The 57,000-nt window shown below is 67.6% G+C and carries 51 protein-coding genes, 3 pseudogenes and 1 riboswitch (2 of these 55 running past the window's edge); of the genes and pseudogenes, 17 read left to right on the top strand and 37 right to left on the bottom strand.

What is annotated here, in order from left to right; translation table 11 throughout:
- Positions 1-296, top strand: partial view of a nitronate monooxygenase gene (locus GTV32_RS19740; RefSeq protein ID WP_161061753.1) — the 3' portion only. It extends 793 nt beyond the left edge of the window; the window shows 296 of its 1,089 coding nt (coding positions 794-1,089); the start codon falls outside the window, past its left edge; it ends in the stop codon at positions 294-296.
- Between the two features lie 67 nt (positions 297-363).
- Here the strand turns inward: GTV32_RS19740 and GTV32_RS19735 are convergent, their stop codons facing one another.
- On the bottom strand, positions 364-1,977 hold the full coding sequence (locus GTV32_RS19735) for an acyl-CoA synthetase (RefSeq protein WP_161061752.1): 1,614 nt from the start codon (positions 1,975-1,977) through the stop codon (positions 364-366).
- Positions 1,978-2,033: 56 nt separating this feature from the next.
- Complete coding sequence (locus tag GTV32_RS19730) at positions 2,034-2,621, bottom strand: TetR family transcriptional regulator (protein ID WP_161061751.1); 588 nt, start codon at positions 2,619-2,621, stop codon at positions 2,034-2,036.
- Between GTV32_RS19730 and zapE the strand changes: the two are divergent.
- Positions 2,538-3,629: pseudogene (zapE, locus tag GTV32_RS23660) on the top strand (cell division protein ZapE); the annotation flags it as partial. The gene GTV32_RS19730 and the pseudogene zapE overlap by 84 nt on opposite strands.
- Before the next feature lie 15 nt (positions 3,630-3,644).
- Here zapE and GTV32_RS19720 read toward each other — a convergent pair.
- The 5 genes and pseudogenes from GTV32_RS19720 to GTV32_RS19700 all read right to left on the bottom strand — a co-directional run bounded on the left by GTV32_RS19720 (position 3,645) and on the right by GTV32_RS19700 (position 9,447).
- Positions 3,645-4,244: a TetR family transcriptional regulator gene (locus GTV32_RS19720; protein ID WP_161061749.1), complete on the bottom strand. Its 600-nt coding sequence runs from the start codon at positions 4,242-4,244 to the stop codon at positions 3,645-3,647.
- 198 nt (positions 4,245-4,442) lie between these two features.
- Positions 4,443-5,950 (bottom strand): annotated as a pseudogene (locus GTV32_RS19715) (aldehyde dehydrogenase family protein).
- Between the two features lie 218 nt (positions 5,951-6,168).
- Positions 6,169-7,326 carry an acetyl-CoA C-acetyltransferase gene (locus tag GTV32_RS19710; protein ID WP_161061748.1) on the bottom strand — a complete coding sequence of 386 codons (1,158 nt, stop codon included), beginning with the start codon at positions 7,324-7,326 and terminating at the stop codon, positions 6,169-6,171.
- A 40-nt stretch (positions 7,327-7,366) separates the two neighbouring features.
- The gene (locus tag GTV32_RS19705; RefSeq protein ID WP_161061747.1) at positions 7,367-8,188 is read right to left on the bottom strand and encodes an SDR family oxidoreductase; all 822 of its coding nucleotides are present in this window, start codon (positions 8,186-8,188) and stop codon (positions 7,367-7,369) included.
- On the bottom strand, positions 8,188-9,447 hold the full coding sequence (locus tag GTV32_RS19700) for an acyl-CoA dehydrogenase family protein (RefSeq protein WP_161061746.1): 1,260 nt from the start codon (positions 9,445-9,447) through the stop codon (positions 8,188-8,190). Before GTV32_RS19700 ends, GTV32_RS19705 begins: the two co-directional genes overlap by 1 nt.
- Before the next feature lie 42 nt (positions 9,448-9,489).
- Between GTV32_RS19700 and GTV32_RS19695 the strand changes: the two genes are divergently transcribed.
- Positions 9,490-11,043 (top strand): FadD3 family acyl-CoA ligase, encoded by a 1,554-nt coding sequence (locus tag GTV32_RS19695; protein ID WP_161061745.1) that lies wholly within the window; start codon positions 9,490-9,492, stop codon positions 11,041-11,043.
- A 56-nt stretch (positions 11,044-11,099) separates the two neighbouring features.
- Here the strand turns inward: GTV32_RS19695 and GTV32_RS19690 are convergent, their stop codons facing one another.
- The 3 genes from GTV32_RS19690 to GTV32_RS19680 all read right to left on the bottom strand — a co-directional run bounded on the left by GTV32_RS19690 (position 11,100) and on the right by GTV32_RS19680 (position 15,145).
- On the bottom strand, positions 11,100-11,981 hold the full coding sequence (locus GTV32_RS19690; protein ID WP_237421596.1) for a DUF559 domain-containing protein: 882 nt from the start codon (positions 11,979-11,981) through the stop codon (positions 11,100-11,102).
- A gap of 113 nt (positions 11,982-12,094) precedes the next feature.
- Complete coding sequence (gene lysS / locus GTV32_RS19685) at positions 12,095-13,624, bottom strand: lysine--tRNA ligase (protein WP_161061744.1); 1,530 nt, start codon at positions 13,622-13,624, stop codon at positions 12,095-12,097.
- Positions 13,625-13,690: 66 nt separating this feature from the next.
- The gene (locus GTV32_RS19680; protein ID WP_161061743.1) at positions 13,691-15,145 is read right to left on the bottom strand and encodes an aldehyde dehydrogenase family protein; all 1,455 of its coding nucleotides are present in this window, start codon (positions 15,143-15,145) and stop codon (positions 13,691-13,693) included.
- A gap of 234 nt (positions 15,146-15,379) precedes the next feature.
- On the opposite strand from GTV32_RS19680, the gene GTV32_RS19675 reads away from it, so the two are divergent.
- The gene (locus GTV32_RS19675) at positions 15,380-15,820 is read left to right on the top strand and encodes a rhodanese-like domain-containing protein (RefSeq protein WP_161061742.1); all 441 of its coding nucleotides are present in this window, start codon (positions 15,380-15,382) and stop codon (positions 15,818-15,820) included.
- A 49-nt stretch (positions 15,821-15,869) separates the two neighbouring features.
- On the opposite strand, the gene GTV32_RS19670 is transcribed toward GTV32_RS19675, so the two are convergent.
- From GTV32_RS19670 to hpt, 12 genes and pseudogenes are all read right to left on the bottom strand, one after another.
- Positions 15,870-16,679 carry a type III pantothenate kinase gene (locus tag GTV32_RS19670; RefSeq protein ID WP_161061741.1) on the bottom strand — a complete coding sequence of 270 codons (810 nt, stop codon included), beginning with the start codon at positions 16,677-16,679 and terminating at the stop codon, positions 15,870-15,872.
- A 1-nt stretch (position 16,680) separates the two neighbouring features.
- Entirely contained in the window at positions 16,681-17,106 is a 426-nt protein-coding gene (gene panD, locus GTV32_RS19665) for an aspartate 1-decarboxylase (RefSeq protein WP_161061740.1), read from the bottom strand.
- Positions 17,107-17,138: 32 nt separating this feature from the next.
- Entirely contained in the window at positions 17,139-18,056 is a 918-nt protein-coding gene (gene panC / locus GTV32_RS19660; RefSeq protein ID WP_161061739.1) for a pantoate--beta-alanine ligase, read from the bottom strand.
- Positions 18,053-18,997: a DUF2520 domain-containing protein gene (locus GTV32_RS19655; protein WP_202422784.1), complete on the bottom strand. Its 945-nt coding sequence runs from the start codon at positions 18,995-18,997 to the stop codon at positions 18,053-18,055. Before GTV32_RS19655 ends, panC begins: the two co-directional genes overlap by 4 nt.
- Positions 18,998-19,181: 184 nt before the next feature.
- A pseudogene (locus GTV32_RS19650) lies at positions 19,182-20,470 on the bottom strand (DUF6779 domain-containing protein).
- 98 nt (positions 20,471-20,568) lie between these two features.
- The gene (locus tag GTV32_RS19645) at positions 20,569-21,102 is read right to left on the bottom strand and encodes a DUF3180 domain-containing protein (RefSeq protein ID WP_161061738.1); all 534 of its coding nucleotides are present in this window, start codon (positions 21,100-21,102) and stop codon (positions 20,569-20,571) included.
- Positions 21,099-21,626 carry a 2-amino-4-hydroxy-6-hydroxymethyldihydropteridine diphosphokinase gene (gene folK / locus GTV32_RS19640; RefSeq protein WP_161061737.1) on the bottom strand — a complete coding sequence of 176 codons (528 nt, stop codon included), beginning with the start codon at positions 21,624-21,626 and terminating at the stop codon, positions 21,099-21,101. Before folK ends, GTV32_RS19645 begins: the two co-directional genes overlap by 4 nt.
- On the bottom strand, positions 21,623-21,997 hold the full coding sequence (gene folB, locus GTV32_RS19635) for a dihydroneopterin aldolase (protein WP_161061736.1): 375 nt from the start codon (positions 21,995-21,997) through the stop codon (positions 21,623-21,625). The genes folK and folB overlap by 4 nt, the downstream gene beginning before the upstream one ends.
- On the bottom strand, positions 21,997-22,878 hold the full coding sequence (gene folP, locus GTV32_RS19630; RefSeq protein ID WP_161062650.1) for a dihydropteroate synthase: 882 nt from the start codon (positions 22,876-22,878) through the stop codon (positions 21,997-21,999). Before folP ends, folB begins: the two co-directional genes overlap by 1 nt.
- Positions 22,879-22,949: 71 nt before the next feature.
- Positions 22,950-23,612 (bottom strand): GTP cyclohydrolase I FolE, encoded by a 663-nt coding sequence (gene folE, locus GTV32_RS19625; RefSeq protein WP_161061735.1) that lies wholly within the window; start codon positions 23,610-23,612, stop codon positions 22,950-22,952.
- 65 nt (positions 23,613-23,677) lie between these two features.
- Positions 23,678-26,068, bottom strand: a complete 2,391-nt coding sequence (gene ftsH / locus GTV32_RS19620; RefSeq protein WP_161061734.1) for an ATP-dependent zinc metalloprotease FtsH — start codon at positions 26,066-26,068, stop codon at positions 23,678-23,680.
- 185 nt (positions 26,069-26,253) lie between these two features.
- Positions 26,254-26,832: a hypoxanthine phosphoribosyltransferase gene (gene hpt, locus GTV32_RS19615; RefSeq protein WP_161061733.1), complete on the bottom strand. Its 579-nt coding sequence runs from the start codon at positions 26,830-26,832 to the stop codon at positions 26,254-26,256.
- A gap of 339 nt (positions 26,833-27,171) precedes the next feature.
- Between hpt and GTV32_RS19610 the strand changes: the two genes are divergently transcribed.
- The 3 genes from GTV32_RS19610 (at position 27,172) to GTV32_RS19600 (ending at position 30,164) form a co-directional block, all read left to right on the top strand.
- Positions 27,172-27,885, top strand: a complete 714-nt coding sequence (locus tag GTV32_RS19610) for a glycine zipper family protein (RefSeq protein ID WP_161061732.1) — start codon at positions 27,172-27,174, stop codon at positions 27,883-27,885.
- 1,152 nt (positions 27,886-29,037) lie between these two features.
- Entirely contained in the window at positions 29,038-29,784 is a 747-nt protein-coding gene (locus tag GTV32_RS19605; protein WP_161061731.1) for a hypothetical protein, read from the top strand.
- On the top strand, positions 29,781-30,164 hold the full coding sequence (locus GTV32_RS19600; protein ID WP_161061730.1) for a hypothetical protein: 384 nt from the start codon (positions 29,781-29,783) through the stop codon (positions 30,162-30,164). The genes GTV32_RS19605 and GTV32_RS19600 overlap by 4 nt, the downstream gene beginning before the upstream one ends.
- 72 nt (positions 30,165-30,236) lie before the next feature.
- Here GTV32_RS19600 and tilS read toward each other — a convergent pair whose 3' ends face one another.
- From tilS to dacB, 3 genes are read right to left on the bottom strand one after another with little or no spacing between them, the layout of a single operon-like run.
- A complete protein-coding gene (gene tilS / locus GTV32_RS19595; protein WP_161061729.1) occupies positions 30,237-31,187 on the bottom strand; it encodes a tRNA lysidine(34) synthetase TilS in 951 nt (316 codons plus the stop codon).
- Positions 31,166-32,332, bottom strand: a complete 1,167-nt coding sequence (locus GTV32_RS19590) for a zinc-dependent metalloprotease (protein ID WP_237421595.1) — start codon at positions 32,330-32,332, stop codon at positions 31,166-31,168. Before GTV32_RS19590 ends, tilS begins: the two co-directional genes overlap by 22 nt.
- Positions 32,329-33,672: a D-alanyl-D-alanine carboxypeptidase/D-alanyl-D-alanine-endopeptidase gene (dacB, locus tag GTV32_RS19585; protein ID WP_161061727.1), complete on the bottom strand. Its 1,344-nt coding sequence runs from the start codon at positions 33,670-33,672 to the stop codon at positions 32,329-32,331. The genes GTV32_RS19590 and dacB overlap by 4 nt, the downstream gene beginning before the upstream one ends.
- A 179-nt stretch (positions 33,673-33,851) precedes the next feature.
- Between dacB and GTV32_RS19580 the strand changes: the two genes are divergently transcribed.
- Positions 33,852-34,364, top strand: coding sequence for an inorganic diphosphatase (locus tag GTV32_RS19580; protein WP_161061726.1), 513 nt, complete (start codon positions 33,852-33,854; stop codon positions 34,362-34,364).
- Between the two features lie 259 nt (positions 34,365-34,623).
- Here the strand turns inward: GTV32_RS19580 and GTV32_RS19575 are convergent, their stop codons facing one another.
- Together GTV32_RS19575 and GTV32_RS19570 are read right to left on the bottom strand one after the other, a co-directional pair.
- A complete protein-coding gene (locus GTV32_RS19575) occupies positions 34,624-36,324 on the bottom strand; it encodes an MDR family MFS transporter (RefSeq protein ID WP_161061725.1) in 1,701 nt (566 codons plus the stop codon).
- A complete protein-coding gene (locus GTV32_RS19570; RefSeq protein ID WP_161061724.1) occupies positions 36,321-36,827 on the bottom strand; it encodes a MarR family transcriptional regulator in 507 nt (168 codons plus the stop codon). The genes GTV32_RS19575 and GTV32_RS19570 overlap by 4 nt, the downstream gene beginning before the upstream one ends.
- 176 nt (positions 36,828-37,003) lie before the next feature.
- Between GTV32_RS19570 and alc the strand changes: the two genes are divergently transcribed.
- Complete coding sequence (alc, locus tag GTV32_RS19565; protein ID WP_237421957.1) at positions 37,004-37,987, top strand: allantoicase; 984 nt, start codon at positions 37,004-37,006, stop codon at positions 37,985-37,987.
- 96 nt (positions 37,988-38,083) lie between these two features.
- On the opposite strand, the gene GTV32_RS19560 is transcribed toward alc, so the two are convergent.
- The 3 genes from GTV32_RS19560 to GTV32_RS19550 form a co-directional block, all read right to left on the bottom strand.
- The gene (locus tag GTV32_RS19560; protein ID WP_161061722.1) at positions 38,084-39,358 is read right to left on the bottom strand and encodes a hypothetical protein; all 1,275 of its coding nucleotides are present in this window, start codon (positions 39,356-39,358) and stop codon (positions 38,084-38,086) included.
- Positions 39,359-39,492: 134 nt separating this feature from the next.
- Positions 39,493-39,948, bottom strand: a complete 456-nt coding sequence (locus GTV32_RS19555; RefSeq protein ID WP_161061721.1) for a hypothetical protein — start codon at positions 39,946-39,948, stop codon at positions 39,493-39,495.
- Positions 39,945-41,282 (bottom strand): aminotransferase class V-fold PLP-dependent enzyme, encoded by a 1,338-nt coding sequence (locus tag GTV32_RS19550; RefSeq protein ID WP_161061720.1) that lies wholly within the window; start codon positions 41,280-41,282, stop codon positions 39,945-39,947. Before GTV32_RS19550 ends, GTV32_RS19555 begins: the two co-directional genes overlap by 4 nt.
- Positions 41,283-41,299: 17 nt before the next feature.
- Positions 41,300-41,413: riboswitch (SAM riboswitch) on the bottom strand.
- Positions 41,414-41,493: 80 nt separating this feature from the next.
- Between GTV32_RS19550 and GTV32_RS19545 the strand changes: the two genes are divergently transcribed.
- Both GTV32_RS19545 and GTV32_RS19540 read left to right on the top strand, forming a co-directional pair.
- Positions 41,494-42,600 (top strand): isochorismate synthase, encoded by a 1,107-nt coding sequence (locus GTV32_RS19545; RefSeq protein ID WP_161061719.1) that lies wholly within the window; start codon positions 41,494-41,496, stop codon positions 42,598-42,600.
- 166 nt (positions 42,601-42,766) lie between these two features.
- A complete protein-coding gene (locus GTV32_RS19540) occupies positions 42,767-44,377 on the top strand; it encodes a DUF222 domain-containing protein (protein ID WP_343287395.1) in 1,611 nt (536 codons plus the stop codon).
- On the opposite strand, the gene GTV32_RS19535 is transcribed toward GTV32_RS19540, so the two are convergent.
- The 3 genes from GTV32_RS19535 to GTV32_RS19525 are packed head-to-tail and all read right to left on the bottom strand — an operon-like array spanning position 44,362 to position 46,429.
- Positions 44,362-45,561, bottom strand: coding sequence for an O-succinylhomoserine sulfhydrylase (locus GTV32_RS19535; RefSeq protein ID WP_161061718.1), 1,200 nt, complete (start codon positions 45,559-45,561; stop codon positions 44,362-44,364). The genes GTV32_RS19540 and GTV32_RS19535 overlap by 16 nt on opposite strands.
- Positions 45,558-45,971, bottom strand: a complete 414-nt coding sequence (locus tag GTV32_RS19530; RefSeq protein WP_161061717.1) for a rhodanese-like domain-containing protein — start codon at positions 45,969-45,971, stop codon at positions 45,558-45,560. The genes GTV32_RS19535 and GTV32_RS19530 overlap by 4 nt, the downstream gene beginning before the upstream one ends.
- A complete protein-coding gene (locus tag GTV32_RS19525; protein WP_161061716.1) occupies positions 45,968-46,429 on the bottom strand; it encodes a hypothetical protein in 462 nt (153 codons plus the stop codon). Before GTV32_RS19525 ends, GTV32_RS19530 begins: the two co-directional genes overlap by 4 nt.
- 113 nt (positions 46,430-46,542) lie before the next feature.
- Here GTV32_RS19525 and GTV32_RS19520 point away from each other — a divergent pair, with 113 nt between their 5' ends.
- The gene (locus GTV32_RS19520) at positions 46,543-47,583 is read left to right on the top strand and encodes an ABC transporter substrate-binding protein (RefSeq protein WP_161061715.1); all 1,041 of its coding nucleotides are present in this window, start codon (positions 46,543-46,545) and stop codon (positions 47,581-47,583) included.
- 154 nt (positions 47,584-47,737) lie between these two features.
- Positions 47,738-49,135 (top strand): FAD-dependent oxidoreductase, encoded by a 1,398-nt coding sequence (locus GTV32_RS19515; protein ID WP_161061714.1) that lies wholly within the window; start codon positions 47,738-47,740, stop codon positions 49,133-49,135.
- Positions 49,136-49,238: 103 nt separating this feature from the next.
- On the opposite strand, the gene GTV32_RS19510 is transcribed toward GTV32_RS19515, so the two are convergent.
- Positions 49,239-49,694 (bottom strand): hypothetical protein, encoded by a 456-nt coding sequence (locus tag GTV32_RS19510; RefSeq protein ID WP_161061713.1) that lies wholly within the window; start codon positions 49,692-49,694, stop codon positions 49,239-49,241.
- A 177-nt stretch (positions 49,695-49,871) separates the two neighbouring features.
- Between GTV32_RS19510 and GTV32_RS19505 the strand changes: the two genes are divergently transcribed.
- Genes GTV32_RS19505 through GTV32_RS19495 form a run of 3 tightly spaced genes read left to right on the top strand, consistent with a single transcriptional unit; the run spans position 49,872 to position 52,875 of the window.
- Complete coding sequence (locus tag GTV32_RS19505; protein ID WP_161061712.1) at positions 49,872-50,930, top strand: iron chelate uptake ABC transporter family permease subunit; 1,059 nt, start codon at positions 49,872-49,874, stop codon at positions 50,928-50,930.
- On the top strand, positions 50,927-52,039 hold the full coding sequence (locus GTV32_RS19500; protein WP_161061711.1) for an iron chelate uptake ABC transporter family permease subunit: 1,113 nt from the start codon (positions 50,927-50,929) through the stop codon (positions 52,037-52,039). The genes GTV32_RS19505 and GTV32_RS19500 overlap by 4 nt, the downstream gene beginning before the upstream one ends.
- Positions 52,036-52,875, top strand: a complete 840-nt coding sequence (locus GTV32_RS19495; RefSeq protein WP_161061710.1) for an ABC transporter ATP-binding protein — start codon at positions 52,036-52,038, stop codon at positions 52,873-52,875. Before GTV32_RS19500 ends, GTV32_RS19495 begins: the two co-directional genes overlap by 4 nt.
- On the opposite strand, the gene GTV32_RS19490 is transcribed toward GTV32_RS19495, so the two are convergent.
- Genes GTV32_RS19490 through GTV32_RS19480 form a run of 3 tightly spaced genes read right to left on the bottom strand, consistent with a single transcriptional unit; the run spans position 52,876 to position 55,453 of the window.
- Positions 52,876-53,355: a DUF456 domain-containing protein gene (locus GTV32_RS19490; RefSeq protein WP_161061709.1), complete on the bottom strand. Its 480-nt coding sequence runs from the start codon at positions 53,353-53,355 to the stop codon at positions 52,876-52,878.
- Positions 53,356-53,376: 21 nt separating this feature from the next.
- On the bottom strand, positions 53,377-55,047 hold the full coding sequence (gene purT, locus GTV32_RS19485; protein ID WP_237421594.1) for a formate-dependent phosphoribosylglycinamide formyltransferase: 1,671 nt from the start codon (positions 55,045-55,047) through the stop codon (positions 53,377-53,379).
- Between the two features lie 55 nt (positions 55,048-55,102).
- On the bottom strand, positions 55,103-55,453 hold the full coding sequence (locus tag GTV32_RS19480) for a UBP-type zinc finger domain-containing protein (RefSeq protein WP_161061708.1): 351 nt from the start codon (positions 55,451-55,453) through the stop codon (positions 55,103-55,105).
- A 62-nt stretch (positions 55,454-55,515) separates the two neighbouring features.
- Between GTV32_RS19480 and GTV32_RS19475 the strand changes: the two genes are divergently transcribed.
- Positions 55,516-57,000, top strand: the 5' portion of a protein-coding gene (locus GTV32_RS19475; RefSeq protein WP_161061707.1) for a Na+/H+ antiporter. 111 nt of this gene lie beyond the right edge of the window; the window shows 1,485 of its 1,596 coding nt (coding positions 1-1,485); the start codon lies at positions 55,516-55,518; its stop codon lies beyond the right edge, outside the window.

Genomic DNA, 57,000 nt, shown 5'->3' with positions numbered 1-57,000 from the left:
CGGCGCGAAATGCCAACGAGTTCAAGCAGATGACGGGGATGCGCTGGACGACGATGCTGCGGGACGGTCGCAGCATGCGCAAGTCCGGCGACCGCACCTGGCAGCAGATCATCATGGCGGGTAACACCCCGATGCTCCTGCGGGCAGGCCTCGTCGAGGGCGACACCCACGCCGGCGTGCTGGCGTCCGGTCAGGTCGTCGGGATGATCGACGACCTCCCCAGTTGCGACGAGATGATCCAGTCGATCATGACGCAGGCACACTCGCGGTTGAAGGCTCTGGGCTCGTTGTCCTGATCGCCGCCCCGCCGATCGGGAAGCCGCAAACCCTCGAGCCCGATCGGGGCGTGACGCGTCCAGCTGATCAGCCCGACACTGCCGAATCGGTGGCGAGGTCCGAGTGCCGCACGCGAAGGTCCTTCTTGAGGATCTTGCCGCTGGGATTCTTCGGCAACGCATCGGCGAAGACGACGAACTTCGGGCGCTTGTACCCCGCCAACACCCCGGCGAGGTGCGCGTCGACCTGCTCCTCGGTCAGCGCGACACCGTCTTTGGGCACCACCACAGCGGTGACCGCCTCGATCCATTTCGGATGCGGCACACCGAAGACCGCGACCTCGGCGACGCCGTCGAGAAGGTAGATGGCCTCCTCCACCTCGCGTGAGGCGACGTTCTCGCCACCGGTCTTGATCATGTCCTTCTTGCGGTCGACCACCGCGAGGTAACCGTCGGAGTCGATGACGCCGAGGTCGCCGGAATGAAACCAGCCGTTGCGGAACGCTGCTGCGGTCTTCTCCTCGTCGTTGAAGTAGCCGAGGCAGGCGTGCGGGCTGCGGTGCACGATCTCGCCGACCTCACCGACGGGAACCGGGTTGTCCTCGTCGTCGACGACCTGGGTTTCCACGTTCAGGGCCGCACGCCCGGCCGACCCTGCACGCTCGATCTGCTCGTGCGGTTGCAGGATGGTCGCCAGCGGCGACATCTCGGTCTGTCCGTAGAAGTTCCACAGCGAGACGTCCGGGAGACGCTCCGACATCTCGCGCAGGACCTCGACCGGCATCGGGGACGCGCCGTAATACCCCTTCCGCAACGACGACAGATCTCGCCGGTCGAAATCCGGGTGGCGCAACAGCGAGATCCACACGGTCGGCGGGCAGAACAGTTTGGTCACCTGCCGTGATTCGATCGTCGAGAGGATCGTGGCCGGGTCCGGGCCCGGCAGGATGATGCTCGTCGCACCCAGGTACACATCCACCGACAAGAAGCAGTCGAGCTGCGCACAGTGGTAGAGCGGCAGCGAGTGGATCTCCACGTCGTCACCGCTCATGCCACCGTCGATGATGCACGAGACATACTGGTTGATCAGCGATTTCGACGACAGCAGCACGCCCTTGGGACGGGACTCGGTGCCCGAGGTGTACATCAGGCGCAGTGGGTCGTCGTCGGCGACGTCGATCTGGGGCGGCGTCGGGTCGCCGGAGAGCATCCACTCGTCGACGTCATCCCACCCGCTCTCGGGCGACAATCCGCCCATCGGGATGGCCCCCCTCACCGCATCGGTGATCCCGGACAGTTCGACGGCTTTCGCCACCGTCGACACCAAGGCATCTTCGGCCACCACCGCCCGCGCGCCGGAATGATCGAGGATGTAGGCGATCTCGTCGGATCCGAGACCGAAGTTCACCGGAACCAGGATCACGCCGAGCCGTGCGGTGGCATAGTGCAACACCGCGAACTGCCACCCGTTGCGACTCACCAGCGCGAGCCGGTCGCCCTTGACGACACCCTTGCCGGCCAGGGCGTTGGCACATCGGTTGACCGCGGCATCGAAGTCGGCGAAGGTGAGGGTGCGATCGCCGTCGATGATCGCGACCTTGTCCGGTACGCGTAAGGCGGTCCGCCGCAACAGGTCACCGAGGGTCTGCTGCCGAACGGTGTTGATCGCCGCAGTGGTCTCGGATGTGAATCGCTCTGTCATCGCCCTACCTTCCGGTCCGGTCGGCGTCGGCCGACCGTGTTATCCAGGTCACAGTATCAACGCCCACTCGCGTCGGTGATCCGGAGGGCAGCGACGACGAGCGGCCGCAACTGTTCTGCCAGCTCGCCCCGCACCCGGCCGTGGTCGCGCCGCACGCCGTACGTGTAGGTGAAGACGATCCCTTCGAGGACCGTGATGAACACGTCGGCCGCTGCTCCGGCGTCATCACACGCTCGGTCTCGCATCAGATCGGTCGCGGCGTCCACGGAGAAGAAGCACCTGGCCAATTTCTCCCGTGTATCGGGGAGCACCGACGGATCCTGCAGCAGTCCATGACGGGCGAGCGCGTCGCGACGGCGGGTGGTGAGCAGGTCGTCGAGGTAGTCGGCGATGAGGTCACCGGGACGAGCCCGCACTGCCTCGTCGGACATCTGCTCGGCGAATGCTGCTCGCGACCGTTCGACGAGATGCCCGGCAGCCGCGGAGATCAGCGCATCCCGGGTGCGGAAGTAGTAGGAGGTCGAACCGCGCGGCAACGACAGGTGACGGTCCACCGCCTGATGGGTCACGGCGTGATTGCCGCCGATCGCGGCCAGATCGAGAGCTGCCTCGCGGATCGCGGGACGACGGGTGGGGCGAGGCACATGCACCACGTTACCTCGCGACTCTACGATGCTAGAGTTTCGGACGTGTCCTGGTTTCGCGCGTCGCGGCCTGCGCCCATCCGGGCCGTGCCGGCCGCCGACTTCGACGCTGCGGCCAGACGCGACGGGTTCGCCCTCGACAGATCTCAACAAGCCGCGGTGGCGGCGCTCACCTCCGCCGCCGATGTGTACCTCACGGGCCCACCGGGCAGAGGCAAGACTTGGCTGCTCGACGTGTTCGCCGAAGCGCTTCCGGCGGGCACCACACTCCGAATGCATTGGCACGAGTTCGTCCGGGACCTGCATCGGCTCATCCGGCGACATGGCGGCCTCGATGCGGCAATCGATCACCTGGTGACCGGCCGCGCCGCCGTCTGTTTCGACGAACTCCACGTCGACGACCCTGCCGATGGCATCTTCGTCGACCGTCTGCTCACCGGACTCTCCGCCCACCACGTGCGGATGATCGTGACGTCGAACCTTCGACCGGATCAGCTCATGCCGAATCCGTTGTTCCACGAGATGTTCCGGCCGACCATCGAGGTGATCGAGCGCCGGTTCACGGTGATCGAGCTCGATGACGGATGTGACTATCGGACCGTGGCGGCACATGACGTCGGATTCGCGTCCGGTCGGTGGTCGACCGGTTCGGCCACGGGCCGCACCGGCAGCCGGCCGGCGAAACCGGTCACGGCCTCGATATCCGGTCGGAGATTCTCGGCATGGCGGGCCGACGACGATGTGCTCTGGGTGGATTTCGCACAGATCTGCGGCGCCGCACTGGGCGCGACGGACTATCTGACGTTGGCCGGCCGTCACCGACGGTGGGTCATCGATCGCATACCTGATCTGGCGTCAGCCGGTCGGGAACCGGCATTGCGCTTCGTTCACCTCGTCGACGTCCTCTACGACCACGACATCCCGGTCACCTTCGTCGCCGACGTCGCCCACACGCAGTTCGGCCGCCGTGGCGCCGTGCCCGCCGGAACCACGAGATTGCTGAGTCGCCTGGGCACGCTCCGTTCAGCGCGGCAGGATCCCGTCGAGGACGATCGACAGATACTGACCGGCGATGTCGTCGGCCGAGAGCGCACCGCCCGGTCGATACCAGCGCACGGCCACCCAGACGGTGTCACGAAGGAAGCGATAGGCCAGCTCGACATCTAGGTCGGCGCGGAATTCGCCGTGGTCGACTCCCCTGCGCAAGACGGCGTGCCAGAGCTGCCGGAACTCGGTGTTGCGTTCTTCGATGTAGCCGAAACGTTCTTGTCCGGCAAGCCGTTTGGCTTCGTCCTGATAGATCGCGACAGCGTTGCGCTGCTCATCGATGGCCTCGAACGACGAGACGATGAGACCGCGCAACGTCTCGGTGGCGGTCAGTCCGGCGTCGGCGATCACCCGATACCGTGCGAAGAGGTCGTCGAGAAAGCCGCGCAGGATCTCGTCGACGATGGATTCCTTGGAATCGAAGTGGTGGTACAGGCTGCCGGACAGGATTCCGGCGGCGTCGGCGATGTCACGCACGGTGGTGGAGCGCAAACCCTGCTCGGCGAACATCTTGCCCGCCGTGGTCAGCAGTTCGTCGCGTCGAGTCGATCCGGAGACGGTGCCGCGGGGTGCCATTCAGTCACCCTAGCAAGCGCTTGGCCGGTTTCGTGGATCGTCGGCCCGCCGCCCACGTATATGGATGCGGTGTCAGCGGGCCGCCATCGCAATTATTGTCTCGACGCCCCGCTGACACCGCATCCATGTCACGGTTGGGACCCACGGAACGAGAATCGGCCGGGTGCTCTTGTGCACCCGGCCGATTTTCGGTGAGGATCAGCGCTTCTTGAGCTTCTTGATGGCTCGCTTGTTCAGCCGGCTCCAGAGCTTCATCTGGCCGTTGGTCATCTTGGCGTCACGAGCGGTGAACGGCGGGGCCATCATCTCCGACACCTTGAACGGCATCGTCGACACGGCGATCGCGCGGGCGTGACTGAAGGTGTCGAAGCCCGTCTTGCCGTGGTAGCTGCCCATCCCGCTACGTCCGACACCGCCGAACGGGAGCTCCGCCCCGAACATGTGCAGGGCGAAGTCGTTGGCGTTGATCGACCCGCTTCGCGTGCCCGCCGCAAGACGCTCGAAGTTCTCGTTGTCGTCGCCGCACCAGTACATCGTCAGCGGATGCGGATGCGCCGCGATGTAGCGGATCGCCTCGGACAGATCCCGGTACGGGTAGACCGTGAGCACCGGTCCGAAGACCTCGTCCTCTTCGATCTTCATGCCCGCCTTGACGCCGGTCAGCAGCGTCGGCGCGATCTTGCGCTTGTCTGCGTCCGGAAGCGGCTCGCCGGCCGGGACCACCTGACGGACCTCGGCACCGAGTTCCTCGGCATCGGCGATGAGACCGAGGATGCGCTCGTAGTTCTTCTGGTTGATCGTCGCCGTGTACTCCGGGTTGTTCCGGATGGTGGCGAAGTTCTTGGTCCACCGAGCGACCACCTTGTCGGTGAACTCGCCGACCTTGGCCTCCGGCACGAACACGTAGTCGGGGCACAGGCACACCTGACCGCCGTTGACCATCCGTGCGTCGGCGAGCATCGTGGCCGCCTTGTCGATGTCGGCATCCGCATCGACGATCGCCGGGTTCTTTCCGCCGAGCTCGAGGGTGACCGGCACCAGGTTCTTGGCCGCCTCCTGTGCCACCGACGACCCCACCTCGGGGGATCCGGTGAAGAACATGTGGTCGACCTTGAGCTTGGCGAAATCGGCGCCGCCGCCGTGCTTGCTGGTGATCACGGCCAGCTCTTCGATCGAGAAGTAGTCGGGGCGTGCTTGGCGATCACGTCGGTGGTCCGCGAGGTGATCGACGACGGGCGCATGAGCACCCGGTTACCCGCGGCGAAGGCGGCGCCTGCCGGGACGATGGTCAGCTGCAGCGGGAAGTTCCACGGCCCCATGATGCCGACCACACCGAGCGGATCGTGCCGAATGCGCTGTTTGAAACCCAACGCCCCCTGCACCTTTGCGGTGTTGCTCTCCTTCATCCACTTCTCGACACCGCGGCGTTGATGGGTCAGATCGACCATGCAGCCCGCCACGTCGGCGGCGAGGGACAGTTCACGCGGTCGCGTGCCGAAATCCTCGTTGAGCGCCTCCGCGATCTCTTCGGCGTTGTCGAGGATCAGTGACGAGAGCCGGGTGATCCGATCGATGCGGGTCTTGGCATCGGGGATGCCGTCCCGCAGAAACGCCGCGCGCTGGATTTCCAGCAGCTCGGACATGGTGTGCGCTTCCGACGACACCCGGCCGGCCGCCACGGTGTTCACCTCTGCTGGTTTTGTCATCGAGATCCTCCGAATAGTGCTGGTGGCGAGCGTCCTCAAGAGACGAACTCGCGCCTTTGTTCCAGCATAGTATGCGTCAGATCACAACGTTCTGGCCACATGCGTGTTCAGATCGCCGCCACCTGCGACCTGAGGACGACCGACCCCGCTCCCTGAGCAACGGCCCATCACCCGCTCCCTGAGGAGCGAGCTTGCCAACGTCTCGAAGGGCGGCGGCCTCAGGACAGGCGTTCGATGATGGTGACGTTCGCGGTGCCGCCGCCCTCGCACATCGTCTGCAGTCCGTAACGTCCACCGGTGCGCTCGAGTTCGTTGAGCAGGGTCGCGAACAGCTTGGCCCCGGTCGCGCCGAGCGGATGGCCGAGAGCGATGCCGCCGCCGTTCGGATTGACCTTCGCCGGGTCGGCGCCCGTCTCCTTGAGCCAGGCCAGCACCACCGACGCGAAGGCTTCGTTGATCTCGATCACGTCGATGTCGTCGATCGACAACCCGGTCTTCTTGAGCGCGTACGCGGTCGCCGGGATCGGCGCCGACAGCATCATCACCGGATCGGCGCCCCGCACCGACAGATGGTGGATACGGGCCCGCGGCGTGAGGCCGTACTCCTTGAGCGCATTCTCCGAGACCACGAGGGTTGCCGACGCACCGTCGCAGATCTGCGACGCGACGGCCGCGGTCAGCCGCGAGCCCTCGGCGAGCGGATCGAGGCCGGCCATCTTCTCCAGCGACGTCTCACGCGGGCATTCGTCGACCACGCAGTCACCGAGGGCGACGAGTTCGGAGTCGAACCGCCCCTCGGCGATGGCCTGCTTGGCCCGCTGATGCGACTGCAGCGACCAGCGCTCCATGTCCTCACGGCTGATGTCCCACTGCGTCGCCATCATGTCGGCGCCGTTGAACTGGGAGATCGCGACGTCCCCGAACCGTTCGCGCCAGCCCACGGATTCCGCGGTCGGCGTGGTGAACCCGAATTCCTGGCCCGCGATCATCGCCTGTGAGATCGGGATGGCGCTCATGTTCTGGACACCACCCGCGAGCACCACGTCCTGGGTGCCGCTCAGCACACCCTGCGCCGCGAAATGGATGGCCTGCTGCGACGAACCGCACTGGCGGTCGACGGTGGTGCCGGGGATGTCCAGCGGCAGACCGGCGGCCAGCCATGCGGTACGCGCGATGTTGCCGGCCTGCGGGCCGATGGCGTCGACACAGCCGAAGACGACGTCGTCGACGACATTCGGGTCGATGCCGGTGCGATCGATGATCGAGGACATGACGTGCGCACCCATGTCCGCTGGGTGGACCTTGGCGAGCGAGCCGTTACGCTTCCCGACCGGCGTCCGGACGGCGTCGACGATGTAGGCCTGGGGTGTGGACATCTGGTCCTCCTGGTGGATGGTGTGGGAAAGCTCTTGCGGGCTAAGCCCTTTGGCTGGAGATCGAGACGACCTCGCCGGTGAGGTAGGTGGTGTAGTCGCTGGCGAGCATGGCGACGGTCGCGGCCACCTCCCATACCTCGGCGGCACGGCCGTATGCCTCGCGCGACGCGAGTTCGTCGAGGAGTTCGTCGCTGGTGACCTTGGCGAGGAACGGGTGCTTGGCGATCGACGGGGCGATGGCGTTGATACGCACGCCGAAGTCGGCGGCCTCCACCGCGGAGCATCGGGTGAGCGCCATGACGCCTGCCTTGGCGGCCGCATAGTGCGCCTGACCCCGCTGTGCACGCCAGCCGAGCACCGACGCGTTGTTGACGATCACGCCGCCGTGTTCGACGTCGCGGAAGTAGCGCAGGGCGGCCCTGGTGGCGCGGAAGGTGCCGTTGAGCGTGATGTCGAGGACGCGGTCCCATTCTTCGTCGGTCATGTCCGCCACCGGGGTCTCACCGCCGAGTCCGGCATTGTTCACCAGGACGTCGATGCGTCCGAGTTCGCCTGCGGCGGTGGAGATGAGCGCGTCGACCTCGGCGGATTCCTGGACGTTGCACACGACCTGCCCGACCGTCTGGTCGGCGAACTCGGACGCCAGCTTGTCGCGGGCTTCCCCCAGCCGTCGTTCATGCCAATCGCTGATCACCACGTCGGCACCCTCGAGCAGCGCACGACGCGCCGTCGCGAAGCCGATCCCGGTGCCCGCGGCCGCGGTCACCACCACTTTGCGGCCGAGCAGCAGGCCGTGCCCGGGCGTCTCCTCTGGCGCGGTGGCCAGCGGTGAGCGGTTTTGTGCGACAGTGGTTTCAGACACTAGCGGGCCTCTCGCGGTAGACCGAGCACACGCTCGGAGATGATGTTGCGTTGCACTTCGTTCGACCCGCCGTAGATGGTGTCGGCGCGGGTGAACAAGAAGAGTCGTTGCCAGTCGTCGAGTTCGACCTTGTCGGGGTCGGTGATGTCGTTGGCGACGCCCTCGACGGTCTCGGCGGGAGCGATCAGCGACGGAGCGCCGACCACGGCCATCGCGAGTTCACCGAGATCGCGATGCCAGTTGGCCCACAGCAGCTTTGCGACCGACGCCTGGCCTGCCTCGGAGACGATGTCGCCGGACAGGGTGCGTTGCGCGTGCGCCCGCATCACCTTCAGCCCGATCCAGGCGCGGGTGATCCGCGATGCGATCTCCGGATTCTTTGCGGCCCCGGTGGATTCGGCGATCTCGATCAGATTGCGCAGTTCCCGGTCGAATCCGACCTGCTGGCCGAGCGTGGAGACGCCGCGCTCGAACTGCAGCAGGCCCATCGCGACCTTCCACCCGTCGCCCGGCTCGCCGACGATGAGGTCGGCGTCGGCGACCGCGTCGTCGAAGAAGACCTCGTTGAACTCTGATGTGCCGGTGAGCTGTTGGATCGGCCGGACGGTCACGCCCGGCTGATCGATCGGGACCAGCAGAAAGCTCAGACCTTTGTGCCGGCTCGAGCCCTTCTCGGTGCGGCAGATGACAAAGCACCATTGGGCGACGTGCGCGAGCGACGTCCACACCTTCTGACCGTTGATGACCCACTTGTCGTCGTCGAGGCGCGCGCTGGTGGACACCCCGGCGAGGTCGGAGCCCGCACCGGGCTCGGAGTAGCCCTGGGCCCACAGTTCGGTGACGTCGACGATGCCCGGCAGGAAGCGCTCCTTCTGCTCCTCGGTGCCGTATTCGATCAGCGTCGGGCCGAGCAACTCCTCACCGAGGTGATTGACGCGTGCCGGGGCATTGGCCCGCGCGTACTCCTGGTGGAAGATGATGCGCTGTTCCAGCGTGGCGCCGCGTCCGCCGTAGCGGGTCGGCCAGCCGAGGCAGGTCCAGCCCGAACGGGCCAGATGCCGGTCCCAGGCCAGCCGGTCGTCGAAGAACTCGTGTTCGCTGCCCGGCCCACCGCGCCCCTTGAGGTGCGCGAACTCGCCTGCGAGGTTCTCGTCGAGCCAGGCGCGCACCGCGGTCGCGAACGTCTCCGCCGCATCCGACGTCGTGCGCGCCCATTCGCCGAGGTCAACCGACCGATCGGCAAGGTTGATCGAGGTCATGACCGCTAGCATAACGCACCAAGCAAGTGCTAGGTTGGGGCCATGGAGGCGATCCTGACGACCCCGGCTGCCCTGCGCCGGGCCGCACAGACCTGGCCCGACCGACCCGCCCTCGTCGACGAGCAGTGGCCGGACCACCCCGCGGTCAACCTGACCTGGGTGGAGTTCGCCGAGGCCGTCCGTACCTTCGCGGCAGCGCTCGTGGCATCCGGCATCCATGCGGGCGACCGGGTCGCCCTCTGGTCACCGAACAGTCATCACTGGCCGGTCGCGGCGCTGGGTGTCCACTATGCGGGCGCCACGCTGGTCCCGCTGAACACGCGCTACACCAGTGGCGAAGCGGTCGAGATCATCGAGCGTTCCGACGCTCGGGCCGTCGTGGTCTCCGGCGAGTTCCTGGGCGGCAACCACCTCGGCGATCTCCTCGGCGAGCACGCAGCCGCGATGCCCGAGGTGGTCGTCGGCGTGACGCTGGGCGCGTCGTCGTCGGTGCCCGACGGCGCTGTCGAGTGGTCGGAGTTCCTGGCCCGCGCCACCGAGACCACTCTGGCCGAGGCAGATGCCCGGGCCGATGCCGTGGCCCCCACCGACATCTCCGACATCCTGTTCACCTCGGGCACCACCGGGAAGTCGAAAGGGGTGCTGGCCGAACATCAGCAGACGATGGCCGGCTCGCACGCATGGGGCTCCAACGGCCGGCTCTCCGCCGACGACCGGTACCTCATGGTCAATCCGTACTTCCACACCTTCGGCTACAAGGCGGGCATCCTGCCGTGCACCTTGTTCGGCGCCGCGATGCTGCCGCTGGCGGTCTATTCACCGACCGAGGCGATGAAACTGGCCGACGCCCAACGTGTCACCGTGTTCCCCGGTGCGCCGACCATCTTCCAGACCATCCTCGACGACCCGGCCCGCCCCGATCACGACCTGTCGTCGTTGCGACTGGTGGTCACCGGCGCGGCCATCGTCCCGGTGGTCCTCATCGAACGTCTGCAGAGCGACCTCGGCGTCGACACGGTCGTCACCGCGTACGGACTGACCGAGGCCAGCGGATTCGTGTCCACCTGCACCCCCGACGACGATGACCAGACCGTCGCCACCACGTGTGGCCGCGCCTTCGAGGGCATGGAGATCCGGCTGTCGGACGAGGGCGAGGTCCTCGCGCGCGGCAAGATGGTGATGCGCGGCTACCTCGACGACGAGGCCGCCACCAAGGAGACGATCGACGCCGACGGCTGGCTGCACACCGGCGACATCGGGACCATCGACGATCGCGGCAACCTCACCATCACCGACCGCCTCAAGGACATGTACATCTCAGGTGGGTTCAACGTCTATCCCGCCGAGGTCGAGCAGACACTGGCGCGGCTGGAAGGCGTCACCGAATCCGCCGTGATCGGCGTCCCGGACGAACGCCTCGGTGAGGTCGGGCGCGCCTACCTCACCCTGCGCGACGGCGTCGAACTGGACGAGGCGGCGGTGATCGCCTACTGCAAGATCCACCTCGCCAACTTCAAGGTCCCGCGCTCGGTGGTGTTCGTGGAATCCTTCCCCCGCAACGCCGCCGGCAAGATCCTCAAGCGCAACCTCACCTAGCGGATTTCGTAGCAATAGTCCGCGCTGAGCGCGGACTATTGCTACCGAATCGAGGTTCAGGCGGCGGTGGCCTGACGGATCGCCGCCCGGATCTGAGCCAGCACCCACTGAGGCCTGCCGGTGAGGTCGTGCCAGGTGAACCGCAGCACGGTCCAGCCGTTGGCGATGAGGTCATTCTGTCGCTCCCGATCGTGCTGAAACGCCTCGGCATCGCTGTGGAAGGCGAATCCGTCGATCTCGATGGCGATCTTGTGCTCGGGAATGGCGAAGTCGAGGACGTACTTCCCGACCGGAACATTGACCACCCACCCCTCGACATCGGAGTTCCGCAGCAGCGCAACCGCTTTGCGTTCCGCTTCCGATCGTGCACCCGACGTCATCGCCGCCACCATCGCCCGGGACCGCGGCGACCCACGACGGCCGACGTTGCGTTTCTGCGCCTCGATGAGCTGGTCGAGACGTACATGATTGCGCAACAGCGCCGAATCCATGACTCGCACACCAATGTCCACGGACGCATCCAGAACGGTGAGCGGGATCGCGGTGACCGCCAGTCCGTTCTTCGACGTGACGTCGAGAGGATCCAACGTCCGATGCCATACCGTGGCGCCGGACACCGGGCTCCCGTGACGGCCGCGGCGCGCGATCACCGTGGGCCTCGTCGGCGCGCTGTTGACCAAACCGTGCCACCACGCGGCCGCGGCACCCGCCAGCGCCGCATTCGGACCGGCACACAGTACCGCGATCCGCATCCTCATCCGTGTGTCGAGCGGTCGGTCGGCGACCCGGAAAACCCCGCGTGCCAAGCGAATCCAATCGCCCACGACGACCCGCCGTCGGAGCTGATCGTCGCTGACGCCGCACCCGTACGCCTGCGCCGCGGTGAACACCCCGTCGTGGTCGGCCAACATGGTCCGTAGCGCGGCCCTGTCCTCCATACAGATCAGACGCACAGCCCCCCAACCCGGTTCCCCCACCCCCGGGCCCCCGATTTCGTAGCAATAATCCGCGCTGAGCGCGGACTATTGCTACGGATCCGGGGTGGGTGGGGTCAGACGCGCGGCTTGACCAGCGGGAACAGGATGGTCTCGCGGATGCCGAGACCGGTCAGTGCCATCAGCAGGCGGTCGATGCCCATGCCGGTGCCCGCGGTCGGCGGCATGCCGTACTCGATGGCGGTGAGGAACTCCTCGTCGAGCTGCATGGCCTCGTCGTCGCCCGCGGCCGCGAGTCGCGCCTGGTCGACAAAACGCTCACGCTGGATAACCGGGTCCACCAGCTCGGAATAGCCTGTGGCCAACTCGAATCCGCGGATGTAGAGATCCCACTTCTCGACGACGCCGGGCACCGAACGATGGGAGCGGACCAGCGGCGATGTCTCCACCGGGAAGTCGCGGATGAACACCGGCTGCATCAGGTGCTGCCCAACCATGTGCTCCCACAACTCTTCGACGAGCTTGCCGTGTCCGTATCCCTTGTCCTTGGGGACCTCCAGGCCGACACGCGCCGCGATCGCGAGCAACTCGTCCACCGAGGTCTCGACGGGGACGACCTCTTCGCCCAGCGCCTCCGACAACGACGGGTACATCTCCAGCGAGGTCCAGTCGCCGGACAGGTCGTACTCCGATCCGTCCGGCATCGTCGGCGTGAGTGTTCCGAGCGCGTTCTGCGAAACCTCTTGCACCAGTTCGCGAGTCATCACCGCGGCGTCGTCGTAGGTGCCGTAGGCCTGATAGGTCTCCAACATCGCGAACTCCGGTGAGTGCGTCGAGTCGGCGCCCTCGTTGCGGAAGTTCCGATTGACCTCGAACACCCTCTCGATGCCACCGACGATACAGCGCTTGAGGAACAGCTCGGGAGCGATCCGCAAGAAGAGATCGATGTCGAAAGCATTGGAGTGGGTGACGAAAGGCCGTGCGGCGGCACCGCCGTGCAGGGTCTGCAACATCGGCGTCTCGACCTCGAGGAAGCCCCGATTGCCCAGTGCCTGACGGAGTTCGGCCATCACCGCGACACGGGTACGCGCGATGCTGCGCGCCTCCGGCCGGACGATCAGGTCCACATAACGCTGCCGCACCCGCGATTCCTCGCTCATGTCCTTGTGCGCGACCGGCAAGGGCCGCAAGGCCTTCGACGCCATCTGCCAGTCGTCGGCCATCACCGACAACTCGCCGGTGCGGGAGCTGATCACCTCGCCGTGGATGAAGACGATGTCGCCGAGGTCCACCTCCGACTTCCACCGGCCGAGCGAGTCCTCGCCGACACCGTTGAAGCTCACCATCGCCTGCAGCTGCGTGCCGTCGCCCTCCTGGAGGGTCGCGAAGCACAGCTTGCCCTTGTTGCGAAGGAAGATGATCCGACCGGTCACGCCGACGATCTCGCCGGTCTCGGAGCCCGCCTCGAGGTCGGGGAAGGCGGCGCGGATCTCGGCCAGGCTGTGGGTCCGCGGGATGCTGACCGGGTAGGCCTCGCGTCCCTCGCCGAGAATGCGGTCGCGCTTCTCCCGACGGATCCGGAGTTGCTCCGGGGCATTGTCGTCGGTGGCGGGCGCGGCATTCTGGGTGGTCGGGGTGTCACTCACCCCCGAAACCCTATCGGATCGCCTCCCCGCGAATCGTCCCTGTACCAGCACTCCCGGTCGAAGCGCTCAGAACGGATACCTCTCGATCTCGGCCTGCATGGTGACCCATTGCAGATCGCAGAACGTGTCCAGATTCGCCGAGGTGCCGAAGTGTCCGCCGGTGCCCGACGCCTTGGTGCCGCCGAACGGCGCGACCGCCTCGTCGTCGACGGTCTGATCGTTGATGTGGATCGCACCGGAGCGAATCCGATCCGCGAGGTCGAAGGCCTTGAACGCGTTGGCGGTGAGGATCGACACCGACAACCCGTACTCCGACGAGTTGATGATGTCGATCGCCTCGTCGACGGTCTCATAGGTGGTCACCGGGGCCACCGGGCCGAAGATCTCCTGGGTGAAGGCGGGGACGTCGGTCGGCACGCCACCGAGGACGGTCGGCCGGTAGAACAGACCCTGGTAGGTGCCGCCCGCCTCCAGCGTCGCGCCCGCCAGCACCGACGACTGCACGATCTCGTCGACCTTCTTGAGCTGGCCCTCGTCGATGATCGGCCCGAGGGCGTTGGCAGGGTCGGTGGGGTCACCGACCGGGATGTTGCGGGCCTTCTCCGCCAGCTTTGCCGTGTAGTCCTCGGCCAGCGCGGCCGGGACGAGATGCCGACCGGCCGTCATACAGATCTGCCCCTGGTGGAGGAATGATCCCCAGGCGCCGGCCGATGCCGCGGCATCGACATCGGCGTCCGGCAACACCAGGAGCGCGTTGTTGCCGCCGAGCTCGAGGTGGACCTTCTTGAGCAGGGCCGCAGCGGCCTCCCCGATCTTGCGGCCCGCGGCCGTCGAACCGGTGAAGGAGATACACGGGATGTCGGGGTGGGCGACCATCGCTGCGCCCACGTCGGCTCCCCCGGGCAGGACGTGCAGCAGTCCCTCCGGCAGACCGGCCTCGGCCAACAGCTCGGCCAGCGCCAGGCCACCGGCGATCGGGGTACGCGGGTCCGGTTTGAGGATCACCGCGTTCCCCAGCGCGAGCGCAGGTGCGACCGACCGCATCGACAGGATTGCCGGGAAGTTGAATGGGCTGATCACCCCGACGACGCCGACGGGGACATGTCGACCGATCGACATCCGGGGTTTCTGACTACGGAGGACCTGGCCGTACGGCTGTGAGGCCAGCCCGGCCGCCTCGGACAGTTCCGATGTCACGAGCCCGGCCTCGAAGGCCGCCTTGCCCTGACCGGAACCCGATTCGGGGACCAGCCATCGCGTGAGTCGCGACGGATCGTCGGTCAGCAGCGCGGCGGCGCGGGTCATCACCGCGGCACGTTCGGTGTAGGGCAGCGCCGCCCAGGCGGACTGCGCCACGGTGGCGGTGCGCGCCGCGGCGTCGACGTCGTCGCGGTCGGCGGCTCCGACGGTCGCCAGCACCTCCCCGGTCGCGGGCGCGATGACGTCGAGGGTTCCGGCGCCGCCCGTTGCCCACCCGCCGTCGAAGATCTTCTCGTCCCAGGGATTGCTCGGAGTGCTCATGACTCGACCATAGAGAAGGGGCCGGCGTCGCGGTCGGGGATTGCCCCTCCACCCATCGGGCACAGTTCCCCGCCGATCGGGCCAGATTGCACAGGGGTGGTGGGCTGCCCGGTTGTGTGGCAAACTGTCGCCGTGATCAAGAGCTGTCTGGAGTGTTGTCAGGGCTGAGTACCGCATCTGCGGCCGCCCTTCTTCGACGACCCCCGCTCATCCCGATCACCCTCAGGACCTCTCATGACCGCCGTTCTCGCATCCGTCGATGCCGCCGTTGACTCCTCCCACCTGACCGTCGCCGCGTCGACCGACGCTCCCCTGTCTGTCCAGGCGGCCGACTACGGTGCCCATCTCGTCGAGGGCGCGACCGCCGTCGATGTCCGTAGCCAGCGCAAACGTCAGATCGACGGCGTGCTCACCGGCGCCCTCGCCGTCGATCCGACCGACGTTCTCGCACGCCTCACGCCCGGCGACCCGGAGTCGCTGCGGGGAGCCACCCCGGACGCGCGCTGGCTGCTGGTCAGCGACGACGGCCACGAGGCCGAGTGGCTGGCCTGGCATCTTCAGGCGCGTGGCGTCACCGGCGCGGTCTTCGTGGTCGGCGGCTTCCGGGCGTTGCGTCGGGCAGGCGTCGCCGGCCGCTTCAGTGATCAGGAACTCGCCGCCATCTCGGCACACTGAGCTGTGCATGATCGGCGCGAAAACTGCGCCCGATCGGCGGTGAGCGGTACTACCGGATGCGACTGCGCTGCTGCTTGGACCGTTCGTGCACCAGCCGGAGCCCATCGAGGGTGAGGTGCGGGTGGTGGACGGTGAGCGTCTCGCATTCCTCGAACATCAGCGGGGCGAGGTAGCCGGTGGCCACCACGGTCACGTCGTCGGAGTCGAAACCGTCGACGGTGTCGCGCACCCGGTCGACGAGGCCGTCCACCTGACCCGCGAATCCGTAGAGGATGCCCGATTGCAGGGCCTCCACGGTGTTCTTGCCCAGTACGCTGCGCGGCGGCATCAACTCGACCTTGCGCACCGTGACTGTGTGATCGGACAGCGCCTCGACGGCCAGATTCACCCCCGGTGCGATGGCACCACCGAGGAACTCACCCTTCGCCGAGATCGCATCCACCACGGTGGCCGTCCCGAACGCCACCACGATCACCGGGCCGTCGGGATAATTGTGATGCGCGGCAACACAGTTCGCGACACGGTCGGTGCCGACCTCTTTCGGGTTGTCGACGAGCAGCGGAACACCGGTCCGCACACCGGGTTCCAGCAGGACGTGGTGATGGCCGTCGCCGTAGTAGCGCGGCACCATCACACGCAACTCGCGCAGCAACGACGGAACGGTCGACAGCGCGGCGACGCCGGTCACCTGTTCGACGTCGGAGCCGAGCAGACCCCGGATCAGCAGCGCGAGCTCGTCCGACGTCAGGTTCGGGTCGGTGTGGATCCGCCAGTCACGCACCATCGTCGCGTGGGCACCGCTGCCGGCGAACACCCCGAGATGGATGTTGGTGTTCCCGACGTCGACCGTGAGCAGCATGTCAGGCAGGCGCCTGCACGAGCTCACGCGGATCCAGCAGTCCGGAGCCCTCCGGGACGCGAGCCGGATCGGTCCCGGCGTCGAGAACCTGATTCCGATCGTCCACGAAGACCACCGCCGGCGAGTACCCGCGGAGTTCCTGCTCGTTCATGATCCCGTAGGCGATGATGATGACGAGGTCGTCGGGGTGGACGAGATGCGCTGCCGCACCGTTGATCCCGATGACGCCGGAACCACGCTCGCCGGCGATCACATAGGTCTCGAGGCGGGCGCCGTTGTCGATGTCGACGATGGTGACCTGCTCACCCTCGAGCAGATCCGCGGCGTCGAGCAGATCCTGGTCGATCGTCACCGAGCCCACGTAGTGCAGGTCTGCCTGGGTGACCCGGGCACGGTGGATCTTGGATTTCATCATGGTGCGGAACATCAGTCGGTTCCCTTCCTGGATCGATCTCGCGGTCAGTTGGTGGTCTGTTGGGGGTCGCGGCCGGCAAACCCGGTTCCGATGGCGACGCCCACGTTGTCGATGAGGCGCGCCGGGCCGATCCGGGCGGCGACCAGCAGGCGGCCGTCGCCACGTTCGGGGGGTTCCTCGAGTTGTCGGCCCGTCAGCGCCAGGTAGTCCACCTCGATGGCCGGGTGGGAATCCAGTACCGACTGTGCCGCCGCGAGGATCGCGTCACGTCCACCGGCAGCGGCATGGGTACCGGCGACCAGGGCCGCCGACAGCGTGGTGGCGAGCTCACGCTGCTCGTCGTCGAGGTAGCGGTTGCGCGACGACAGCGCGAGTCCGTCGGACTCGCGGACCGTCGGCACCCCGACGATCTCGATGTCGAGGTCGAGATCGTCGACCATCTGCTTGATCAGCACCAGCTGCTGATAGTCCTTCTCGCCGAAGAACGCCGCGTGCGGTGCCGCGATGTTCAGCAACTTGAGGACCACCGTCAGCATCCCGGCGAAGTGCGTGGGTCGCGCCACCCCGTCCAGCACGGCACCGGCGGGGCCGGGTTGCACCATGGTCCGCCGACCGTCGGGGTACATGCCGGCGACCGTCGGCGCGAAGACGAGTTCCACACCCAGCGGACGCAGCAACGCACAGTCGTCGTCGAAGGTGCGCGGGTAGGCGTCGAGATCCTCGTTCTCGCCGAACTGCAAGGGGTTCACGAAGATCGACACGATGACGACGGTGTTGCCGCGCGACTTGGCGGCGCGGACGAGTTCCAGATGCCCCGCGTGCAGCGCACCCATGGTGGGCACCAACACCACCCGCTTGCCGGCCTGACGCAGCGCCCGGCTCACCCGCTGCAGGGTCGCCGGGTCGCGGTGAACGGTCAGTTCACCTGGGGTATAGGCCTTTTCACTCAGATCCGATGTCATTTCGCCTCCAGCACGTCGAGCAGATCGGCCGGGGCGTCGGTATGGCCTGCGGTGCGGCGGGCCAGCACCCGATAGGCCTCGGCGATGTCGGTGTCGCCTGCCCGGTCGGCCGGCAGGCCACGAAGGGCGGCGAGGTGCTCGGCAACCGCGGCGGCATCGCCGCGCGCGACCGGGCCGGTCAGCGCGCGCGGGCCGAGTTCGAGCACGTTCTGCAGCGCGGCACTCACCAGCGGGCCGAGGATGCGCTCGGCGAGTCGGATACCGCTGCCGTCGACGGTGGCGGCGTCACGCGCGGCCACCCCGTCGGGGCCCTCGATGGCGGCGTTGAGGGCGGTGACAGCATCCGAGATGAGCGTGACCAGATGGTTGGCGCCGTGGGCCAGAGCGGCGTGGTAGAGCACGCGATCCGACTCGGCGATGCGGACAGGTTCGCCACCCATCTCCAGTACCAGGGCTTGCGCGATCGCGTACCCGACCTCGTCGGCGGCGGTGACGGCAAAGGTCGCCTGCGGCAGGCGATTGGTGTCCTCGACGGTCCCGACAAAGGTCATCGCCGGATGGATCGCCATCGGCAGCGCGCCGAGTTCGGCGAGCGGCGCCAGCACGCCGACGCCCTTGGCGCCGGCGGTGTGCAGGACCAGCGTGTTCGGCCGCAGCGTGCCGGCCGTCGCGATGTCGTCGATGACCCCGGCGAGCGCGTCGTCGGGCACGGCGATGACGAGCAGTTCGGAACGGGCCACCACCGCGGCGAGGTCGAGGATCTCGGATTCGGGCAGCCGATCGTCGGCGCGACGACGAGACGCCGCCGACCGCGCGACCACGGCACCGACCACGTGACCGGCGCGCTCGAGTGCGGCGCCGAACGCGGTTCCGACGCGTCCCGCGGAGATCACACCGACGGTGAGCCGGGCAGGCGCGGGCAGATTGGAGAGGCCGGACAGGTAGCGCGAATCATCATCGCGACCCTTGCCAGGGCCGAGACCATCGCTCGGTGAGGTCACCGCTGTCCTCCGAATTCAAAGTTCCAGTCCCGGCTTCAGCTCGGGTACCAGACGTTGCACAGCAAGGTTAGGCCCTGCGGGCACTCAGAGGCCAACGCCTGTGACAGGCCTCACCGGAGAAGTTTCAGTCCTCGCGACGTCGGCGGCCACCGCCGGTCGAGCCGGACTGGCGGAGCTGACTGAGGAGTTCGGACACGGGCAGGCCGGCCGAGTGGGCGCTGTCGCCGTCATCGTCGTCGCGGCGACGACGACGTCCCTGCGCGAACACCGGGCTGCTGCCCTCTCCCGACGACTCGTGCCGCCCCGAGGTGCCAAGGGCCGCCGCCTCCTCGGAGGGCTGGGCCTGGGCTTCGTCGGCTGCTGGGGTCTCGGCCGCGGGGGTTCGGCTGCCTGATCCGCCGGCATCGCTTCGGCCGACGCGGTTTCGGCGGGTGCCGCCTCGGCGACCACGGTCTCCTCGGCGTCGACCTCGACGGCGTCGGGATCGACGGGCGCTCCCGATCGCGCTGCGGCCTTCCATTCGTCGGTGGGGGTCTCGTCGACGAATCCGGCAGGTCTCGGCTGGGTCGGCGGCTGGGGTGCCGACGGCGTCGGTGCGGAGGTGGTGAAGAACGAGCCGGTGGACGGGGCCGGGATGTCGTCGGGTTCGGCGAGCACCGCATCCTCCACCTGGGCGTCCTCGACCTGGGCGTCCTCCACCTGCGTGTCTGCGGTTTCGGGGACCTCGGTCGCGATCCGGCCCGACATCGGGTCGTCGTCGGAGATGACGGGGATCACCTCGGTCATCTCGTTGGGGTCGACGTCGGCGGGCATGTGACGGCCGGCGCCGGCGGCCGGTGCGGTCGCAGCGAAGTCGCGGGCCGCGAGCACGCTGTCGTCGGTGCCGAAGCTCTGGCGGTACGTCGATCCCGTGCTGGGTCGCTCGCCGCCGATGCCCGAGGCAAGTTCGCGCAGTTTCTCGCTCGGCAATGCGGTCCGCTGCTCGGGCAGCGATTCGCCGAGGAGCATCTCCAGGCTGGACCGCAATGCCAGCACCTGGTTCTTGAGTTCGGCGAGTTCCTCGTTGGACTCCGCACTGACCTCTTTGCGGATGGTGGTCTCCACGTCGAGTTCGTACTGCCGGCGCGCGGCGATCTCACGCTCGAGCTGGAGTTCGTAGACGAGTCGCAGATCCCGGCTCTTCGACTCCGCGGTCTCCGCCTGGCGACGGAACTTGGTGACCAGGATGGCGCCGATCACCGCGGCCCACAGTGCGGCGATCACCGCGAGGGAACCCGATACGGACAACTGATCGGTGAAGACCATCAGAATGCTGGCGACCACGGCGAGGACGATGAGCAGACCGAGCAGCCACTGTCCCACCGATCTACCTGTTCGCCGCGACTCGGTGGAACGGCCGTTCGAGGTCGTCATGTTCGTGAACATACCGCCTGACAGCACCGATGTCGGCGAACCGAGGCGGAGAGTCACCGATTCACCCTCTGCCGTGGACTCGCTGCCGTGAACTTGCCTCAGGCGTGACCCGGATGGCCGCCGACGCGGTCGTCGGTCGGATCGTCGGGAGCCCGGCAGCAGTACTCCAGCCACAGCGCCGCGGCCACCAGCAGCACACCGCCGACGACCCCGACGATCGCGCCGGGCAGGTCGTGATCGGCGGCCGCCAGATCGTGCCGGGTGGCCAGGAAGACGATGAGGCCCGCCCAGACGCCCACGGCGATCGCACCGAGGATGGCCGAGGCCTTCGCCAAGGCGAGCACACGGGCCGCGGTGAGCGGGTGTAACTGGCCGCGCGCCCGCCCGACGTCGCGCGAGGCCACCCTTGCCCGGACGATGAACGCGATCAGTACCTCCAGTGCGGCCAGGATGTAGAGCACCACCCCGGCGAGCAGCGGCATCGGCGGCAAGCTGCCGTAGTTGTAGCGGACCAGCACGAACGCCGTGACCGCGACGATGGCCGCGATCACCGTCAGATCGCGCAGCCGGGTCGGTCCGAGGCCCGGCTCCTGGTCCTGATCTCCGCCGGACTGCCGTCGTGGTTCGGTCATCGACGCCTCACCAGTGGTAGTTCGGCCACCGGCACCACACCGGCGCTCTCGGCCGGGTCGATGCGGCCGACGAGGTCCGCCACGGCCCGCGTGCCGGAGGGGGTCCACAACGTCGCGTCCGGCTCGATCACCAACCACGGGACCAGGACAAAGGCACGTTCGGCGGCGCGCGGATGCGGGAGCAGCAGTCGCGGGTCGTCGCTGCGTACCACCTCGTCGCCCTCGGTCACGGTGATCACGTCGACGTCGAGTGTCCGCGGACCCCATCGGACCTCGCGGGTGCGCTCGGCCGCCTCCTCGAGTTCGGCACCGACGGCGAGCCACTCGTACGGACCGCGCGGCCCCTCGACGATCAGCGTGATGTTGTAGAAGTCCTCTTGCTCCACCCCGCCCCAGGGCGGTGTGGAGTAGACCGGCGACACCGCGACGAGATCGTCGGCGAACCGCTCGACGACGGAGTTCAGGTGGCCGAGCCGGTCACCGACATTGGAACCGGCCGACAGCACGGCACGCGTGGTCGTCATCGGGCCATGCCTTTGCGGGACCGGCGCGTCACCACCGCGACGTCTGCGAACTGCAACGGGATCGGCGCAGACGGCTTGTGGACGGTCACCTCGCACGCCGCGATCCGTTCGTCGTCCATGATCGATTCGGCGACCTCGCCACCGACCGCCTCGATGAGATTTCGCGGCTCGCCCGCGACGATGTCGTGGGCCTTCTGGGCGAGCGCGCCGTAGTCGACGGTGTCGTCGAGGTCGTCGCTAACCGCGGCGACCGCGAGGTCGAGCCACAGCGTGATGTCGAGGATGAAGTCCTGACCGTCCCGGCGCTCGTGCTCGAAGACGCCGTGATTACCGCGGACGACGAGTCCCCGCAGTTCGATCCGGTCGGCCATCAGTGACTCACCGCTCCCGTGTCGTCGGCGTCGCGCGGGCGAGCGGTCCCCCGGCTGCCCCCGCGGCGCCATGCACTCGCGACCGCGACGGCGTCGCGGCTCTTCTCGACGTCGTGCACCCGCACGGCCCACGCTCCGTCCATCGCCGCGAGCGCCGAGACGGACGCGGTCGCTGTCTCCCGGCCGGCAGGCGGACGCAGTTGGCCGTCGCGGGCCAGCAAGGTACCGAGGAAGCGTTTGCGCGATGCCCCGACGAGGACCGGGAAGCCGAGACCGACAAGAGTGGGCAACGCGTGCAGGAGCGCCCAATTGTGTTCGGCGGTCTTGGCGAATCCGAGACCGGGATCGAGGACGATGCGGTTCGGGTCGACTCCCGCCGACACCGCGGCATCGACCTGCGAGAGCAACTCACCCGACACCTCGGCCACCACGTCGCGGTATCCGCCGGTGTCGCCGATGCCGTGGGTGAACGTGCCGTCGGGATCTCGGTCGGCGCGCTCGATCGGGCGCCAGTGCATCAGAATCCAGGGCAGGCCCGACTCGGCGACCACACGGGCCATGTCGGCGTCTGCCCGCCCGCCGGAGACATCGTTGATCACCGAGACACCGGCCTCGATCGCCGCCGCGGCGACGGGCGCTCGCATCGTGTCGACCGAGAGCGGCACGCCCGCACCGGCCAGTCCGGTGATCACCGGGACCACCCGCTTCGCCTCGTCGTCGGGATCCACCCGGCTGGCTCCCGGCCGCGTCGATTCGCCGCCGATGTCGATCAGGTCGGCGCCTTGGGCGATCAGTTCGTGCCCGTGCGCGATGGCGGCGTCGTGGTCGAGGTAGCGGCCACCGTCGGAGAACGAATCGGCCGTCACGTTGATGACGCCCATCACGAGGGTGCGGTCGGCCGGCGCGAGTACGCAGTCCCGTTGTTCTGACGGCATCGGTCGGCGAACCGCGCTCAGGTCCGCGAGATCAGGTCGAGGGCCTCACCGCGGGACACCGCGCTCGTCTTGAACAAGCCGCGCACCGCGGAGGTGGTGGTGGTGGCGCCGGGCTTGCGGATGCCGCGCATGGCCATGCACAGATGCTCGGCCTCGATGATGACGATCACCCCGCGCGGATCCAGACGTTTGACGATCGCGTCGGCCACCTGGCTGGTCAGCCGTTCCTGCACCTGCGGACGTTTGGCGTAGAGATCCACCAGCCGCGCCAGCTTCGACAGCCCGGTGACCTGCCCGGACACCCCGGGGATGTAGCCGACGTGCGCCACCCCGTGGAAGGACACCAGATGGTGCTCGCACGTCGAGTACAGCGGGATGTCCTTCACCAGGACCAACTCGTCGTGGTCTTCGTCGAACATGGTGCCCAGCACCTCGCTGGGATCGGTGTAGAGCCCGGCGAACATCTCCCGGTAGGCGTTGGCCACGCGCTTCGGCGTGCGCTGCAAGCCTTCTCGGGTCGGGTCCTCGCCCACCGCGATCAGCAGTTCGCGGATCGCGGCCTCGGCGCGGGCCTGATCGAAGTGCCTGCCCTGAGGCGTGGTGAGTTCGCCCGCGGTGCCGTCGGTTCCGGCGGCGTCGGCGCCGTTCACGCGGGCGTCCTGGTGTTCACTGACCGTCATCGTTCATCTGATCCGTTCTACGAACGTGTGTGCGGGCGGGCGGCCGGGTTTGGCCGACGCCCTGGTCAACCGCCGGGATTCTCGGGGTGGCCGTGGCGGCCGGAGCCATTGGTTCCGGTGCCATTCGTACCGCCGCCATTCGGACCGCCGCCGTTGGCACCGCCGTTGGCGCCCGACCCGTTGGGACCACCCGGTGCGGGCGTCGAGTCCTGCGGGGGCCACCCCGGCGCCGACCAGTCGCGCGGTGCGCCGTAGTCGGGCCGTGTGCCGTGCGTCGGCTGCCCCGGATAACTCTGCTGTCCCGGGTAGCCGCTCTGTGTTCCCGGATGGCCTCCGCCGCCGTACTGCTGCGGACCGGGCGCCGACTGCGGCGGGTACGAGGGTGGAAATGCCTGTCCGGGAGTCGGATTCGGATAACCCGAACCCGGCTGTCCGGCACCGCTGCCGGGCGCACCGGGATGCGGGCCGCTTCCGGCGCCCACGGGCTCCGGCACCGGATTCGGCGTGACCGGCTCGGGCGGCCACGGCTCGCCGCGCTCGATGGCCAGCTCGCCCGGAGTCTTCACCGGGGGCTTGTCGCTCGGCGTGCGCTCACCGAACTCGTTGAAGGTGGTGATGCGCGGACGCTTCTGCACGTTCGAGAAGATCCCCTCGAGATCCTTGCGGGTGAGGGTCTCCTTCTCGAGGAGTTCGGTCGCCAGCACGTCGAGGGTGTCGCGATACTCCGCGAGGATCGCCCACGCCTCGGTGTGCGCGGCCTCGATCAGGCGGCGCACCTCGTCGTCGATCTCGCTGGCGATCTCGGCGGAGTACGACGCCTGGTTGCCCATCGACCGGCCCAGGAACGGGTCACCCTGTTCCTGTCCGTAATGCACCGCGCCGAGCTTGGCGCTCATGCCGTATTCGGTCACCATCGCGCGCGCGATCTTGGTCGCCTGATCGATGTCCGACGACGCGCCGGTGGTCGGCTCGTGGAACACGAGCTCTTCGGCCGCGCGACCGCCCATCGCCATGACGAGGCGTGCGATCATCTCCGACCGCGTCATCAGGTCCTTGTCCTGCTCGGGCACCGCGAGGGCGTGACCGCCGGTCCGGCCGCGAGCCAGGATGGTGACCTTGTAGATCGGGTCGAGATCGGGCATCGCCCACGCGGCGAGCGTGTGCCCGCCCTCGTGGTAAGCGACGGTCTTCTTCTCGTGCTCGCTGATGATGCGGCTCTTGCGGCGCGGGCCGCCGATCACCCGGTCGACCGCTTCTTCGAGCATCTCGGCGGTGATGGTGTTCTTGTTCTCGCGGGCCGCGAGCAGCGCGGCCTCGTTGACCACGTTGGCCAGGTCGGCGCCGGACATGCCCGGCGTGCGCTTGGCCAGACCGTCGAGGTCGGCGTCGGAATCGATCGGCTTGCCCTGTGCGTGCACCTTGAGGATGGCGCGACGACCCGCGATGTCGGGGTTGCCGACGGGGATCTGCCGGTCGAAACGTCCGGGACGCAACAGCGCCGGGTCGAGGATGTCGGGCCGGTTGGTGGCGGCGATCAGGATGACGCCGGACCGTTCACCGAAGCCGTCCATCTCGACGAGCAGCTGATTCAGGGTCTGCTCACGCTCGTCGTGGCCGCCGCCGAGGCCGGCACCGCGCTGGCGGCCGACCGCATCGATCTCGTCGACGAAGATGATGCAGGGGCTGTTGTTCTTGGCCTGCTCGAACAGGTCACGCACCCGGGAGGCACCGACACCGACGAACATCTCGACGAAGTCCGAACCGGAGATGGTGAAGAACGGCACGCCCGCCTCACCCGCGACGGCCCGCGCGAGCAGCGTCTTACCGGTACCGGGCGGCCCGTAGAGCAGCACGCCCTTGGGGATCTTGGCGCCCAGCGCCTGATAGCGCGCCGGGTTCTGCAGGAAGTCCTTGATCTCGTAGAGCTCTTCGACGGCCTCGTCGGCGCCGGCTACGTCGGAGAAGGTGGTCTTGGGCATGTCCTTGGTGAGCTGCTTGGCCTTGGACTTGCCGAAGCCCATGACGCCGCCCTTGCCGCCACCCTGCATCCGGTTCATCACGAAGAAGAAGAGACCGAACAGCAGGATCATCGGGAGGATGAAGATGAGGATCTGCCAGAGCGCCGACTGCTGACTGACGTTGGTCTGGTAGGGCGCGCCCGTGCTGGTGACCGAGTCGAAGACCTGCTCGCCGGCCGACGCCGGATACTTGGCGCTGATCTTGGTGACGTCGTCGCCGTCGACCTTGATCGGGTTCTTGAGCTCGATCCGCAGGGTCTGTTCACGGTCGTCGATGTCGATCCGGTCGGTGTTCTTGACGTTGAGCTGGGTCAACGCGACCGAGGTGTCCACAGACTTGTACTCGCGACCCGAGTCGCGCATCACGCTCCAGCCCCACAGGGCGAGCACGATGAGCGCCACGATGGCGAGGTTGCGGAAGACTGACTTTCGGTTCATGCCTGTTGGTGGTGGTGGGGCTCGGCTGTTGGCGGCCCGCGCCTTCCCACTGTCCTTCCCGGTCGACGTCGTGGACAGTCTCAGGTGTCTTCTGCTGACTGTCCGTATTAGAGGCTACCGGTCAACGAACAGCCAGGGAAAACCGTTCCGCACCACCTCGGTGGCACCTCACCCCTGGTAGGACGTCAGTTCTGGTACACCGACGGCCGCAGCCGGCCGATGTAGGAGAGATCGCGGTACCGCTCGGCGTAATCGAGCCCGTATCCGACGACGAATTCGTTCGCGATGTCGAAGCCGACGTCGGCGACGTTCACCGGCGACCGCACCGCCTCCGGCTTGCGCAGCAGGGTGCACACCTCGAGCGACTTCGGGTTGCGGGTGGCCAGATTCTTCATCAGCCACGACAGCGTGAGCCCGGAGTCGATGATGTCCTCGACGATCAGGACGTCGCGGCCGGCGATGTCGCGGTCGAGGTCCTTGAGGATGCGCACCACGCCCGACGACGAGGTGGCCGAGCCGTAGCTCGACACCGCCATGAACTCCATCTGCGACGGGATGGGCAACGCCCGCGCGAAGTCGGTCATGAACATGATCGCGCCCTTGAGCACACCGATCAGGACCAGATCCTCGTCGATGCCCGCATAGCGCGAGGCCACCGAGTCGGCCAGTTCCTTGGTGCGTTGCCGGATCTGCTCCTCGGTGATGAGGACCGCTTCGATGTCGTCGCCGTACGGGTCTGTGCCACTGAGACTTGGGGGCTGCACGTCCCCTAGCTTGTCATGCCCGATGCGAACCGTGTCGGCGACTGCGCGGTCCGGCCCTTCGAGGCGCCGACGAGACGGCCGTAACGCTGTAGGACGTTCGTACGACATCCCGCGAGAGAACGGTGTGTCGCCGATCACACTCAGATCACGAATGGCAACATCTCTTCACACCCGACACATTTTTCTCCTGAGAGGACCGCGAATTTGTGAAGGTGAACTGTCCGCAGAGAAAGTGATTAAAGGGGGTCTGATCCTTTGTTCTGCGAACGAAAAATCACCTGCTGTGCCCTTTTCCCCAGGCTCGTGTCGACAGAGCCGATTACGCGAAAGACATCCCCTATGTTCACTGCCCGGCGCACCGGCGCATCCCGGCGGCACACTCGCCTCCACTTGACTCTCCTGGCTTCGATTTCCCTTGCAACCGCATTGATTACGGCCTTCGCCGGATCGGTGCAAGCGGCCCCGGCGAAACCTGCGCCGACGACCTACGACGTGGCGGTACGCGCCGGTTCGTTCAGCCTCACCGTGCACAACGGTTCGATCAGCACCAATTCCGGTGCACTGGTGATTCGTAATTCTGCCGGCGCCGAGAAATTCCGGATGCCGCTGGCCTATCGGAAGGAATATCAGCAGTTCCCGATCGATGCGCGCACGGTCGGTAATACCGCGACGCTGATACCTTCTCGAAATGTTGCGCGGTCGACGCCGGTGAATCCCGTAGAGGTCGAGGCGCTGCGGGTCATCGCTGCCAACCAGGTCGACGCCCCGCAGACCAAGAAGGAGCGGGATGATCAAGCGCTAGCCAGATTCAACCAAGAGTTGAGCGCTGGCTTGACGATCTCGTCGCTGGTCGGAACGGTCCTCGGGGCTATCGTCGGCGGAGTTCTCGGATGTGCAGGCGGAATTGCGGTTGGATGCTTGCCGTTCATTCCGCTGGGCGCAAGCATCGGTGGGATCGTGGGCCTTGCCCTTGGCGGTGGAGGCTCCCTCATCGGCGCTGCCATCCAGTACTTCAACACCATCAACTCCCCGTTCGTCCCACCCAAGAAGTAAGCCAACCACCCCGACGGTCCGCCTCAGCGTTCGACGAGGCGGGCCGTCAATCTGTGTCGGGCACCTCGGCCGCGCCGGCCTGACCGAGCCGCCGTCGCACCTCACCGAACATCGACATGCGGATCTGCTCCGGGACGCGGGCCGATCGAGAGATACAACGGAACGTCGGACACCTGGGCAGCGCACCGACCCGGCTCAGGCGGGCGGCGCCCCGAGTCGCGGCAGCGGCGCGACACCGAGGGCCTTGCGGGTGGTGCCCACAACGGTGGTCGGGCCGAAGCATCCCCGACGATCGAGACATCCCAGCCGCGTGACGCCGCGACAACCAGCCTGGTGGCGCACCGCGCACGGCGGGGCGAACAGCACGCGCCGATCGATCGGCGCTGTACCACTCGAGTGACAACTGGGCCACCGGGGAATCTCGTGCGCCAAAGGTGGGCATCAGGCGATGTCGGCGAGATCGTGACGGACCACGTCGCGAACCGGGCACTGCGCGTGAGCCGAAGTAGCACATGGTGATTCGGTAGCAGTTCGTGGAGCATCGCGACCACGTTCGGCACCAGGCCCCGCCGCGTGCTCTGGCCGCCACAGGAACTCGTCGTCACCCGGGCGGAAGGTGTACGCGCGCCGCGTCGTCACGCAGCTGCGGGATCGTCCGCGCCCGGCCGGCCGGCTCTTCTCCGTCGCCGGTCACGGTGATGCCAGGACCCTGCCGTGCGGCTCGCCGTCCCGACAGTCCTGCTCGACGGGGGGCGGAGATCCCTCGGTTCGGCAACCGTCGTTGTCGCCGCGATCGCGGTGGCAGCCCGCTGCAGCCCAGATCCGTTGCACCACAGTCGCAACCGAGCGTCGGACCACGAACTCATGTGCCGATTCCGTGTTCGTGCGCCGGCAGCGGTGCCCGGGCAACCGTCATTTACTCGCTCGACGATTCTGCCTTTCCTCCCCACGCGACTGTTAGATTCCTCATGCATTGTCTGGAATGCTCGGGTCGCCTCCTGAATGGCGCCCGACCAACTGTCGGGAGATTTTGTGAGACTTTTCCGCGCCATACTTGTGTCACTTGTATTGGCTTGTGGCCTGGCAATCCCGAGTGGATTCGTCATTTCGATCGCTGCTGCCGCCCCGAGTTGCGGCACGCTGAATGCTCGGGTGCAATCCCTCGACAACGAGGCCCGGAGTTATCACCAACGCGTCGAATCACACAACGCGAAGGTGGCTCAGCTGAATGCACAACGAGGTTCGGTTGACCGACGCAATTCGGCGGCGGTGGCCGCGTGGAATGCCGCGCGGCAGCAACTACTGAATGAGGAGTACGCGCTCCAGGTCGAGGGTTCGCGAGGGCAGCAGCAAGCCTATGCCCTTCGCGAAGAAGCTCGCCAATGCGGCACACAAGGTTCGACGAAGCCGCCGACCTTCACACCGCCGTCCGGCCTGAATCCCGCACCGGATCCATCGCGCGAGCCACGGCAACCGGCACCGCCCCGCCGGAAGGCGCCGAGCCCGCAAGGTCAGCGCACCTATCCGGAGCCTCCTGCGAACTGGAAGTCGAATTGGTCGAATGGAAAGCTCGGTGATTCCCGGGCAAACGCGCTCACGCACTATGAGAACCATGGTCACGAGTTCCGTGGCGTCACTTCACCCGAACAGTATGCGGCCGTGGCAAACAACTTCCTGAAGAATCCGCCTCCGGGTACATTCCGATTCACCCGGCCCAATGGTGACATATTGTTGTACAACTCCGGGACGAACACATTTCTTTCCGCCACGCAGTCGGGTCAGATCAGGACGATCTTCAAACCAAACGATCACCTCGACTACTGGCTGTCGCAACTGCGAGGATCCCCGGGTGCCCTACCCAGTATCATCAGCAAGAATATCGGGGATGTACTGGGATGAACACGAAGGCGGGTGCCGTGGACAATGACGAGTTGATCCTTCTCGATCTCACGAGTGCTGAGCGTGACTTTCTCTTCCACGGTCTGATCGAGTGGGGCGGTCCGGGCAGGATGTCGGATGCGTTGGCGATTGCCATCGGATTCGATGACGCCGAGGACTTCCGCGCATCCAAGGGCGTTCTGGCGGATGCGATCCTGGACGGCACGGGACTCAGCGCACAGGATTGGCGGCGTGCGCTCGCCGCCGCGGAAATCTGCTTTGCGAGTGACACTCTGGGCGTGGGCCTCGAGTGGGAGGACGTCGGCGTCACCTCAGATGAGGTGACGTTCGAGGCGATGCGCTCCGTGCAGATCAAGGTCACGACGCACCACATCGCGTAGGCGTCGACCCCTATCCGATTTCGTAGCAGCAATCCGCGACTGGCGCGGATTGCTGCTACGTCGTCGTACCGGTCAGCGTTCGACGAGACGCGCCGTCAACCGCTGTCCCGCCCGGACCACCACCCGCCGAGCGCTCGGGTCACCGCCGACGGCGACCTGCGCGCGTGAGCGCTCGTCGGTGACGAGATCGTCGACCGCGCAGATCACCCGATGGGTCGGTTCGGTGGCACCGATCTCGAGCAGCCACCGTCGCACGACGCGCGTCCGCACCGCGGCAGGCAGACCTCGGATGCCGGCCGCGTCGAGGCCGTCGTCGCCGACGACCGACCGGTACCGATCAGCAGCCAGTTCATCGAGAGCCTCGTTGTCGGCGCGCACCGACGATGCGGTCCGGCCCAACGCCTCCACCACACCGCCGTGCAGCACGTCGTCGAGCAGCGGCAACACCTCGGCACGCAGCCGGACCCGGGTGAACCGGGGATCGCGGTTGTGCGGGTCGTGGTGTGGACGCAGCCCGAGCTCGGTGCAGGCGGCGAGCGTCTGGGCTCGGCGGATGCCCAGCAGCGGGCGTCCCCACGGCGGATTCCACGGTCGCATGCCTGCGATGGAACGCGCGCCCGACCCGCGGGCGAGCCCGAGGAGCACGGTCTCGGCCTGATCGTCTGCGGTGTGCGCGAGCAGGACCGGGGCGCCGTCGCGGGCGTCGTCGAGAGCGGCATAACGCGCCTCACGTGCGGCCGCCTCCGGACCGCCGGTCCAGCCGACCTGCACGGGGAGCACCGTCGCGTGGGCACCGAGCCCTCGGGCGGTCTGCGCGGCATCGGCGGCGACGTCGTCGGAGCCGTCCTGCAACGCGTGGTCGACCACCAGAGCCCGCACCGACAGTCCGGCACGAACCGCACAAGCGATGAGCGCCAACGAATCCGGGCCACCGGAGAGTCCGACGCACACGTCGGCACCGGGGTCGAGATGGGTCGCGGCGAACTGCGCGACCGCCCGGGTCACAGCACCCGTTGCATCCATACCCGCGGCTCGTCGATCTCGTTCGGACGCGGCATGGTCTCCGGTGACGTCCAGATGGTGTTGAACGACTCCATCCCCACCGCGCCCACCACCTCGTCGACAAAGGCCTTGCCGCGCACGTACTGCGCGATCTTGGCGTCCATGCCGATGAGCGCACGGATGATGCGCTGCACCGGATTACGCGGGGCGGCGCGACGTTTGTCGAAGGCCGACCGAATGGTCGCCACGGTCGGCACATGTACCGGACCGACCGCGTCCATGACGTGATCGGCATGGCCCTCCAGCAACGTGCCGAGCATCATCATCCGGGTGAACGCCTCGTACTGTTCGGGCGTCTGCAGTAACTGCATGGCACCGAGCACGCCCTTCTCCCGTGGATGGTCGTCGGAGCCGCGCAGCGTGGAGGTGATCCGGGCGACGATCTCGCTGGTCGACTCACCGGATTCCGACGTCAGGATCTCCAGATTGTCGATCATGTACTGGCGCAACCAGGGATTGGCCGAGAACTGCACGCGGTGGGTCACCTCGTGCAGACACACCCAGAGCCGAAAATCGCTGGGCACCACGCGAAGTGAACGCTCAACCGAGATGATGTTGGGTGCCACCACCATCAGCACCCCGGGATCGCCGGTGTCCGGGTCGGGCGTGAACGGGTCGTACTGGCCGAGGATGGCTCCGGACAAGAAGGCGAGCAGGCCGCCGGCCTGCAACCCACCGGCCTTGGCGGAGAACCCGGCGAGAGCACCCTCGATCGCGTTGGACGATCCGCCGTCGTCAGGGTCGGTCGCATCCGATCCGCTCGCGCCGAGCATCGACTGCATCGACTGCGCGGCCGCGTCCACCCATTCCTTACGGTCGAGGATGCGTGTGGTGGGCACCCGCAGGCCGTCGGCCAGACCGGTCACCTCGCGGACCGGCGCCTCGGCACGCGTGGCCGCGTCGGCGAGTTCTTTGTAGGCGACGTCGAGGGTGTACGCGGTGGTCTTGGGCCCCGGGCGTGCCAGACGCTTGCCGGTGGCGGCCGCCAGACCCCAGTCGATGCGCGCGCCGATCGACTCGGATTCCTCGCGATCACGGTCGGCGAGACCGTCCCCGGTCAGATCATTGCTGCTCAGATCGTTGCTGCTCAGCTCGCTGCTGGTCATCGGCACCCACATTCCCTCAGCTCGCCGGCCACATTGTCGAGCGCGGGCCGGGCATCGGCCGGTGAGGTCCCGCCCGACATGAGCGCGAACGAGAGCACCCGGCCGTCGATGGTCTGGACTATCCCGGTCAACGAACTCACGCCGGTGAGGGTTCCCGTCTTGGCGCGGACCCAGCCCGCGCCCGGATTGGAGGTCGGGTCGAAGCGGTCCGCCAGCGTTCCGGTGCCGGCCGCCACCGGCAGTCCGTCGAGCATCGGCCGCATGAGCGGCTGCGACTCACCGCTGGCCCCGGCCATCAACTTGTCCAGCACCGATGCCGGCACCTTGTTGGCGTACGAGAGGCCCGAGGCGTCGCGCAGGGTGACCACCGACATGTCGAAACCGTGTTCGGCCAGCGTGCTCTTGACGGCGGACACACCGCCAGCGAGTGATGCCGGACCGCCCCTGGCCACCGACAATTCCACCGACAGCGCCTCGGCCAGCACGTTGTCGCTGTAGCGGAGCATGTCGTTGACCCGTGTCACCAACGGCGCCGACGTCACCGACGCGACGGTCTGCGCGCCGGCGGGTGCGGTCTGCTCGGTGACCGGAGCATTCACTCCGAGGGCCTTGGCGAGCGCCTCACCTGAGGTGATGGCCGGATTCTCGACCCGCGGCGAGTACTCGTCGAGCGGTTCGATCCGGCCGCCGTCGGCGATCAGCGATTCGATGGGCGTGATGTCGCCGCCGGCGATGTCACCCTTGTCCCAGGTGCTGTCCATGGTGGGTCCGGTGAACGCGCTCGTGTCCACGGCCACCGACGTCACCGGGATGCCGGCTTTGCGGATCTGCGCGGCGAGGTCGGCGATACGCGGTGCGTTGGTATAGAAGGTGTCGGCACCCCGCGGCTGGGCCGAGAGTGTCGGGTCGCCCGCACCCTTGAGGATCACCTGGCCGCCGGCGCCGACCACGACCGTCGTGGTGAGGCGTTTCTCATGCGGCAACGCGAGCAGCGACGCGCTCGCCGTCAGGATCTTGGCGTTGGACGCCGGCACCCGCGGCTGGGTGGGGCTGTCGGACCACAACGTCGCGCCGGTGAGGGCATCGCTGATCTGCCCGGTGAACTGGCCGAGCGCCGGGTCACGGACCGCCTGCGCGATCTCGCCGCGCACGCCCGCCGGGGTCGGTTCGGGGGCATTCGCCGACACCGTCTTGATCTGCGGGTTCACCGCGATCGCGGCCGGCTGAGGAGGGATGCCCGGGGGAAGTTGGTCGGCGTCGTCGAGCTTGAGGGCCACCGCGACCGAGCCGACGGCGACCAGTGCGAGGACCACCACCGAGATGATCGTCCACAGCATCATGCGCCTGGTCGACCTGCGCTGTGCGCCCACAGAACCTCCGGATCGCTGCCTCGGGGTCCGGCCCGGCCCTGACCCCTCTCGACTTCTCACAGTATCGTTGAGGCGATCTGCGCAGGCGACCCAGCAGTAGCGTCGGGCCGGTTGCGATCACCACCAGCGAACACTTGCCAGGAGGAACCGTGGAATTCGATGTGACCATCGAGATCCCCAAGGGCGGACGTAACAAGTACGAGGTCGATCACGAGACCGGAAAGGTCTATCTCGACCGTTACCTGTACACCTCGATGGGTTACCCGGCCGATTACGGGTACGTCGACAACACGCTCGGCGAGGACGGCGACCCGCTGGACGCGATGGTGCTGCTCCCCGAGTCGGTGTTCCCGGGCATCATCGTCAAGGCCCGCATCGTCGGCATGTACACGATGACCGACGAGGCCGGCGGCGATGACAAGCTGCTCTGCGTTCCGGCGGGGGACGTGCGCTGGGATCACATCCAGGACATCGGCGACGTCAGCGAGTTCGAGCTCGGGCCGATCTCGCACTTCTTCGAGCACTACAAGGATCTCGAGCCCGGCAAAGAGGTCCAGCCCGGCGGTTGGGTCGGCAAGGACCAGGCCGAGAAGATCGCCCAGGAGGCCATCGACCGTCTGAAGGCGCATCCGACCGAGGCCAACGAGCCGTCGCGCGGCTGACCCTTACCGCACCTCGCCCCTCTCGCCGGTCGAGTAGCCCGCGAGCGCGGTCCGTCGCCACTCACGCGGGCCGGGTGGGCGAACGCGGGCCGGCTGGGCGAACGCGGGCCGTCGACGGCCCGCGTCATCCGAGCCCACCCGCGCCACCGGAGACCGCCCGCGTCACGGGGACGAAAAGCGCCGACAGCAACCTGCGCAGGTTGCTGTCGGCGCTTTTCGTGTTGCTGTCGACGAGTTTTCGATCAGAGGTGGGGCGAGGTCAGGCTTTCGCGTCCTCGGGCGCGCCGATCGGCTTGCCCCGTCGCAGCGGCAGTTCCTTCCACGTGACCGTGCCGACGATCGCGAGCAGCGACAGGATCGACACCGAGAGGAACACGCGGTCCATCGAATCGGCGAAGCCGCGTTTGATCGGCTGGGCCAGCTCGGTGGGAAGCTTCTCGATCACCGACGTATCGCTCATCACGCTGTCCGACGACCCGGAGCCCGCCCCCGGATTCTGAGCGGCCGCGATCAGCGACTTACCGAACCCGCTGACCTGTGGGTCACTGCTCTGCGCAGCCTGGACCACAGCCGTGCGGTACTCGGGTTGCGATGCCGCCGAGGTCATCTCGTCCTTGATGTTCGGGCCCATGAAGGAGAACAGCAGGGAGAAGAAGACCGCGACACCGAGCGTGCCACCCATCTGCCGGAAGAACGTCGCGGTGCCGGTGGACAGCCCCATGTCCTTGGGCGGCAAGATGTTCTGCATCGCCAGCGTGATCGGCTGCATCAGGTTGCCGAGGCCGAAGCCCAGCAGCGCCGCCATCAGCATCACCAGGTAGACCGGGGTCTCGGTGCCGACCAGGTGCAGCAGGAACGTGGCCGAGGTGATCAGCGTCGCACCGATGATGGTGAAGATCTTGTAGCGCCCGGTCCGGGAGATCAGCTGGCCCGACAGGATCGACCCGGTCATCAGGCCCAGCACCATCGGCAGCATCTGCAGGCCGGCCACCATCGGGCTCGACCCGCGCAGCACCTGGAAGTACTGCGGCAGCATCGAGATGCCACCGAACATGACGGCACCGATGATGACGGACACCACGATGCCCTGGCTGAACACGCGATTCCTGAACACCCGCAACGGGATCAGCGCTTGGTCGCCCATCTTGTTCTCGATCCAGATGAACGCCAGGATCCCGATCACGCCGATCGCGTAGCAGAGCAGCGCCAAACCGGAGGTCCAGCCCCATTCACGTCCCTGTTCGGCGACGATGAGCAGCGGCGCCACGGCCACCGCGAGCGCCGTCGCACCCCAGTAGTCGGTGCGGCCGCCGACACCCTTCTGCTGGTCGTAGTTGAGCACCTTGTAGACCACGAACAGCGCGACGAGACCGATGGGCACGTTCACCAGGAACACCCAGCGCCAGCCGGAGACCCACAGGATCGACGCCTGGCCGGCGAACAGTCCGCCGAGGACCGGACCCAAGACGCTGGACGTGCCGAACACGGCCAGGAAGTAACCCTGGTATTTCGCACGTTCACGCGGCGGCACGATGTCGCCGATCGTGGTGAGCGCGAGCGTCATCAGACCACCTGCGCCCAGGCCCTGGAAGGCTCGGAACGCGGCGAGCTCGTACATCGACGTCGCGATACTGCACAGCAGCGAGCCGACGATGAAGATCGAAATGGCCAGCAGGAAGAACGGTTTCCGGCCATAGAGGTCGGACAGCTTGCCGTACAGCGGCGTCACGATGGTCGCGGTGACCAGATAGGCGGTGGTCACCCACGCCTGCATGTCGTAGCCCTGCAGGTCGTCGGCGATGGTGCGGATCGCGGTCGAGACGATGGTCTGGTCGAGCGCCGCGAGGAACATCCCCATCATGAGGCCCGCGAGGATCGTGAGGATCTGACGATGCGTCAGCCCGGCCCCCGCAACCTCGTCCGGGGCCGCCTTCTCGAGGGCGGCCGTTGATTCTGTCATGCCTTTCCTTTCACAAAGTCTGCGATCGTGCGCGGCGCCTCGTCGCCCTTGGCGCACGGGGGCGCGATGACCGATTCGGCGGCGTCGACGAACCGGCTCAGCAGACGCACCAGCGTCCAGAGCTCGTCGTCGGTCCAGTCCGTCATCGCGTCGTCCATCGCGGTCCGGCGCACCATCCGCATCGCCTCGACGCGTTCGATTCCGGCGTCGGTGATCACGAGCAGGGTCGCGCGGCCGTCCGCCGGATCCGCCTCACGCCGGACCAACCCGAGGTCGACGAGCTGCGCGACATGGCGGCTCACCGTCGAAGGGTCGGCGTTGAGGCTCTCGGCGAGCTCGCGTGACCGCATGGATTCGCGGGCGAGGTGGAAGAGACCTTTGAACGCAGCCGTCTCGAACTCCCCGTCCGCCGTCTTGAACGTGGTGTGGGCCGCCCGGTCGCGGAGACGCATGTACCGGGACAGCACATCGAACAGATCGTCGACGGCGTGTTGATCGAGCATGCGCGTCCTCCCCGAGATCGGATTTTACTTTCCCTTTGCAATTAGTTGCTGACTGCAATTAGTTGCCGTCCGCAAGTATGCGCTCGACCGTCGCGCGCATGCAACCTGGCCTACGATCAGAACCCGTGACTCCCCAACCGCCGGCCTCCACGGGCAACCGCCCGCATTTCACTTCCATGCCTGACCTGGCACTTCGCGAGCTCGGAGGCGCAGTCGTCTGGACCAACGACGACTTGTTCGCGGAAGCGCAGAACCTCATCAAGACGGCGCCCGCGCAGTATCAGCCGGCAACATTCGGCCACAAGGGCCAGGTCTACGACGGCTGGGAGACGCGTCGTCGGCGCCGCGATGGCGTCGATCAGGCCATCGTGCGTCTGGGCGCACCCGGTGTGATCTACGGCGTGGTGGTCGACACGTCGTGGTTCAAGGGGAACTATCCGCCGTTCGTCTCCGTGGAAGCGGCCGCCGTGGAAGGCATCGTCTCCGTGGAGGAACTCCTCGACGACGTCGAGTGGGTGACGATCGTCGAGAAGACCGCCGCCGACGGTGACACCCGCAACCCGTTCAAGGTCGACGCGAAGGATCGCTTCACCCACGTCCGGCTGACCATGCATCCAGACGGCGGCGTCGCCCGCTTCCGTGTCCACGGACGCGGCGTGCCCAATCCGCACTTCTTCCGGTACGGCCACTTCGACCTCGCGGCACTGGAGAACGGCGGCCTGATCACCGCGTGTTCCAACATGTTCTACGGCTCCCCCAACAACCTGCTGATGCCCGGCCGGGCGCGCAACATGGGCGAGGGCTGGGAGACCTCACGGCGTCGCGACGATGGCAACGACTGGGTTCAGGTACGTCTGGCCGGACGCGGTCAGGTCAGTCTCATCGAACTCGACACCAGCTACTTCCTCGGTAACGCGCCGGGCGCCGCGACGGTCCGCGGTCGCGACGGCGAGGACGGCGAATGGTTCGAGATGTTGCCGCGCACCGAATTACAGCCCGACACCCGACACCGGTTCGTCATCGACCTCGACCGCCCGGCGACCGAGGCCCGCCTCGACATCTATCCCGACGGCGGGATGGCCCGATTCAGGCTGTACGGGACACTGACCACCGACGCCGAGGCCGACCTGATCGAGCAGTGGGAACGCGGCGAGGCCTGAGGGCGCGAGACAGGTTGCTCTCGGCGAGATCTCGGTTGCTCTCGGCGAGATCTCGGTTGCCGTCGGCGGGATTTCGGTTGCCGTCGGCGGGAGGGGTCAGGAGATGCTGACCTTGGTGTGCGCCACCGCATCACCGAGGATCTGGTGCAGGTTGTAGATCGGCCGGTGCGATTCGAACTGTGTCTCGTACGGAACCTTCAGCTGCGCCACCAACTGTCCGTACCGGTTGTCGACCATGTCCCGGTAACGCGGCAGGAGTTCGGTCGTCACGTACTTCCACCGCAGGTCGAACTCCGACCAGTCCCAATCCGGGATCGGGGTGGCGATGGAGAGCGTCCGACCGTCGGGTGTCCGGCCTCGATAGGTGTAGGAGATGAAGTCGCGCAACGCCGGAACCCCCGCAACCGACGGCGAACCGGCGAGCGTCATGGCATAGGTCAGCGCCGAGCCGACGCCTGCCGATCTGCGATAGTTGCGCACGTTGTCGAACTGCCAGCCGACGACGTCGTACTGTTCGCGGCGCAAGAGCGTCCCGTTGCCCTTCGAGACCCGGGCGGGGTTGTCGGACGCGATGTCTCGCCACGCGGCCGCCACGGCATCGTCGACGATGCCTGCGCGGCGGAACTCCTCGATCCCGTCGAGACCGTCCTTGACGAACGCGACGTGCATCGGCATGAGATCGGAGAAGATCGCCTTCTGCATCACCAGGATCTGCCGCGAGAACCACGCCAGGTCTGCCGGGGTGATCTGGTCCGCGTGGTAGGCGAGGTTGCGCAGGCCCTCGGGGAACTGACCGATGATGCCGGGACCGGCGACCTGGGTCGCCTTCTCGATGATCTGCGCGGCCAGCGGCTGCAGCCCCCGGATGCCGTAGATGTCACCGGCGAGAACGACATCCGCAGTGCCACCACCGAAGTCGGCGCCCACCATGCCTGCCATACCCGCCCACTGCAGATTGCGATGGGCGATCTGGAAGTTCTCGTAGTAGCGGTAGCCCTTGATCATGGTCGAGCGGGTCGCGTGGAACCCTTTGGCCGGATCCCAACCGGCGAGGTCGATTCCGGCCCCGGTGGTCGCCTGCACGAGCCGATACTGGAACAGCAGTGCCGCATAGCGTTTCGGGTCGACACCGCTCGCGCGGGCATCGCGGACCAGCCGGCTGAGTTCGGTGAGATCGGTCGGCAGCGCTCGATTCACGCCGCCGCCGTACTGATCGGCGAACCGATTCGTCAGCGGCAGATCGAGATAGCGCGTCACGGTGCTCGCCTGAGCCGGCGCCGCCAGCGACACACCACCGATCAGCGCTCCGATCACAGCGACGATGGCCACGGCCAGACGGCCGGTGTGCGACACGGCGATTCCCCGATTCATGCTCCCCCTCCGCCGGTCATCACCTACGACCGGGTCGGCAGAACCGTACTGACGAGTAAGAAGCAGTGTCAACACAGAGCGGGGTGAGACGAAACACAGGACAGGTCTCACGCCGGGCAGTCAACGGCACAGACTCAGGCGACACGCCCTCGTGCCGGATCCAGCACGGGAAGTACCTGCTCACGGACCCGGGCCGCGGTGACCGGGCCGTCGAGCGGCACGACGATGACCGCGTCGGCGATCTCGGCCACATAGATGTCACGGATCAGCGAGACCAGCCCATGCGGCGTCCCGACGTATCGGATCGTCTCCGGCTGGTTGACCGCTGGTGCCCGGCCGGGCTCCGCCGAGGCACGCGCAGACTCCGCGTGCGGGGCGATGGCCGCCTCCACCTCAAGCGCGACAACGTAGTTCGCCTGATCGTTGACGCCGGCGCGCAACAGCAACCGTGCCCGCTGCGCATCACGCAGGGTCGGCCGCCGCACCACGATCGGGAACGCCGCCGCCTCGATCTCGCCGGCGAGCGCGACCCGCAGCGCCGGCCGGCCTATGCTGATCGTCGACGACGGGCGCGCGTATTCGATGCTCATCGCGCCCTCGCTCGCGTGGTCAGTCTCGACAGCGCGTCGACGAGCCGGTCGATGTCGCCGGAACCGGTGCCGACCCCGAAGCTCGCCCGCACCGCACCGGCCGGAAAACCCAGCCGATTCACCAACGGATGCGCGCAGAACTTGCCGTCACGAACGCCGATACCCGCACTCCGACTGAGGAACTCGGCCACCTCCCGTGGCGGGCACCCGTCGACGTCGAATCCGGCGATCCCCACCCGGTCGGTGGCGTCCTCGAAGATGCGCAGCTGCGTGATGCCCTCGGTGGCCGCGAGCCCGTCGTCGAGGCGGGCGCGCAGCAATTCTTCGTGCAGCCCGATGTTCTCGAATCCGACACTGTCGAGCGCCTCGCACGCCGCCGCGATCGACACGGCGCCCAGCACGTTCGGCGAACCGGCCTCGTGGCGGGCCGGCCCCGCGTGCCAGTCGATCGCGGCATCCGCGTCGCGGTCGCCGAGGGCAACACGTGCCGACGCGCCGCCACCCGCCAGGTAGGGCTCGGCGTCGTCGAGCCAGTCCGGACGTCCGATCAACACGCCCGCCCCGAACGGTGCGTAGAGCTTGTGACCGGAGAAGACCAGGTAGTCGACGCCGTGACCGGCCATCGAGATGCGGCGATGAGCGACGAGCTGGGCGGCGTCGATCAGGATGCGTGCGCCGTTGCGGTGGGCGATCGCTGACAACCGACCGATCGGCAGCACCTCGCCGGTGACATTGGACGCCGCGGTGACGGCGAGCAACGAGGCGGGCGCCGCCGCGAGTTCGGTCTCCAGCGCGGCGAGCGTGTCGTCGATCGTCGCGCACGCGCGCACCACCCGGGCCCGCGACGACCCGTCACGGTCGGGCGCGCACCACGGCAGCAGGTTGGCGTGGTGCTCGATGTCGAGCACCACCACGTCGCCACGGGTCGCGTGCGCAGCGAGGTTGATGGCGTCGGTGGTGCCGCGGGTGAAGACCACCGCGTCGTCGGCACGCGCCCTGACGAATCCCCGGATCACCTCACGAGCCTGCTCGTACCGGGCAGTGGTGACCTGCGACAGATGCCCTGCGCCGCGGTGCACGCTCGCGTACTGCGACAACGAGCGCGTGACGGACTCCGCCACCGCCGCCAACGCGGGTGCACTGGCCGCGTAGTCGAGGTTGGCGTAGCGAACCGTCTCGCCGGTCGCCAGCGGTACGCACTCGTCGGCGCCGACGACCTGCGCCAACGGCGGGATGGCGTGGGCGCCGAGTTCGGCGACGTCTGGGTTGGTGAAGGGCGCTGGGTTGGTGAAGGGCGCCGGGATGTTGAAAGGCGTCGAAAGGACAGCAGTCATGGCAATAGCTCCTGAGGAATCCGCACTTGCCGTGATCACTTCGAGCACGGCCGGGTCGTCACCCGGAGCACCCCACCGCGGTGGAGGGTTGCCGGCCAGCGAGCCGGGGCTTGTCACTGGCACTCATGACCCACGTCAAGGTTCACCCATCACGCCTCGACGTGTCAATTTTCACTCACCGCGCACAAAAGCCCGGCGGTAGCGTGAAGCCATGGTCATCTCCGACGCCGACGGCTCGGATCCCTACGTCTTCATCCTGTCGCGACCGACGGGATCGGTGGTGGGGAGCGGCGTTCGTCGCGGATTCGTCGACGCCCGCGCCGCCGCCGAGGCCCTGCGCGCCGGCGCGGTCGAGGCCGTCGTCGGCGCGGTCCCGTTCGACATCGACGATCCCGCCGCACTGATCGCTCCCCGCACACTCCGTCACACGTCGCGACCGGTGGCCGGATCGAAGCCGGCACCGCACCGCGTCACGTCGATGTCGCTGCACCCCGATCAGGCAATCCATCGCGAGCGCATCGAACGCGCGATCAAACAGATCGCCGACGGCGAGCTGGACAAGGTGGTGCTGGCGCGGTCGGTGGATGCCACCCTCGACCCCGCCGTCGACGTCGACGGTCTCATTCATGCTCTGGCGCATGGCAATTCCGAGGGGAATGCCTTCGGTGTGGATGTCGGGGCGTCACGCGGAAGTGGCGGATGGCTCGTCGGGGCGAGCCCGGAGTCGTTGGTACGCAAACAGGGCCGCACGGTGACGTGTCATCCCTACGCCGGGTCGGCGCCGCGGTCAGCGGATCCGGCGGTCGACCGTGCCGCCGCGGACGGTCTCGTCGCCTCGGCCAAAGACCTGACCGAGCACGCATTCGTCGTCGACTACCTCCGGGACCGGCTGTCCCCCCACTGTGTCGAGCTCACCGTCCCGTCGTCGCCGCAGCTGCGCTCGACCGGCGAGATCTGGCATCTCGCGACACCCATCCGCGGCACCCTCCGCGACGACACCATGACCGCGCTCGACCTTGCGCTGTTGCTGAGTCCGACCCCGGCGGTCTGCGGAACTCCCAGTGACCTTGCCGCCCAGTTCATCCGGGAGGTCGAGGGGGAACGCGGCCTCTACGGCGGAACGATCGGCTGGTGCGACAGCGCCGGCGACGGCGAATGGATGGTGACCATCCGCTGCCTGGAACTGACCGCGGACCGGCACAGCCTGCGCACCTGGGCGGGCGGTGGGATCGTCGCGCAATCCGAACCGGGCTCCGAGGTCGACGAGACGACCGCCAAGTTGCGGACGGTGTTCAACGCACTCGGGATCGACCCCTGATCCATCTCGTCCCGAACTTGTCGTACCCCTGCCCTACATTGGTGTGTGCAGGGCCGATGTGAGGAACTGAATCCGGCCTGGCTCCTTGTTCACGCCGGCGGGCCTGGTCCTTCTCGAGATGATGCGGGCGGCCTGTCGCGATGTCCGTTCTCGAGGAAGGCATGTGGTGTCAGGTCCGTCGTGGTCATTGTCGTCGTGGTGGCGCGGCAACTCACCGTGGCCGGATGTCGCACCCCTGTTCACCGGCGGTGTGACAGCCGCCGAGATCATCGACGCCGACACCAACGACCTGATCGGCAGCCTGGTCTCGACGCAGCGTGGCCGGTCGTTCCTGGCATGGCAGGACTACCAGACCGCCGTCGAGCTGCATGCGCGGATCGTCGGAGCGCAGCCGGATCCGCATGCGCTCTTCCTCAAGGACGGCTTCGCCGATTGCGCCGCCCGGCTTGCCTACGCGCTGGGTATCGGTCAACCAGCAGCCGAACAACTGCTCAACCGGGCCCTCGCCCTCCGTGACCGGCTCCCCGAGGTGTCCGCGCGACTGCGCGACGGCCGGATCACCGAGCAGTTGGTGCGGACGATCATCTCGCGCACCGATCTGGTCGACGGGCGCGAGTGCGCAGGCGCCGTCGACGCCGGGATCGCCGCCGCGCTCGATTCGCACTCCGGGGCGTGGTCGCTGCATCGGTTGCGCACCATGGTCGATCGCATCGTGTTCCGTCACGATCCCGACGCGGTGCGTGAACAACGCCGCAAGGCCCTGGATGCGCGGGGGATGTGGACCGAGCCCAAAAATGATGGCACCGCCGAACTGTCGGTGATCATGGCCGCCGAGAACGTGCGGATCGCCGCCGTCGCGGTCAAGCAGTTGGCGGCCGCGGTGTGCGAGGAGGATGGCCGTACTCGGCAACAGCGCGCGTCGGATGCCGTGTTCGCGCTGCTGACCCGCACACCGTTCGAGTGTCAGTGCGGACGCGACGGATGCCCGGCCGAGATTCCCGAGGCCACCACCGCGATCGGACCGGTCGACCCCAAGGTGGTCATCCATGTGGTCTGTGACGACTCCACGCTCTCCGGGGACGCCCAACGGCCGGCGTTCATGGCCGGCCACGGCGTGATCAGCGACGAGCACCTCCGCGCCCTCGCCGCCCGCGCGGACACCGTCGTCAAGCCGATCGTGCCAAAGGGCACGTCGGAGAATCCGGACGGATCCTTCACGCTGCCTGCCCATCTGCCCTCAGACCCGTACCGGCCATCGACCGCGCTGGAGACCTTTGTGCGCGTTCGCGACGGTTTCAGCGTCATACCGGGGAATTCGACGTCTGCGTTCGATGCCGACCTGGACCATGTGGTCGAGTTCAACCACGCCGATCCCCCGACGGGTGGGCTCACGCTGCCGGACAACCTCAATGCGAAGGACCGCTTCGGCCATCTGCTCAAGACCTTCGGTCACTGGGTCGACGAACAGCACCGAGATGGCTGGTCGGGAAGGCTGCGCACCACCTTCACCACTCCCGAGGGGCTGCAGATACCCGGCGACGCCGAGAACCTCGAAGCCCTCTTTCCCGGGCTACGCCGCATCCGGTTCACCGCACCGGCCCAGGCACCCCCGGCCGAGACCCTTGCCGACGGTGCGTTCCCCAGCAGTGACCGTCCACATCCGCCCACCCGGTCCCGGAGCCGAGTGGCAGCCAAACATGCCCGTAGACAACAAGAACGCGAACGCAACCGCCGGCGACGGGAGGCCGACGGCGAGCAACCTCAGCCCAGCGCCTGATCGAGATCGGCGAGCAGATCCTCCACACCCTCGAGGCCGACCGACAGGCGCACCACCGAGTCGGTGACGCCGATAGACGCCCGGCCTTCGGGGCCCATCGCCCGATGAGTGGTGGTCGCGGGGTGGGTGATCAACGACTTCGAGTCCCCGAGATTGTTCGAGATGTCCACCACCCGAAGCGCATTGAGCACTTCGAAGGCACGCTTCTTGCCGTCGACGCCGTCGCGATCGCCGATCTCGAAGGTGACCACCGTGCCACCACCCGACATCTGTTTGTGCGCGAGCACCTGCTGCGGATGCGACTGCAGGAAAGGATATTTCACCCATCGGACCCGCGGATCGTCTTCCAGGAACTGCGCGATGCGCAACGCCGACGCCACCGAGGCGTCGAGTCGCAGCCGCATGGTCTCGAGCCCCTTGAGCAGCGTCCAGGCATTGAACGGACTCAGCGCCGGACCGGTGTGCCGCATCAGCATCTGCACCGGGCCATCGATGAATTCCTTCTCGCCGAGCACCGCGCCGCCCATCACCCGGCCCTGACCGTCGATGTGCTTGGTCCCCGAGTACACGATCACATCGGCACCCATGTCGAGGCCGCTCTGCAGCAGCGGCGTGGCGAAGACGTTGTCCAGCACCACTTTCGCACCGGCCGCGTGGGCGAGTTCGGACACCCGCGCCACGTCGACGAGCGTCTGCATCGGATTCGACGGCGTCTCGAAGAACACCGCAGTGGTCGGCTTCGACAGTGCGGCCTCCCACTGGTCGAGGTCTTCACCGTCGACGAAGACGGTCTCGACACCCCAGCGCGGCAGGATCTCGTTGCACACCACGAAACACGAACCGAACAGGCTGCGCGCGGCGACCAGCCGGTCACCGGCCTTCAACAGCGCGCCGAGCGCGACGAAGACCGCGGCCATCCCGCTGGCCGTGGCAAAACATGCTTCGGCTCCCTCGAGCTGACGTAGCCGCTCCTGGAACATCTCGACGGTCGGATTCCCGTACCGCGAGTAGACGAATCGTTTGTCCTCGCCGGTGAAGGCCCGCTCGGCGGCCTCCGCCGATTCGTAGACGTAGCCACTGGTCAGGAACAGGCCCTCGGAGGTCTCGAAAAAGCCGGATCGATCGAGGCCGGCCCGGACCGCCAGGGTGTCGGCCGAAAGCCCTTCCGGCAGTTCCCTGCTCACGACTGCCGCCACGGGAGGTTGAGCGCGCGCCAGCCCTGGCTGCCGCGGTGATCGTTCTCGTCGAGGGCACCTTCGAAGCCGTCGAGCACGTTGTAGGCCGCACCGATGCCGTCGGCGGTGGCCGCCTCGGCCGCGCCGATCGAGCGATGACCAGAGCGGCAGATGAAGATGACCTCGTTGTCGTCGGTGACACCGGCGTCGCGCAGTTGCTCGACGAAGGCCTCGTTCGGCCTCCCGTCGGGGAACGTGGTCCACTCCACGAACAGGGTCTTCTTGCCGATCACCTCGAGGTCGGGGACCCCGACAAAGGCCCACTCGGCCCGGGTCCGGCAATCGACCAGCACGGTCTTCGGATCGTTCTCCAGTTTCTCCCACGCCTGCAGCGGCGTCAGATCACCCGAATACCTCACGACGTACACACCTTCCAGTCCCCGTCTTCACGCACCACGACCGTGTCGGTCACCTGTTTCTGGTCGGGCTTGTCATCGAAGTGCCAATGTACCTGCGCAGTCGCCCGGTCTCCCGACACCGTGATCCCGCTGATCTCGGGGATGACGATATGTCCGTTCTCGTCGAACGATTTCCGGTTCTCGTCCACAAACGTCGACTCGTCCGGGAACGCCTCCGACGCCACATCCGCGGCGCAGGTCGACTCGCGATACTTGTCGTAGTCGACCTCGTTGCGCGCGGTGTAGACGTCGTTGATCGCGTGCTGGACCTGCGCGTCGGTACTCATCCGCTCGTCTGCCGGCCGGATGAGATAGGAGATCCCGATACCCGCGGCCGCGATCACGACCACCGCCAGGGCGACCAGAACGGGCCACGCTTCCTTCCACGACCGTTCGCGGTCCTGCGCGCCCTCTGCCATGGCGGGCAGTCTATCGACCACCGGCGATGCCGAATCCGCGGGCGCCGCCGCGCGCACGGGCGCCAAGAAGTTAGGGTGGGGTAAGTTCCGACTTCCGTCGACGTGAGGCCCCCATGCGCGCAACCCGAGCACGACTCCCCCTGCCCCGTCCGATCCGCCTGGCCGCCGTGGGTCTCACCGCAGCCGCGACCCTGGTCGTCGGCGCCTGCAGTGCCCCGGAAGAGGACTCCACGGCGGCGGCGTCGATGCCGGCGGCCGAGTCCGGCGCGCTCCCCGCGACGATTCAGCACGCATACGGTTCGACGACGATCTCGAAGCAACCGTCGCGCGTGGCCGCGATGGGTGTCGGCGACGCCGACACCCTGCTCGCGCTCGGCGTCACGCCGACCACGGTGGCGCCGTTCGGCGATCCCCCGGACCGCAGCACGCCATGGAACGCCGAGCTGCTCGGCGACGCCGAACCAGTGGTCCTCCCGCAGGCCGCGGCCGACTTCGGCAGTCAGATCCCCAACGCGCTGGCGACGAATCCCGAACTGATCACCGCCATCGGTGCCGCCCCCACCCGGGAGCAGTACGACGTCCTGACCAAGGCCGCTCCGACCATCGTGCGGCCCGCGGAATACCCGAACTGGCAGATCCCGTGGGACGTCCAGACCACTGAGATCGGCCGCGCCGTCGGGCTGCCGGACGCGGCCCAGAAGAAGATCGACGAGACCGAGAAATACCTCGCCGACGTCCGGGCGAAACACCCCGAGTTCGCCGGCAAGACGGCCGCGGTGGTGTCCGGTCTTCCCACCGGCGCGGTGTCGGTCTACAGCGCCGAGGACGGCCGCGGACAGACGCTGACCGACTACGGTTTCACCTTCCCCGAATCGCTGAAACCGGCCATCACCAACGGTTTCTACGGCGAGATCTCGGCCGAGAACCTGTCGATGCTCAACGACGTCGACGTGGTGGTCGCGGTGGACTGGCAGGGCTCCAACGCACGGCTGAAGAGCGATCCGACGTGGAGCAAGCTGCCGCTCGTGACCGAGGGGCGTGCCGTCTATCTGGACCAGCAGGTGGGGAGCGCGATGTCGGTGCCCACGGTGCTGACGCTGCCGTGGGTTGCCGACCAGGCCGTCGGACCGATCTCCGAAGCGGCCAAACGCTGACACCCTGCACGGGGACAAGTGAGGTAATCCTCACAAACAGATTTTGGCCAAGCGCGTCGAACGCCTACCGTAGAAGGGATAGGCGCCGCGTCAGCGGCCACCACCAGCGACTCTCTCGCCAGAGTCACATTGAGCCACGGAAAGCACCTACTCCATGAGTGACACCAGCCGCCCGTTGCGGGTTGCCATCGTCGGTGCAGGTCCCGCCGGGATCTACGCAGCAGACGCGTTGATGAAGTCCGACACCGCGAAGGATCGCGGCGTCAGCATCGACCTCTACGAGCGGATGCCCGCCCCCTTCGGACTGATCCGTTACGGCGTCGCGCCCGACCACCCGCGCATCAAGGGCATCATCACCGCGCTGCACAAGGTGCTCGACAAGCCGCAGGTGCGGTTGCTCGGCAACATCGACTACGGCACCGACATCACCCTCGAAGAGCTGCAGGACCTCTACGACGCGGTGATCTTCTCCACCGGCGCCACCGACGACCGCGTGCTGGACATCCCCGGCATCGACCTCGACGGCAGCTACGGCGCCGCCCAGTTCGTCGCCTGGTACGACGGACACCCGGACTTCCCGCGCACCTGGCCGCTCGATGCCGAGAAGGTCGCGGTCATCGGTGTCGGCAACGTCGCGCTCGACGTCGCACGCGTGCTCGCCAAGACCGGCGACGAGTTGCTCCCGACCGAGATCCCGGCAAACGTCTACGAGGGACTCAAGGCCAACAAGGCCATCGAGGTCCACGTGTTCGGTCGCCGCGGGCCGGCCCAGGCCAAGTTCACCCCGCTCGAGCTCAAGGAGCTCGATCACTCGCCGAACATCGAGGTCGTCGTCAATCCCGAGGACATCGAATACGACGAGGGTTCGGCCGTCGCGCGTCGTGGCTCCAAGATCACCGACCAGGTCGCCACGATCATCGAGAACTACGCGATCCGCGATCCCAAGCAGGGCGCCATCCACAAGCTGTTCCTGCACTTCTTCGAGAACCCGGTGGAGATCCTCGGCGAGGACGGCAAGGTCGTCGGACTGCGGACCGAGCGCACCCAGCTCGACGGAACCGGCAACGTGAAGCCCACCGGCAAGCACACCGACTGGGACCTCGGCGCCGTGTACCGCGCGGTCGGATACCTCTCCGACAACCTCCCGCAGATCCCGTTCGACCAGCAGGCCGGCGTGATCCCGAACGAGGCGGGCCGCGTCTTCGACGAGGGACAACACCTCACCGGTATGTACACCACGGGCTGGGTCAAGCGCGGCCCCGTCGGGCTGATCGGCCACACCAAGGGTGACGCCAACGAGACCGTCGACTGCATCCTCGAGGACATGACCAACGGGGTGCTGCTCTCGCCGAGCAAGCCGTCGGAGGACGCCGTCATCGAGCTGCTCGAGGGCAAGGGCATCCCGTTCACCACGTGGGACGGCTGGTACCGGCTCGACGAGCACGAGCGCAACCTCGGCGCGGCCGAGGGCCGTGAGCGTGTGAAGGTCGTCGAGCGTGAGGACATGCTCGCGGCGTCGGAACCGCACAAGGTCTCCCGCCCCGGCAGCTGACCCGTCGTCGGCCCGGCAACCAACCCGTCGTTGCCCGCCGATCGGACCTACAGACAGCAAGAGCGGCGATCGGTTCTCCGATCGCCGCTCTTTCGCACTGTGGTCAGTTGTCCTGTCGGCGGAAGTTCTGCCAGTAGCCGAAGTTGTTCGTCAGGTTCTCGGCCTCGTTGGCAAAGGTGAAGCCCGAGATCGACGACGGGAAGCAGCCGAACCAGCGGGTCTCGATGGGGCGCACCCACCGATTCGCCTTGGCGTCCCACTTGGACATGGTCTCGCCCGGCTTGAGCTCCTTGATCCGGACCGACTTGCCGTTGATCTCGTTGAGGATCACGTTGTGCATCGTCGTGTCGCCGGCATTGCGGACCGTCATGTAGCGGTACATGTACCAGGCCTGATTCCACGGCTGACCCCACTGGCCGAAGTGGCATTCGATGCCTCCGACGAGCTCCAGGTCCCCCGGTACCGCGGCCTGGGCGGGCGTGGTGCCGGCCAACGTGCCTGCCGCGATGCCCACTGTTGCCAATACCGTGGCACCCGCGCGCTTGAGCGATGCTCTCATCAATCTCTCCTACTCCGGTGTCCTCGTGACGTTCTGGTTGGACTATCGACCCATGCCAAGCGAATCGTTACGCACCACACAGGCTGTTCACAGGTGCGTACTTCTTTCGTTATCCAAACGACACGGCGCCGCGACGCACTCAGAGGCGCCCCGAGAGACGTTGGTAAGGTTACCCTTATGCGCCGAACCACCGGGATTCTCCTGCTTGTCGCGGTGGTCGTGGTGGCGCTCTTCGCCTCCATCGCGATCGGCACGCGCCAGCTCGGTATCGGCGAAGTGATCGACGCGCTGCAGGCCGGCGGATGGCCGTCGCTGAAAGCCACGGACTTCCACGGCATCCCGTGGATCGTCCTCGAGGCCCCACCGGCTCCCCCCGGCGCGACAGACGTTTACGGCATCGTCTGGGACCTCCGGTTCCCGCGGACCGTACTGGGACTGGTGATCGGCCTGGCGATCGGCGCCGCAGGCGCACTCGCGCAAGGACACACACGTAACCCTCTGGCCGACCCGGGGATGCTCGGGGTGAACGCCGGTGCCGCATGCGCCGTCGTCGCGGGCGTCTACCTGCTCGGCATCCAGAGTCCCGTCGCATACATGGCCTTTGGACTCGTCGGCGCCCTGGTCGCGGCGAGTGCGGTCTTCGGTCTCGCAGCGCTCTCCGGCGCCAGCCCGCTGACCCTCATCCTCGCCGGCACCGGCCTGTCCGCACTGCTCCTCGCCATCACGTCGGGAATCGTGCTGTCCGACAGCGTCACCCTCGACGCCTGGCGGTTCTGGAACGTCGGCGCCACCACCGGTCGAGGGCTGGATGTGTTCTCGGCGGCGCTGCCGTTCGTCGTCATCGGCCTCGTCCTCGCGCTGGGCAGCGGCTTCTTCCTGAACGTGCTCAGCCTGGGCGACGACATGTCCAAAGCGCTCGGTTCGCGCGTCGTCCTGATCCGTGTCATGGGCATCCTCACCATCACCCTGCTCGTCGGCGCGGCGACGGCGGCATGCGGTCCGATCGTCTTCCTCGGGCTGGTGGTCCCGCACATCGCGCGCGCCATCACCGGCGCCGACTACCGATGGATCGTCCCGTATTCGGCTCTGCTGGGCGCGATCCTGGTACTGGTCTGCGACGTCATCGGACGGGTCATCGCTCGCCCGGGCGAAGTCCAGGTCGGCGTGGTCCTGGCGCTCGTCGGTGCACCGTTCCTCATCGCCCTCGTCCGCAAACGGAAGCTGGCCGCCGTATGACCACCGACATCCGGCCGGGCCCCACCCCCGAACCCGAAGCACCCCAACGCACGCGACGCCGCGTCCTGAGAGTCGGGTCGTCGTCGTGGGTCATCCGCCCCCGGATGCTGGTGACGATGGCCGTCGCGGTCGCGCTCACCCTGCTGCTGTTCCTGCTGAGCATCGGGATCAGTGACTATCCGATGAGTCCGGTCGACGTGGCCCGGGTGCTGCTCGGCGGCGGCACCCGGATCGAGAACGTCGTGGTGTTCGACGTCTCGCTCCCCCGCGCGCTGGTCTCGCTGCTGGTCGGTTTCGGCTTCGGGATGGCGGGCGCCCTCACCCAGCTGATCGCTCGTAATCCGTTGGCCACCCCCGACATCCTGGGTATCACCGCGGGCGCGAGTGCCGCCGCCGTCGCCGCCATCGCCTTCTCGTCCACCTGGGGCGCCTGGCTGGCCGGTCTCGGCGTGCCGGCCGCCGCCCTGATCGGTGGCTTCGCCACCGCGATCGTGATGTATGTGCTCGCCTGGCCGGGCCGTTCGGCGAACGTCGGCATCGACCCCTTCCGGCTCGTCATCATCGGTGTCGGTGTCACCTGGATGCTCCAGGCACTCACCTCGTACATGCTGACGCGCGCGCAGATCGCCGACGCGGCGCGCGCACAGACCTGGCTGGTGGGCTCGGTTTCCCAGGTGACCTGGTCCGACGTGTGGCCGGCCGCCATCGCGGTCGGGGTCGGCGTGGTGGCGGTGATCGGGCTGTCGCGCGCGATCGGCATTCTGGGCCTCGGCCCCGACGTCGCCCGCGGACTCGGCGTCAACGCGGGCCGGGTGACCACGTTCCTGCTGGTGATCGCGGTGGTGGTGGCCGCGCTCTGTGTCTCGGCCGCAGGCCCGATCGCCTTTGTCGCGCTGTTGGCGCCGCAGATCGCGCTGCGTCTGACCGGCACGCCGTTGCCCACACCGCTCGCCTCGGGCATCGTCGGCGGAATCCTCGTGCTCGGCGGCGACCTGCTGTGCCGCACACTCCTGCCGGGCGGCCTGCCGGTCGGCATCGTCACCGCGGCGATCGGCGGGCCGTGCCTCATCTACCTCATGATCGCGATGTCCCGAAAGGCCACGGTATGACCTCCTCAGACACGGCCACCACCGAAGCCGTCACCACGTCGCGCTTGCGCGCGTCGGGACTGCAGGTCGGCTACGACGACCGGGTCATCATCTCCGACCTCGACATCGCGATCCCCGATCAGGAGATCACCACCATCATCGGCCCCAACGGATGTGGGAAGTCGACGTTGCTCCGCGCGCTGTCGCGGCTGCTACCACCCCGGTCGGGAACCGTCTACCTCGACGACGAGGACATCAATCGGATGCGTCCGAGGGACGTCGCGCGTCGCCTCGGCCTGTTGCCGCAGAATCCTGTTGCGCCCGAGGGCCTCACCGTCGAGGACCTGATCGCGCGGGGACGTCATCCCCACCAGCGGTGGTATCAGCAGGCGTCGGCGGCCGACGAGGCGGCGGTGGCACTGGCGATGGAGCAGACGGCCACGACCGAACTGGCCGACCGCCCGGTCGACGCACTGTCCGGCGGGCAGCGCCAGCGCGTGTGGATCGCACTCACGCTCGCCCAGGAGACCGACCTCCTGCTCCTCGACGAACCGACCACCTACCTCGACCTCGCCCACTCAGTCGAGATCCTCGACCTCGTGCACACCTTGCGCACCGAGCACGGCAAGACAGTGGTGATGGTCCTACACGATCTCAATCTCGCTGCGCGCTACAGCGATTCGCTCTTCGTGATGAGAGCGGGCGAGTTCGTCGCGCACGGGCGGCCCGACGAGGTGATCACCGCCGATCTCCTGCACGCGGCCTTCGGCCTGCAGTCGCACGTGATGGCCGACCCGGTGTTCGGCGCACCCATGATCGTGCCCCTCGGCGCGCGCGCCGCAACACGGCTGCCCTGATCACCAGATCCCCGCGCCCACCAACCAGATCGCGGTGCCGAGCAGGGCCGCGAACAACTCGATGCCCATGGTGATCAACGCCGCCTTCGACGACGACACCGTGCCACGCCAGGCCGCACCCACGCTGCGCGTGCGGATGAGTTCGGCGAGCATGGCGCCCACCACGAAGCCGATGAACAGGCCGATCACCGGGATCACGAAGAAGCCGACGATGCCGAGCACGCCGCCGGTCGCGATGGTGATGTTCGGGATGCCGGCGGACCGCAACGAGCGGCCGGCGACGAAATACTTGACGAACTCGCCGAGCACGATCACCGCCGCGGCGGCTCCGAAGATCGCCCACGCCCAGCCCCCGGCGATCGCCGCCCAGACACCGATCGCGCCGAGCACCAACAGACTGCCCGGCAGCACCGGGAAGACGATTCCGAGCAGCCCGACGAGGATGACCGCCCCGACCAGCAACTCCCCACCAAGGGACATCGGGGACGGCCTATCCGGGGGTCAGTCGACCGATGCGCGCGTCGGATTGCCCGACGGCCGGGGCGGCGGTGGCCCGGCGGGCCGGCCGGAGGCAGGCGGAACCGCTCGCGGTGGCGGGCCCGTCGGTCGGGCCGGAGCACCCCGGGGCGGCATCGGCCCGCGCGGCGGAACCGGTCCCTGACGCGGTCCGGGTGCGTGCGGACCGGGTGCTTGCGGACCGGGAGGCTGCGGGGTTCCCGGAGCGCCGCGTGGCGGCGCGGTGGGACGTGACGGCACCGGCGGAGGCGGCGCAGGCGCGGCCCGCGGCGGCGCAGGCGGGACGACCGGCTCGGCCATCGGGACCGGCGTCAACCGCTCGAAGGGGCGTCCCGACACCGGGGTCACCAGCGACGCGGCGTGGACGGCCCGTTGCCGCGCCGTCTCGACGTCGTCGGCGGTCGCGGTGACCACACCCATCCGGCGACGATGGAAGCTCTCCGGCTTGCCGAACAGCCGGATGTCGGTCTCCGGCACCGCGAGTGCCCGCGCGACGTTCTCGAATCCGATCGCGGGCTCGTCGAGCTGGCCGTAGATGACCGCCGACGCACCCGGCGAGGCCAGCGTGACGTCGACGGGCAGGCCCAGGATCGCCCGGGCATGCATCTCGAACTCCGACAACCGCTGGGTGGCCAGAGTCACCAGCCCGGTGTCGTGCGGACGCGGACTGACCTCGGAGAAGTAGACGTCGTCGCCTTTGACGAACAGTTCCACGCCGAAGACGCCGCGGCCCGCGAGCTTCCCGTCGCCGAGACCGGTCGCGATACGCGCCGCGATGGACGTCGCCGCCCCGAGCGCGTCGGTGGACATCTCGTGCGGCTGCCAGCTCTCCACGTAGTCGCCGTCCACCTGCTGATGGCCGATGGGAGCGCAGAAATGCGAGGCGAGACGGCCGGTGGCCGGGTCGATCGCGCGCACCGTCAGCAAGGTGATCTCGTAGTCGAACTCGATGAAGCCCTCGACGATGACGCGCTCACCCTGCACGCGGGCGCCGGTGGTCGCGGAGCTCCAGGCGGGTCCGATGTCGGCCGGGGCGCGAACCACGGTCTGGCCCTTGCCCGACGACGACATCACCGGTTTCACCACACACGGGAAGCCGATCTCCCCGACCGCGACCTCGAGCTCCTCGTGCGAGGACGCGAAGAGGTAGGGCGACGTCGGGAGTCCGAGTTCTTCGTCGGCGAGACGACGGATGCCTTCGCGATCCATGGTGGCGACCACGGCTCGCGCCGTCGGGATCACCTCGGCCAGCCCGCGCTTCTCCACCTCGACGAGAGCTGCGGTTCCGATCGCCTCGATCTCGGGCACCACGTAATGCGGCCGGTGGCGCTCGACGAGGGCCAGCAGAGCGTCGGCGTCGGTCATGTCGATGACCTCGGCGTGATGGGCCACCTGCTGCCCGGGCGCATCGGCGTACCGGTCCACGGCGATCACCTCGACGCCGAGTCGCGCGAACGCGATGATCACCTCTTTGCCCAGTTCACCGGCACCGAGCACCATGACCTTGGTGGCGGTGGGACTCAGCGGGGTGCCCAGCACGGCGGGCGGTCCGACCGCGGCCTGTCCCACGTGGTTCACCGGCCCGCCCTGCACCGGTGCGGCCTCCTCGTCGGCCTGCACCGACGCCTCGGACGCACCTTGGCTGTCTGACATCATGCCCAAATCCTACGTGCAGTTCAGCACAGGGCCGCGCGCCCCACTGCAGCCTCGCTCAACCCGTGACCTCGTGCACATAACACCACCGCCACACCTCGCCGGGCTCCGCCGAGCGCATCACCGGGTGGCCGCTCTCGTCGAAATGCGCGGTCGCGTGACGGCGCGGACTGGAATCGCAGCATCCGACATGGCCACACGTCAGACAGATACGCAGGTGCGCCCAATGATGTTCGCCGAGCGCGGTGCACTCCTCACAGGCCGCGTAGTCGCCGGCACGCGGCTCGGGGTCGGCGGTCGCGTCGATGCCGTAGGTCGCCAACTCCTCGCATCGCGATGCGGCGCCCGACGACCCGCCGCCACCGGTCGTGTCGGATCGATCGTCTGCACCTCGCCGAAAGATACGCATGAAGGTCATTATCCGGATCGGCGCGCCGCCCGCGATGGGTGAGGCCGGGATAAGTTCTTCGCGTGAGTGCATCGCTGTTGCTGGTGGCGGGCATCGCCGTGATCCTTGCCGCGCTGTGCCGGCGATACGGGTTGTCGGCGCCGCTGATCCTCGTCCTGGTCGGCCTGGGTATCGGGTGGATCCCGGGTACGCCCGAAGTGATGCTGGAACCCGAGTTCGTGCTGTTCCTGATCCTGCCGCCGCTGCTCTACTCGGCGGCGCAGGAGAGTTCCTACCAGGCCATCCGCGCCAACCGCCGGGCGATCGGCATGCTCGCCATCGGCCTGCCGCTGTTCTCCACCGTGATCGTCGGTCTCGTCGCCTACGCGACGGTGCCCCACCTACCGCTGGCCGCGGCGCTGGTGCTCGGCGCGGTGGTGGCGCCGCCGGACGCGGTGTCGGCGCAGGCGATCGGCCGGCGGGTCGGCCTCCCCCGCCGGATCATGACACTGCTCGGCGGGGAGAGCCTGCTGAACGACGCGACCGCCCTCACCGCGTTTCGGGTGGCACTGGCGGCCGCCGTCGGTGCGACCGCATCGGTCTGGGAAGGGTTGTCCACCTTCGCCGTCGCCGCGGTCGGCGGGCTCGTCATCGGGCTGGCCGTCGGATACGCGGTCTCGTGGCTGCGGCTCTGGCTCACCGATCCGCCGATGGAGACCGCGATCGGCCTCATGGTCCCGTTCGGCACCTACTACGTCGCCGAGGAGATCAACGCCTCCGGGGTGATCGCGGTGGTGGTCGCGGGTCTGTTCCTCGGTCAGCGGTCGGTGCGGCTGGGTTATGCCACGCGACTGCAGGACGACGCGGTCCGCAAGTCGATCGACGCGCTGCTGGAATCCTTCGTGTTCCTCCTCATCGGGCTGCAGCTGCCGTTCCTGATCAAGGGCCTCGCCGGTGAGTCATGGTTCCAGGTCGCCGTCGACGCCACGGTCGTGCTGATCGCCACCATCCTGGCGCGGTTCCTGTGGGTCTATCCGGCGACCTATCTGCCCAGGGTGCTGTCGTCGAAGATCCGTGCGCGCGAGGAACGTCCGGCCCCCCGGGCGGTGTTCATCGTCGGGTGGGCCGGGATGCGCGGCGTGGTGTCGCTGGCCGCCGCCTTCGCCATCCCGTTGACCACCGACGACGGCGGGCCGTTCCCCGCACGGGCCGAGATCCTGTTCCTCACCTTCGTCGTGGTGGTGGGCACGCTCCTCCTGCAGGGCACCACCCTCGGGTGGATGATCCGCCGTCTGGGGGTCGGCGCCGACGACGCCGCGAAGGACCGGCTGGCCTACGCGTCCGCGCAGGACCGTGCGTCCCGGGAGTCCGAACGCCGCCTCGACGAACTGGCCGCCGAACTCCCGGAGAACGACCCGCGCAGACACCAGGTCGGCATGTTGCGCAAATGGGTGACCACCCAGCGCAACGTCGGGTGGGAGGAACTCGGTCGGGGCCCGGAGGACATCGGCGAGAGCCCGACGGCAGCCGGCAACCGGATGCGCATGGAGCTGTTGCAGATTCAGCGG

Source organism: Gordonia sp. SID5947 (genome assembly GCF_009862785.1).
In the GTDB taxonomy this organism is placed as follows: domain Bacteria; phylum Actinomycetota; class Actinomycetes; order Mycobacteriales; family Mycobacteriaceae; genus Gordonia.
Note: the sequence above shows the minus strand (reverse complement) of the source record. Positions and strands in the feature narration are given on the sequence as shown.

Excerpts from the sequence above, each read along its gene's own strand:
- GTV32_RS19735 (WP_161061752.1), bottom strand. The coding sequence starts at position 1,977 with ATGACAGAGCGATTCACATCCGAGACCACTGCGGCGATCAACACCGTT.
- GTV32_RS19720 (WP_161061749.1), bottom strand. The coding sequence starts at position 4,244 with ATGGCACCCCGCGGCACCGTCTCCGGATCGACTCGACGCGACGAACTG.
- GTV32_RS19710 (WP_161061748.1), bottom strand. The coding sequence starts at position 7,326 with ATGTCCACACCCCAGGCCTACATCGTCGACGCCGTCCGGACGCCGGTC.
- GTV32_RS19700 (WP_161061746.1), bottom strand. The coding sequence starts at position 9,447 with ATGACCTCGATCAACCTTGCCGATCGGTCGGTTGACCTCGGCGAATGG.
- GTV32_RS19695 (WP_161061745.1), top strand. The coding sequence starts at position 9,490 with ATGGAGGCGATCCTGACGACCCCGGCTGCCCTGCGCCGGGCCGCACAG.
- GTV32_RS19690 (WP_237421596.1), bottom strand. The coding sequence starts at position 11,981 with ATGGAGGACAGGGCCGCGCTACGGACCATGTTGGCCGACCACGACGGG.
- GTV32_RS19680 (WP_161061743.1), bottom strand. The coding sequence starts at position 15,145 with ATGAGCACTCCGAGCAATCCCTGGGACGAGAAGATCTTCGACGGCGGG.
- GTV32_RS19675 (WP_161061742.1), top strand. The coding sequence starts at position 15,380 with ATGACCGCCGTTCTCGCATCCGTCGATGCCGCCGTTGACTCCTCCCAC.
- GTV32_RS19670 (WP_161061741.1), bottom strand. The coding sequence starts at position 16,679 with ATGCTGCTCACGGTCGACGTCGGGAACACCAACATCCATCTCGGGGTG.
- panD (WP_161061740.1), bottom strand. The coding sequence starts at position 17,106 with ATGTTCCGCACCATGATGAAATCCAAGATCCACCGTGCCCGGGTCACC.
- panC (WP_161061739.1), bottom strand. The coding sequence starts at position 18,056 with ATGACATCGGATCTGAGTGAAAAGGCCTATACCCCAGGTGAACTGACC.
- GTV32_RS19645 (WP_161061738.1), bottom strand. The coding sequence starts at position 21,102 with ATGACCGAACCACGACGGCAGTCCGGCGGAGATCAGGACCAGGAGCCG.
- folK (WP_161061737.1), bottom strand. The coding sequence starts at position 21,626 with ATGACGACCACGCGTGCCGTGCTGTCGGCCGGTTCCAATGTCGGTGAC.
- folB (WP_161061736.1), bottom strand. The coding sequence starts at position 21,997 with ATGGCCGACCGGATCGAACTGCGGGGACTCGTCGTCCGCGGTAATCAC.
- folP (WP_161062650.1), bottom strand. The coding sequence starts at position 22,878 with ATGGGCGTCATCAACGTGACGGCCGATTCGTTCTCCGACGGTGGCCGC.
- folE (WP_161061735.1), bottom strand. The coding sequence starts at position 23,612 with ATGACGGTCAGTGAACACCAGGACGCCCGCGTGAACGGCGCCGACGCC.
- ftsH (WP_161061734.1), bottom strand. The coding sequence starts at position 26,068 with ATGAACCGAAAGTCAGTCTTCCGCAACCTCGCCATCGTGGCGCTCATC.
- GTV32_RS19610 (WP_161061732.1), top strand. The coding sequence starts at position 27,172 with ATGTTCACTGCCCGGCGCACCGGCGCATCCCGGCGGCACACTCGCCTC.
- GTV32_RS19600 (WP_161061730.1), top strand. The coding sequence starts at position 29,781 with ATGAACACGAAGGCGGGTGCCGTGGACAATGACGAGTTGATCCTTCTC.
- tilS (WP_161061729.1), bottom strand. The coding sequence starts at position 31,187 with ATGGATGCAACGGGTGCTGTGACCCGGGCGGTCGCGCAGTTCGCCGCG.
- GTV32_RS19590 (WP_237421595.1), bottom strand. The coding sequence starts at position 32,332 with ATGACCAGCAGCGAGCTGAGCAGCAACGATCTGAGCAGCAATGATCTG.
- dacB (WP_161061727.1), bottom strand. The coding sequence starts at position 33,672 with ATGATGCTGTGGACGATCATCTCGGTGGTGGTCCTCGCACTGGTCGCC.
- GTV32_RS19575 (WP_161061725.1), bottom strand. The coding sequence starts at position 36,324 with ATGACAGAATCAACGGCCGCCCTCGAGAAGGCGGCCCCGGACGAGGTT.
- GTV32_RS19570 (WP_161061724.1), bottom strand. The coding sequence starts at position 36,827 with ATGCTCGATCAACACGCCGTCGACGATCTGTTCGATGTGCTGTCCCGG.
- alc (WP_237421957.1), top strand. The coding sequence starts at position 37,004 with ATGCCTGACCTGGCACTTCGCGAGCTCGGAGGCGCAGTCGTCTGGACC.
- GTV32_RS19560 (WP_161061722.1), bottom strand. The coding sequence starts at position 39,358 with ATGAATCGGGGAATCGCCGTGTCGCACACCGGCCGTCTGGCCGTGGCC.
- GTV32_RS19555 (WP_161061721.1), bottom strand. The coding sequence starts at position 39,948 with ATGAGCATCGAATACGCGCGCCCGTCGTCGACGATCAGCATAGGCCGG.
- GTV32_RS19550 (WP_161061720.1), bottom strand. The coding sequence starts at position 41,282 with ATGACTGCTGTCCTTTCGACGCCTTTCAACATCCCGGCGCCCTTCACC.
- GTV32_RS19545 (WP_161061719.1), top strand. The coding sequence starts at position 41,494 with ATGGTCATCTCCGACGCCGACGGCTCGGATCCCTACGTCTTCATCCTG.
- GTV32_RS19525 (WP_161061716.1), bottom strand. The coding sequence starts at position 46,429 with ATGGCAGAGGGCGCGCAGGACCGCGAACGGTCGTGGAAGGAAGCGTGG.
- GTV32_RS19520 (WP_161061715.1), top strand. The coding sequence starts at position 46,543 with ATGCGCGCAACCCGAGCACGACTCCCCCTGCCCCGTCCGATCCGCCTG.
- GTV32_RS19515 (WP_161061714.1), top strand. The coding sequence starts at position 47,738 with ATGAGTGACACCAGCCGCCCGTTGCGGGTTGCCATCGTCGGTGCAGGT.
- GTV32_RS19510 (WP_161061713.1), bottom strand. The coding sequence starts at position 49,694 with ATGAGAGCATCGCTCAAGCGCGCGGGTGCCACGGTATTGGCAACAGTG.
- GTV32_RS19505 (WP_161061712.1), top strand. The coding sequence starts at position 49,872 with ATGCGCCGAACCACCGGGATTCTCCTGCTTGTCGCGGTGGTCGTGGTG.
- GTV32_RS19500 (WP_161061711.1), top strand. The coding sequence starts at position 50,927 with ATGACCACCGACATCCGGCCGGGCCCCACCCCCGAACCCGAAGCACCC.
- GTV32_RS19495 (WP_161061710.1), top strand. The coding sequence starts at position 52,036 with ATGACCTCCTCAGACACGGCCACCACCGAAGCCGTCACCACGTCGCGC.
- GTV32_RS19490 (WP_161061709.1), bottom strand. The coding sequence starts at position 53,355 with ATGTCCCTTGGTGGGGAGTTGCTGGTCGGGGCGGTCATCCTCGTCGGG.
- purT (WP_237421594.1), bottom strand. The coding sequence starts at position 55,047 with ATGATGTCAGACAGCCAAGGTGCGTCCGAGGCGTCGGTGCAGGCCGAC.
- GTV32_RS19480 (WP_161061708.1), bottom strand. The coding sequence starts at position 55,453 with ATGCGTATCTTTCGGCGAGGTGCAGACGATCGATCCGACACGACCGGT.